This window comes from Kribbella sp. NPDC049227 (genome assembly GCF_043197265.1).
In the GTDB taxonomy this organism is placed as follows: Bacteria; Actinomycetota; Actinomycetes; order Propionibacteriales; family Kribbellaceae; genus Kribbella.
Map to the genome: position 1 here is coordinate 1002832 of NZ_JBICST010000001.1, position 56781 is coordinate 1059612.

Sequence of the window (56781 nt, forward strand, 5' to 3'; positions counted from 1 at the left end):
GTCCGGCGGCTACGAGGAGTCCGGCGACGGTTTGGTTCGCCTGTACCGCTATGAGGGCAGCGGTGGCCAGCACTACCAGAGCTGCCGCCTGCAAGGGCAGGCCCCAGGGCGGGCGGAGGGCGCCGCGGATCACGCCGTACACGGCCAGTACGGCGGCTAGGACCAGCATGACCCAGGTGGCGTTGACGCCCTCGACGAACCATCCCAGGCCGACTGCCACGAAGCTGACGGCGAACACTGGCCAGGCGGCCTTTCGGCGTTGCAAGGCCGCGGATCCCAGGTATACGAAACCCGACGCCGTCACGATCGGCGCCACGTCGGCACCGGTCTCCATCCACCACCCCGCGAACGCCGCCATCGCGGCGCCTGCCACCGCGGGCCACCGCCGCAGCACCCACGGCCGCTCCACCTGCTCGACTGTGTCCACCAGCACCTCCCGGGTCTCTGACCGACAGAGGACCACGCAGCGCTTTCAATTCGCTTTCGCCCTGGCTGCGGCATCATCGGCGGATGGGAAGCTTCGTGATCCACATCCCTCCCATCTCGATCGCCCGGGAACTGTGGCGGCTCGGCGAGCCCGAACTCGCCGACCGTGCCGCCAAGCTGGCGGTGATGCTGGCCGCGATCGAGCACCTCGAGGGCAAGGCTCGGCCCTGCGCCCGACGGCTACCGGAGACGCAGCTGCCGCCAGCGCTTCAGTCGACCGAGGACGAGCGCTGGGCAGCCCTCGCCGCCATGAGTCAGCAGCTGCACGCCCGACCCCGCGGACTGCGAGCGCTGTTCAGACGGAGCGGGTGACGACCAGGTCGCAGAGGGAATCGAGAGCCTCGCGGGCCGGCCCTTCGGGGAGGTCGGCGAGGAGCTTGCGGGCGTCGGCCGCGCGACGGCGTACGTCGTCCTCGGCCTGGCGGAACGCCGGGTGCGCCTGCAGCAGCTCGAGGGTCTCGGTCAGCCGGGCGTCGTCGGAAAGATCGGAGTCGAGCAGCTCGAGCAGGCGAGCGTCGTCGGGCTGCGCGGGGTCGGCCTGCGCGCGGAAGATCAGCACCGGCAGCGTCGGCACGCCTTCGCGGAGGTCGGTGCCTGGCGTCTTGCCCGACTGGTCGGACTCCGAGGCGATGTCGAGGATGTCGTCGGCCAACTGGAAGGCGACGCCGATCTCCTCGCCGAAGGCCCGCAGCGATTCCTGGACCTCCTCGGACGCACCGGCGTACCGGGCTCCGAACAGCGCCGAGGTCGCGATCAGCGAGCCAGTTTTGTCGGCGACCACCGAGAGGTAGTGCGCCAGCGGGTCCTGGCCCTCGCCGACCCCGAGAGTCTCGCGGATCTGGCCTTCCACCAGCCGGCCGAAGGTGCGGGCCTGGATCCGGACCGCCTCCGGGCCGAGATCGGCGACCAGGTCCGACGCCCGGGCGAACAGCCAGTCGCCGGACAGGATCGCGACCGAGTTGTCCCACCGTGCGTTCGCGGTGGACGAACCACGCCGGAGCGCGGCCTCGTCCATCACGTCGTCGTGGTGCAGGGTCGCGACGTGGGTCAGCTCGACCACGGCCGCCGACTTGATCACCTCAGGGGCGGCGGGCGACGGACCGAACTCGGCGGCCAGCAGCACCAGCAGCGGCCGGAACCGCTTGCCGCCGGCAACCATGACGTGCTGCGCGGCCGCCGTCACGAACGGCGCCTCGGACTGGGTCGCGTCGTGCAGTTCCCGCTCGACCGACTCCAGGCCGTCGCGAACCCGGGACTCGAGCGCCTCGTCGGCGAACGCGAATCCCAGGCTCTCGGCCGGCAGCGGGGACGGACTCACCGGATGAACTCACCCGCTCGCGCCGCCAGGTCGAGCAGCGGCCCGGGAACCAGGCCGAGGACCACCGTGGCGGCGAGACCGAGCGCGACCGCACTCGTGGTCTGCCAGCCGGGCAACGCCACGTCCGGCGCGTCGGCCGGAAGGTCGGAGAAGAACATCAGCACGATCACGCGGACGTAGAAGAACGCGGCGACCAGGCTGGACAGTACGGCGACGACCACCAGCGGCCACGCGCCACCGGTCCAGGCCGCGCTGAAGACCGCCCACTTGCCAGTGAAGCCCGCGGTCAGCGGGATGCCGGCGAAGGAGAGCAGGAAGAAGGCGAAGATGCCGGCCAGCAGCGGCGACTTCTTGCCCAGTCCGGCCCACCGGGACAGGTGAGTGGCCTCGCCGCCCGCGTCCCGCACCAGCGTGACCACGGCGAACGCGCCGACGGTCGGGAAGCCGTAGGAGACCAGGTAGAACAGCACCGCCTGGGTCGAGGTGATCCCGTTGTGTACGCCGTTCCCGACCTGGGACAGCCCGACGAACGCGGTCAGCAGGAAGCCTGCGTGCGCGATCGAGGAGTAGGCCAGCATCCGCTTCACGTCGGTCTGGGTGATGGCCACGACCGAACCGACCACCATGGTCAGGATCGCGACGATCCACATCATCGGAGCCCAGTCCCAGCGGGTGCCGCCGAGTGCCACGTAGAAGACCCGCATCAGTCCGATGAACGCGGCGATCTTGGTGCAGGCCGCCATGAACCCGGTGACCGGGGTCGGGGCGCCCTGGTACACATCCGGGGTCCAGGAGTGGAACGGTACGGCGCCGACCTTGAACAGCATGCCGACAGCCACCAGGCCGGTGCCGGCCAGCAGGATCGAGTCACCACCGGTCTGGGTGGACAGCGCGTCCGAGATCCCGCCCAGCGACATCGTGCCGGCGTACCCGTAGAGCAGCGCGATGCCGAACAGCAGGAACGCCGAGGAGAACGCACCGAGCAGGAAGTACTTCATCGCGGCTTCCTGCGAGATCAGCCGGCGACGACGCGCCAGGCCGCAGAGCAGGTACAGCGGCAGCGAGAACACCTCGAGCGCGACGAACAGCACCAGCAGGTCGTTGGCCGACGCGAACAGCATCATGCCGCCGACCGCGAACAGCGTCAGCGGGAAGATCTCGGTGTGCTCGACCTTGGCCGCGGTGCCCTCCCGCTCGGCCTCGGACCCCGGTACGGCGGCCGCCTGGCCGGCGAACGCGGACAGCCCACCGTCGACCGACCGCTCGGCGAACAGCAGCACGCTGATCAGCGTCAGCGCCAGCAGGATCAGCCAGGTGAACAGCGCCGGGCCGTCGACCGAGATCGCACCCTGCGCGGCGATCAGCTCCTTGTTGTCGTTCATCAGGAAGCCGGTCAGGACACCGGAGACGATGACGGCGACCACCGTGATCGTCAACTGCACCAGGTGCCGCAGCGGGCGAGGCAGGAACGCCTCCGCCAGGACGCCGACACACGCCGCACCGAAGACCACGAGCAGCGGCGACAGCTCGCCGTACTCGATCTTCGGCGCGGTGAAGTCCGCCAGCGGCAGGATGTGCGCGATCACTTCTGTCCCTCCGTCACGGGGATCTGCGGTGCCTTGTCGGTCACACCGACGTGCTGCATGGTCGACTCCACCGCCGGCTTGATGATGTCGACCACCGGCTTCGGGTAGATCCCGAGGCCGACGATCAGCACCATCAGCGGAGCGATCGCGAGCACCTCACGCACGTTCAGGTCCTTGAGCTTCTCGATCCCGTCGCGGACCGGCCCGGTCATCAGGCGTTGGTACATGAGCAGGATGTACAGCGCGGCCAGCACGATACCGACCACCGCGATCACCGCGATCACCTTGTGCCGGCTGAACGTCCCGGCCAGCACCATGAACTCGGAGATGAACGGCGACATACCGGGCAGCGCCAGGCTGGACAGGCCGGCGAACAGGAACGTCCCGGCCAGTACCGGTGCCACCTTCTCCACCCCGCCGTAGTCGGCGATCCTGGCCGATCCGCGCCGGGAGATCAGGTACCCGGCGACCAGGAACAGCGCGGCGGTGGAGAGACCGTGGTTGAACATGTACAGCGTCGACCCGGTCAGGCCCTGCGACGTCAGCGCGAAGATGCCCATCACGATGAAGCCGAAGTGCGAGATCGAGGTGTACGCGATCAGCCGCTTGATGTCGGTCTGCCCGATCGCCAGCAGAGCGCCGTACAGGACCGAGATCAGCGCCAGCACCAGGACGACCGGGGTGGCCCACTCGGACGCGTTCGGGAACACGCCCAGGCAGTACCGGAGCATCCCGAAGGTGCCGATCTTGTCCAGGATGCCGACCAGCAGGACCGACGTACCCGGCGTCGCCTCACCGGCGGCGTCCGGCAGCCAGGTGTGGAACGGGACCATCGGTGCCTTCACCGCGAACGCGAACATGAAGCCGAGGAACAGCCAGCGCTCGGTGTTCTGGCTCATGTCGAGCTTCATCATGTCGGACAGCAGGTACGACGGGGCGCCCTGCTTCGCCGAGACGACGTACAGACCGACCACCGACGCCAGCATCAGCAGACCGCCGAGCAGCGAGTACAGCAGGAACTTCACCGCGGCGTACGAGCGCTGGGGACCGCCGAAGCCACCGATCAGGAAGTACATCGGGATCAGCGTCGCCTCGAACAGCACGTAGAAGAGGAACACGTCGGTGGCGGCGAACACGCCGATCGACAGTGCCTCCAGGCCGAGGACCCAGGCGAAGAAGGACTTCTCCGACCAGCGGCCGTTCTGCGCGTCGTTCCAGGAAGCGATCAGCACGACCGGCGTCAGCAGCGCGGTCAGCACCAGCAGGACGACGCTCACCCCGTCGAGGCCGAGCGCATAGTGCGCGCCGAAGGCCTTGATCCAGGTGTACGTCTCGGCGTAGTCCTCGGGGCCGTTGCGGTTGTAGCCGATCGTGATGATCGCGGTCAGCACCAGCGTGACGAGGGAGAAGCCGAGCGCGACCTGCTTGGCCAGCAGCGCCTGGGCCCTGGGCACGAGCATCGTCACTATCGCCCCTACGAACGGCAGGAGCAGTAACAGGGTCAACCAACCGATGTTCACGACAACCTCACCGCGAGGAGGGCGACGACCACGAGTGCGGCGCCGAAGACCATGCTGAGTGCGTACGAACGGACGAAGCCCGTCTGGAACCGGCGGAGCCGGCCGGACAATCCACCGAACAGTGCGGCCAGCCCGTTCACCAGGCCGTCCACACCGCGGTTGTCGAACCAGACCAGCGTCCGGGTGAGGTACTGGCCCGGGCGCATCAGGACCGCCTCGTTCAGTGCGTCGCCGTACAGGTCACGGCGCGCGAGGGTGGTGACCGGCGAGACCCGGACCGGCGCCTCGCGCGGGATGTCCCGGCGGAACAGGACGACACCGATGGCGGCGCCGACGATCACGACCGCGAGGATGAGCGCCGTCATCGCCCACTGGCTCAGCGGGGGATGCGCCTCCTCGAACCCGGTCACCGGCTCCAGCCAGGTGACGATCCAATGCTGGACGAAGTAGAGCGCACCGCCGACCAGCGAGAGGATCGCCAGGATGATCAGCGGACCTGTCATCACGTTCGGCGACTCGTGCGGGTGGACATCCTTCTCCCAGCGCTTCTCACCGAAGAAGGTCATCATCATCAGCCGGGTCATGTAGAACGCGGTGATCCCGGCGCCGAGCAGCGCGCACAGACCGACCAGGGTGTTCTCCGCGAAGGCGACCTCGATGATGTGGTCCTTGCTGAAGAAGCCGGAGAACGGCGGGATGCCCAGGATCGCCAGGTAGCCGAAGGCGAACGTCACGTAGGTGACCCTCATGTACTTCCGCAGGGCGCCGTAACGACGCATGTTCACGTCGTCGTTCATGCCGTGCATCACCGAACCGGCACCGAGGAACATGTCGGCCTTGAAGAAGCCGTGCGTGAGCAGGTGGAAGATCGCGAAGACGTAACCCACCGGACCGAGGCCGGCGGCGAGCATCATGTAGCCGATCTGGCTCATCGTCGAACCGGCCAGCGCCTTCTTGATGTCGTCCTTGGCGCAGCCGATGATCGCACCGGTCAGCACGGTCACCGTGCCGACGACCACCACCGCGGTGGACGCGGCGTCGGTGACCTCGTAGATCGCGCTCGAGCGGACCACCAGGTAGACGCCCGCGGTGACCATGGTCGCAGCGTGAATGAGGGCCGACACCGGGGTCGGCCCCTCCATCGCGTCCAGCAGCCAGGACTGCAGCGGCACCTGTGCGGACTTGCCGCAGGCCGCCAGCAGCAGCATCAGGCCGAGCAGCGTGGCCCAGGTGCTCGACAGCTTGTCCGCACCGGCGTTCACCGTGGCGAAGGCCGAGGAGCCGAACAGCGCCCACATGCTCATCACCGCGAGCGACAGCCCGATGTCACCGACCCGGTTCACCACGAACGCCTTCTTCGCGGCGACCGCGGCCGAGTTCTTGTACTGCCAGAACCCGATCAGCAGGTACGACGCCAGGCCGACGCCCTCCCAGCCGACGAACACCACCAGGTAGTCGGCCGCGAGGACCAGCAGCAGCATCGACGCGATGAACAGGTTCAGGTAGCCGAAGAACCGGCGCCTGCGCGCGTCGTGCTCCATGTAGCCGATCGAGTAGATGTGGATCAGCGAACCCACACCGGTGATCAGCAGCACGAACAGGATCGACAGCGGGTCGATCAGCAGGCTGAACTCCACCTTGATGTTGCCGACAGAGAACCACTCGAACAGCCGGACCGTCTCGGACCGGTCGTCGCTGGGTTTGCCCTGCATCTGGACGAACAGCACGACGCCGAAGGCGAAGGAGATCAGCGGTGCCAGCGTGCCCAGCAGGTGACCCCATGCGTTGGTGGCCTTGCCACCCAGCAGCAGGATCGCCGCGGACACGGCCGGGACCGCGACCAGCAGCCACGTCAGCTCATGACTCATCGGTGCTTACCTCAGTACTTGAGCAGGTTGGCGTCGTCGACCGAGGCCGAGCGACGGGTGCGGAAGATGGCCATGATGATCGCCAGCCCGATGACGACCTCGGCCGCGGCCACCACCATCACGAAGAAGGCGGCGATCTGGCCGTCGAGGTTGCCGTGCTGGCGGGCGAAGCTGACGAACGCGAGGTTGGTCGCGTTCAGCATCAGCTCGACGCACATGAAGACGACGATGGCGTTGCGGCGCACCAGCACACCCAGCGCACCGATGCTGAACAGGATCGCCGCGAGCACGATGTACGGCTCGGTCGTCATGCGCGTCCTCGCTTCGCTCCGGGCGCACAGGCCGAGAGCGTGCTGCGCTGGATTGTTCGCTCGCTCCGCTCGCTCACAGTTTGTCCTCCTCGCCATATCCGGACAGGTCCGTGCCTTCGAGTTCGGGCCGGACCTCGTCGCCTGCGTCGCGGTCGAGGACCTCGTCGATGTCCGCCCGCTCGTCGGCTTCGGGGAACACGGTGCCACGTGCCTGGAGCACGCGCGAAACCGAGGTCGGTGCGATCGACCCGTCGGGCAGCAGCGCCGGCGTGTCGACAGCGTTGTGCCGCGCCAGTACGCCGGGAGTCGGCAGCGGACCCGGGTGGATCCCCTGCTCGGCGTACTTGCGGATCCGCTCCTCGGCGTGGTCGCGCTGGGTCCGCTTCTTGGTCAGCCGCTCGCGGTGCGCCAGCATCATCGCGCCCAGGGCCGCGGTGATCAGCAGCGCCGAGGTGACCTCGAAGGCGAACACGTACTTGCCGAACAGCAGTTGCGCGATGCCCTTCGGGTTGCCGTCCGGCTGCGCGTTGGCCAGCCCGACCGGGTTGCCGTACATCGCGTTGCCGACGGCCGCGATCAGCAGGACCGCGAAGCCGAGGAACGCCAGCCCGGCCAGCAGCCGCTGGCCGCGGATCGTCTCGACCAGGGAGTCGGACGCGTCCACACCGACCAGCATCAGCACGAACAGGAACAGCATCAGGATCGCGCCGGTGTAGACGATGATCTGCACCGCGAACAGGAACGGCGCGTCCTGGGCGGCGTACTGGACGGCCAGACAGATCATCACCGTCGCCAGCAGCAGCGCGGAGTGCACCGCCTTGCGCACCAGCACCATCGCGATCGCGGCCAGGACCATGACCGGAGCAAGCATCCAGAACGCGAACTGCCCGCCGGTGACCATGCCGATCATTTCGTGTCACCACCCTCGGCGGGTACGACGGAACCGGTCAGACCGAGGTAGTAGTCCTTCTCGGTCGCGCCGAGTTGCATGTCGTGCGGCGGCTCCTGCATGCCCGGCAGCATCGGCGCCAGCAGGTCCTTCTTCTCGTAGATGAGGGACTCGCGGGTGCGGTCGGCCAACTCGTACTCGTTGGTCATCGTGAGCGCCCGGGTCGGGCAGGCCTCGATGCACAGCCCGCACAGGATGCAGCGCAGGTAGTTGATCTGGTACACCCGCCCGTACCGCTCGCCCGGGGAGAACCGGCCACCGTCGGTGTTGTCCGCGCCCTCGACGTAGATCGCATCCGCCGGGCAGGCCCAGGCGCACAGCTCACAGCCGATGCACTTCTCCAGGCCGTCCGGCCACCGGTTCAGCTGGTGCCGGCCGTGGAAGCGTGGCGCGGTCGGCTTCTTCTCGAACGGGTACTGCTCGGTGAACACCTTGCGGAACATCGTCCGGAAGGTGACCCCGAACCCGGCTACCGGGTCCCAGAGGGACTCTTTGACACTAGCCACGGTGGGCTTCCTCGCTTCGGCTCGGAGTCTTGACGAGCGGTGGTGGCACCGGGAACCCGCCGGCGAAGGCGTCGAAGTCCTTGCCGTCGTCGTCCTCGGTCTTGTCGGTCTTGGGCTTCTGCGGGACTGCCAGCGAGATCAGCGCCAGCAGTACGGCGATACCGGCCGCGACCAGCAGCCAGGTGCGCGGCGTGGACGCCTCCCGTCCGACCGCGCGGACGGTGGCGACCAGCAGGATCCAGCCCAGCGACACCGGGATCAGGATCTTCCAGCCCAGCTTCATGAACTGGTCGTAGCGCAGCCGCGGCAGCGTTCCGCGCAGCCAGATGTAGAAGAAGATGAAGCACATCATCTTGCCGACGAACCACAGCACCGGCCAGAAGCCGGAGTTCGCGCCGTCCCAGATCGAGATCGGCCACGGTGCCCGCCAGCCGCCCAGGAACAGCGTGGTGGCCAGCGCCGACACGGTCGCCATGTTGATGTACTCGGCCAGGAAGAACATCGCGTACTTCATCGAGGAGTACTCGGTCAGGAAGCCGGCCACCAACTCACCCTCGGCCTCCGGCAGGTCGAACGGCGCGCGGTTCGTCTCGCCGATCATCGAGATCACGTAGATCACGAACGACGGGAACAGCAGGAACGCGTACCAGCCCGGGATCGGGATGTCCGCGCCGAACAGGCTGACCGACTGGTGCGAGCCCTGCGCCGCGACGATCTCCGAGGTGGACATCGACCCGGCGAACAGGAACACCGTCACCAGTGCGAGGCCCATGCCGACCTCGTAGGAGATCATCTGCGCGCTGGACCGCAGGCCACCGAGCAGCGAGTACGTCGAGTTGGACGACCAGCCGCCGAGCACGATGCCGTAGATGCCGATCGAGGCGACCGCCATCACGTACAGCACCGAGACCGGCAGGTCGGTGATCTGCAGCCGGGTGTAGATGTCGGTGAACGGGATCTTCACCGTCGGCCCGAACGGGATCACCGCGAAGGTCAGGAAGGCCGGGATCGACACGATCACCGGGGCCGCGACGTAGACGAACCTGTCCACGCCCTTCGGCATCAGGTCTTCCTTGAACATCAGCTTCATACCGTCGGCGAGCGACTGCAGCAGGCCCTGCGGGCCGTGCACGTTCGGCCCGATCCGGTGCTGCATCCGGGCCACCACCCGGCGCTCCCACCAGATGTTGAACAGCGTCAGCACGATCAGGAAGACAAAGACCAGCAGCACCTTGAGGCCGACGACCCACCAGGGATCGTGGCCGACGCCCGCATCCGGTGTCGCGAGCGGGATCATAGTCATGCGTTCCCTCCGGCGATCGTCACGATCGAGCCATGGTCTGCGTGCAGCGACCGGCGTACATGGGAGTCGGCCGAGTTGGTCGGCAGCCAGACCACGTTGTCGGGCATCGGAGTGATCACCACCGGCAGCCGGATCGACCCGGCGTCCGTGCTCACCACCAGTTCGTCACCGTCGGCGACACCGACCCGGTGCGCCGTGGTCAGCGAGATCCGGGCGACCGGAGTACGGGCGGTGGCCGTCAGATGCGGCTCACCGTCGTTCGCGCGGCTGTCGTCGATCAGCATCCGCCAGGTCGCGAGCCGGGTGGAGTCGAACGCGCCGAGCGACGGACCGGCCTGGTACGTCGGCTCCTGCGCGCGGTCACCGTCCCAGCGGCCGAGCTCGTCGTACTCCTTCTTCGCGCCGGCCGGAGTGCTGAACCCGAGCGACCGGTCCATCTCCTGCGCCAGCGCCGCCAGCGCCCGTACGTCGGGCATCGCGGCCGCGACCTTCAGCACCACCGGGAACGACCGCTCGCGGCCCTCCCAGTTGACGAAGGTGCCGTCCTTCTCCGCCGGCGGAACCACCGGGAAGACGACGTCGGCGTACTCGGTCACCTGCGACTTGCGGACCTCGAAGCTGACCACGAACGGCGCCGCCTCCAGCGCGGCCAGCGCCGCGGCCGGGTCCGGCAGGTCGTCGATCTCGACACCCGCGACCACCAGCGCGTCCAGCGATCCCGCTGCCGCGAGGATCTCGGTCAGGTCCTTGCCGACGGTCGACGGCAGGCTGTCCACACCCCACGCGGCCTGCAGGTCGACCCGCGCCTGCGGGTCGGTCACCAGCCGGCCACCGGGCAGCAGGCCCGGGAGGCAACCGGCCTCGAGGGCAGCCCGGTCACCCGCACGCCGCGGGATCCAGGCCAGCTGCGCACCGCTGTCGAGCGCCAGCCGCAGTGCGGTCGAGTAGCCACCCGGAACGCTCGCGAGCCGCTCGCCCACGATGATGATCGAGTCGGAACCCAGCGCGGCCCGCGCAGCGGCTCCGGCCTCGCCGGCACTGCCGAGGTCGGCCAGCAGAGCGGCCTCCGTGCCGGGCGATGCCTGGACGACCACGCCGTCGAGCTTCTCGACTCCGCGGGACGCGTACGCCGCCACGCTGAAGACCTTGGTGCCATGCGCCCGGACGCCCTTGCGCAGCCGCAGGAACACGGCCGGCGCTTCCTCCTCGGGCTCGAACCCGACGAGCAGCACCGATCCGGCCTTCTCCAGGTCGGAGAACGTCGTACCGAGGCCGGTGCCGGCGACCGCCGCGGCGAGGAAGTCCACTTCCTCCGCCGAGTGCGGCCGGGACCGGAAGTCGATGTCGTTCGTGCCGAGGACGACGCGCGCGAACTTCGAGTACGCGTAGGAGTCCTCGAGGGTCAGCCGGCCACCGGTCAGCACCGCCGCGTTGCCGCGGGCCGCCGTCAGCTTCTCGCCCGCGAAGGTCAGCGCCTCCGGCCAGGACGCCGGCCGCAGCTCGCCGTCCTCGCGGATCATCGGGTGGGTCAGCCGGTCACCGGTGGTGGCGTAGTTGAACGCGAACCGGTCCTTGTCGGAGATCCACTCCTCGTTGACCTGGGGGTCGTCGCCGGCCAGCCGGCGCATCACCTTGCCGCGCCGGAAGTCGACCCGGATCGCCGCACCGGACGAGTCGTGCTCGGCCACCGACGGCACCGACACGAGGTCGAACGGGCGGGACCGGAACCGGTACGCCGCGCTGGTCAGCGCACCCACCGGGCAGATCTGGATGGTGTTGCCGGAGAAGTAGCTCTCGAACGGCTCATTCTCGTAGATGCCGACCTGCTGCAGCGCGCCGCGCTCGACCAGCGCGATGAACGGGTCACCGGCGATCTGCTCGGAGAACCGGGTGCAGCGCGCACACAGCACGCAGCGCTCGCGGTCCAGCAGCACCTCGGCCGAGATGTTGATCGGCTTGGGGTAGGTCCGCTTGATCTCGTGGAACCGCGACTCGCCGTACCCGTTGCTCATCGCCTGGTTCTGCAGCGGGCACTCGCCGCCCTTGTCGCAGACCGGGCAGTCCAGCGGGTGGTTGATCAGCAGGAACTCCATGTTCCCGTGCTGCGCCTTGTTCGCCACCGGCGAGCTCACCTGGGTGCGGACCACCATGCCGTCGGCGACGGTGATCGTGCAGGAGGCCTGCGGCTTCGGCATCCCGCGGCCGTTGCCGGCGTCGGTGATCTCGACCAGGCACTGGCGGCAGGCGCCGACCGGGTCGAGCAGCGGGTGGTCGCAGAACCGCGGGATCTGGATCCCGATCTGCTCCGCCGCCCGGATCAGCAGGGTGTTCTTGGGAACCTTCACCTCGATGTCGTCGATGGTGACGGTGATCAGATCGGTCCGCTCCACCTCCGACCCGGCCGGTGGGTTCGCTTGGATCGTCATGCGCTTGCTCCAGCGGTAGCGAAGACTGTGCTTGCCATCGGGTCGAACGGGCAGCCGCCGTTCTCGAAGTGCGCCAGGTACTCGTCCTTGAAGTGCTGGATCGAGCTGGTGATCGGCGCGGTCGCACCATCGGCCAGCGCGCAGAACGCCCGGCCGGTGATGTTCTCGCACAGGTCGAGCAGCGTGGCCAGGTCGTCCTTGCTGCCCTTGCCGTGCTCCAGCCGCTCGAGGATCTGCACCAGCCACCAGGTGCCCTCGCGGCACGGCGTGCACTTGCCGCAGGACTCGTGCTTGTAGAACTCGGTCCAGCGCAGCACCGAGCGCACCACGCAGGTCGTCTCGTCGAAGATCTGCAGCGCCTTGGTGCCGAGCATCGAGCCGGCCGCGCCGACGCCCTCGTAGTCCAGCGGGATGTCGAGGTGCTCAGCGGTCAGCAGCGGCGTGGACGAACCACCCGGCGTCCAGAACTTCAGCTCGTGACCCTCCCGGACCCCGCCGGCCAGGTCGATCAGTTGCCGCAGCGTGATGCCCATCGGCGCCTCGTACTGACCCGGGCGGGTGACGTGCCCGGACAGCGAGTACAGCGTCATGCCCTTGGACTTCTCGGTGCCCATCGAGGAGAACCAGTCGGCGCCGTTCTTGATGATGGCGGGAACCGATGCGATCGACTCGACGTTGTTGATGACAGTGGGGCTTCCGTACAGACCGGCCACGGCCGGGAAGGGGGGACGCAGCCGAGGTTGACCACGACGACCTTCCAGCGAGTCGAGCAGCGCCGTCTCCTCGCCGCAGATGTAGGCGCCGGCGCCGGCGTGCACGATCACGTCCAGGTCGTAGCCGGTGCCGAGGATGTCGGTGCCGATGAAGCCGGCTTCCTTGGCCTCGGCGACCGCCTGCTGCAACCGGCGGACGACGTGCAGCACCTCACCGCGGACATAGATGAACGCGACCGACGCGCGGATCGCGTAGGACGCGATGACGACGCCCTCGACCAGCGTGTGCGGCGAGGCGAGCATCAGCGGGATGTCCTTGCAGGTGCCCGGCTCGGACTCGTCCGCGTTCACCACCAGGTACTTCGGCTTCGGGTTGTCCTGCGGGATGAACGACCACTTCATCCCGGTCGGGAAGCCCGCGCCACCACGGCCGCGCAGTCCGGAGTCCTTGACGGCGTTCACCACGTCGGCCGGCTGCATCCGCAGCGCCGTGCGCAGAGCGTCGTACCCGCCGGACCGCTGGTACGACGCCAGTTGCCAGGAACGGATCTGGTCCCAGTTGTCGGACAGTACCGGGGTCAGCATGGTCAGCCCTCCTTCTGGGTGTCGGCACCCTGCGTACCACCAGGGGCGGTCCAGTTGCGTTCGCGGGCCAGGCGGAGGCCGGCCAAGGTCGCCTTGCCGCCGGTCGGGCCCTCGTCGGCGCGGCCGTCGGGGAAGCCGGCCAGCACGCGCTCGGCTTCCTTCCAGGTGCAGATCGTCGCGCCGCGCGGGGACTTCACTTCGTTGCCCTCACGCAGGTTGTCGACCAGCTGGGTGGCCGACTCCGGCGTCATGTCGTCGAAGAACTCCCAGTTCACCATCATCACCGGCGCGTAGTCGCAGGCGGCGTTGCACTCCAGGTGCTCGAGGGTGATCTTGCCGTCCTCGGTGGTCTCGTCGTTGCCGACGTCGAGGTGCTGCTTGAGCCGGTCGAAGATCACGTCGCCGCCCATGACGGCGCACAGCGTGTTGGTGCAGACCCCGACGTGGTAGTCACCGACCGGGCGGCGCTTGTACATCGTGTAGAAGGTCGCCACCGCGGACACCTCGGCACCGGTCAGCCCGAGGATCTCGGCGCACGCCTCGATGCCCTCCGGGGTGACCCGGCCCTCGACCGACTGCACCAGGTGCAGCATCGGCAGCAGCGCGGACCGGCCGACCGGGTACCGGGCGGCCAGCTCGCGCATCTCCGCGATCGTGGTGTCGGTGATCTTCGAGTCACCGGTGCTGTACGGCACCGGGACGTCGGTCGCAGTCGCGTGGTTCTCGGCCATCTATCGGTCCACTCCACCCATCACCGGGTCAAGGCTGGCGACGGCGACGATCACGTCGGCGACCTGTGCGCCCTCGCACATGATCGGCATCGCCTGCAGGTTTGCGAAGGACGGGTCACGGAAGTGCGCCCGGTACGGCTTGGTACCGCCGTCGGAGACCAGGTGGCAGCCCAGTTCGCCGCGCGGCGACTCCAGCGCCACGTAGGCCTGGCCGGCCGGCACCCGGAAGCCCTCGGTGACCAGCTTGAAGTGATGGATCAGCGCTTCCATCGACTCGCCCATGATGTGCTTGATGTGGTCGAGCGAGTTGCCCATCCCGTCGGTGCCGACGGCCAGCTGGCTCGGCCAGCCGATCTTCTTGTCGGCCACCATCACCGGCTCGCCCTCCATCTTGGCCAGCCGGTCGGCGCACTGCTCGACGATCTTCAGCGACTCGTGCATCTCCTGCAGCCGGACGCGGAACCGCCCGTAGGAGTCCGAGGAGTCCCAGGTCGGTACGTCGAAGTCGTAGGTCTCGTAACCGCAGTACGGCTGGGTCTTGCGCAGGTCCAGCGCGTACCCGGTCGAGCGCACCGGCGGACCGGAGATGCCCAGCGCCATGCAGCCGGCCAGATCCAGGTAGCCGACGTTCTGCAGCCGGGCCTTGAAGATCGGGTTCGCGTTGCACAGCTCGGCGTACTCGGGCAGGTGCTTGTTCATCCAGGTGATGTACTCGCGGATCTTGTCCAGCGCACCCGGCGGCAGGTCCTGGGCGACACCGCCCGGCCGGATGAACGCGTGGTTCATCCGCAGGCCGGTGATCAGCTCGAACAGGTCCAGCGTCATCTCGCGCTCGCGGAAGCCGATCGTCATCACGGTCAGCGCGCCGATCTCCATGCCACCGGTGGCGATGCAGACCAGGTGGCTCGAGATCCGGTTGAGCTCCATCAGGAGCACCCGCATCACGTTGGCCTTCTCCGGGATCTGGTCCTCGATCCCGAGCAGCCGCTCGACCGCGAGGCTGTAGGCCGCCTCGTTGTAGAACGGCGACAGGTAGTCCATCCGGGTGCAGAACGTGACGCCCTGCACCCAGGAGCGGAACTCCATGTTCTTCTCGATGCCGGTGTGCAGGTAGCCGATGCCGCAGCGGGCCTCGGTCACCGTCTCGCCCTCGAGCTCGAGGATGAGCCGGAGCACGCCGTGGGTGGACGGGTGCTGCGGGCCCATGTTGACGACGACGCGCTCCTCGGGCTCGTCACCGAGGCCGGCGACGACCGAGTCCCAGTCCTGACCGGTGACGGTGAAGACCTTGCCCTCGGTGGTGTCGCGAGTGGTCGCGTACGGGTCCGACTGTGTCGATTGTGTCTGGGTCATCAGTTGTACGACCTCCGCGTGTCGGGCGGCGGGATGACCGCGCCCTTGTACTCGACGTCGATCCCGCCGAGCGGGTAGTCCTTGCGCTGCGGGTGACCGGGCCAGTCGTCCGGCATCTGGATCCTGGTCAGCGCCGGGTGCCCGTCGAAGATGATGCCGAAGAAGTCCCAGGTCTCCCGCTCGTGCCAGTCGTTGGCCGGGTAGACCGAGACGACCGACGGGATGTGCGGGTCGGCGTCCGGGCAGGAGACCTCGAGCCGGATCCGCCGGTTGTGCGTGATCGACAGCAGGTGGTAGACCGCGTGCAGCTCGCGGCCGGTCTCGTTCGGGTAGTGCACGCCGCTGACGCCGGAGCAGAACTCGAACCGGAGCGCCTCGTCGTCGCGCAGGTGCCGGCAGACCTCGACCAGGTCCTCGCGCTTGATGTGCAGGGTCAGTTCGTTGCGGTCGACCACGACCTTCTCGATCGCGCTGTCGCCGACCAGGCCCTGCAGGCGCTCGGTCGCGCCGTCGAACCAGGAGCCGTACGGCTTCGGCGTACCTCCGGGCAGTGCGACCTGGCGGCGCAGACCGCCGAAGCCGGAGGTGTCACCGGTGCCGCGGACACCGAACATGCCCTGCCGCTGGTCCACCACCTCGGCCGCCGGAGTCTGAGCGTCCCCGGCCGCCGAGGTGGCCGGAAGGTTCTCGGGTTGCGTATCGCTCATCTGCTCCCTCGCTCCGCTCGTCCACAGATGAGCGAGAGGCTGCTCTGCTGATTTGTGCCCTCGCTGCGCTCGGTCACCTGAGAAGCCCCTTCATCTCGATCGTCGGCGAGGCAGCCAGTGCGGCGACCTCCCGCTCCTGCAGCTCGGCCCGCTTGTTCGCGCCGAGCTTGCTGTGCTGGATGTGGTCGTGCAGCTTGAGGAACGCGTCCAGCAGCATCTCCGGCCGCGGCGGGCAGCCGGGCAGGTACATGTCGACCGGTACGACATGGTCCACGCCCTGCACGATCGCGTAGTTGTTGAACATGCCGCCGGACGACGCGCAGACACCCATCGCCAGCACCCACTTCGGGTTCGGCATCTGGTCGTAGATCTGGCGCAGGACCGGGGCCATCTTCTGGCTCACCCGGCCGGCCACGATCATCAGGTCGGCCTGCCGCGGCGACGCCCGGAAGACCTCCATCCCGAACCGGGCCGCGTCGTAGCGCGGCGCACCGGTGGTCATCATCTCGATCGCGCAGCAGGCCAGCCCGAAGGTTGCCGGCCACAACGAGGCCTTGCGCATGTAGCCGGACAGGCCCTCGATCGTGGTCAGCAGTACGCCGGCCGGAAGCTGTTCCTCAACACCCATAGTTCAGTCCCACTCCAGTCCGCCGCGCCGCCACACGTAGGCGTAGGCGACGAAGACGGTGACGATGAAGATGACCATCTCGACCAACCCGAACAGCGCCATCTGGTCGAAGGCGACCGCCCACGGGTAGAGGAAGATGATCTCGATGTCGAACACGATGAAGAGCATCGCGGTGATGTAGTACTTCACCGGGAAGCGCCCGCCACCGACCGGCTGCGGGGTCGGCTCGATCCCGCACTCGTAGGAGTCGAGCTTGGCCCGGTTGTAGCGCTTGGGTCCGACCAGCGCGCTCGTCACCAGCGTGCCCGCCACGAAGATCGCCGCGAGTACACCGAGAACGAGGATCGGTACGTAAGGGTGCATCGGTCTCGTGCTCCCTCTCCTTCAGCCGGTGGTCTGTCTTTTTCTGTCTGTTTCGGAACAGCACTGTGTTATCAGTACCGCTGTGGCTCAGCTCACCCGCCCCGCCGGTCAGGCCGCCGGTGCGAGCTTGGTGAGACCGTTGATGATCTTGTCCATCACGTCCCCGTCACGCGGGTCGGTGAGGTTCGCGAGCAACTTCAAGGTGAACTTCATCAGCGTGGTGCGCGGCAGACCGTACTTCGTGCACAGCCGCATCACCTCCGGATTTCCGATCAGCTTCACGAAGATCCGGCCGAGTGTGTAATAGCCGCCGTACTCCTGCTTCAGCGCCTTCGGGTACGCCGTCAGCGCACGCTCGCGCTGGTTCGGCTGCCGGCGCAGTGCCTGAGCGGCGACCTCGGCGGCGAAAGCCCCGGACTCCATCGCGTACGGGATGCCCTCGCCGTTGAACGGGTTGACCATGCCGCCGGCGTCGCCGAGCAGCATCAGGCCGCGGGTGTAGTGCGGCTGCCGGTTGAAGCCCATCGGCAGCGCGGCACCACGGATCGGGATGGTCTGGAACTCGTCGCGGAACTGCCACTCCTCCGGCGTGTTCTTCAGCCACTGCTTGAGCAGGTCGGCGTAGTCGACCTTGCCGAAGGCGTCGGAGGTGTTCAAGATGCCGAGACCGACGTTGACCGTGCCGTCGCCCATCCCGAAGATCCAGCCGTACCCGGGCAGCAGTACGCGGCCACCGGGCTGCTTCGGGTCGTCGGCCCACAGCTCGAGCCAGGACTCCAGGTAGTCGTCGTTGGTCCGCGGGCTGGTGAAGTACGTCCGGACCGCGACGCCCATCGGGCGGTCGTCGCGCTTGTGCAGGCCCATCGCGATGCTCAGCCGCGACGAGTTGCCGTCGGCGGCCATCACCAGCGGCGCCCGGAACTCCAGGTCGTCCCCGGCCCGCCGGCCGTTGTCGTCCACCGGCTTCGCGGTGACGCCGACAATGTGACCCCGGCCGTCCAGGATCGGGCCGCTCACGTTGGTCCGCTCACGCAGCCGCGCCCCGGCCTTCACGGCCTGCCGGGCGAGCATGTCGTCGAAGTCCATCCGGTTGCGGGTCAGCCCGTAGTTCGGGTGGCTGGACAGGTCCGGCCAGTCCAGTTGCAGGACATGCCCGGAGCCCTGGATGCGCAGACCGTAGTTGCGGATCCAGCCGGCCTCTTCGGAGATGTCGATGCCCATGTTGATGAGCTGCTTGGTGCCGCGCGGGGTGAGCCCGTCGCCGCAGACCTTCTCGCGCGGGAAGGCCGTCTTCTCCAGCAGCAGGACGTCGAGGCCGGCGTTGGCCAGGTGGTACGCGGCGGCCGAGCCTGCGGGTCCGGCGCCGACGACGATCACATCGGCGGTCTCGGCCTGCTGCCCGTGCGACACGCTCTGGCTCATCTCGATTCCCGGCCTGATTTTGGGGGCTGTGCGCTCGTGAAGGGATTCACTAAGCCTCGTCACCCGACAGTCTAGGACTGCCTGACGCGGACACGAAACCGGCCCTGACTCCCTTGCCTGCAAGCAAATTACGCGCAGATCTCCTTGCGTAATTACACGGGCTTGACCGCCCGGTGGATCGCGACCAGACCACCGGTCAGGTTGCGCCACTGGACCCGGGTCCAGCCCGAGGCCTCGATGGTCCTGGCCAGCGGCTCCTGCCCCGGCCAGGCGCGGACCGACTCGGCCAGGTACTCGTACGCGTCCGGGTTCGTCGACACCGCCTTCGCGACCACCGGAACCGCCCGCATCATGTACTCCAGGTAGGCGATCCGGAACGGCTTCCAGGTCGGGTGCGAGTTCTCCAGTACGACGAGCCGTCCGCCCGGCCGGGTCACCCGCAGCATCTCCTGCAGCGCGACCGTGACGTCGTTCACGTTCCGCAGCGCCCAGGAGATCGTCACCACGTCGAACGTCGAGTCCGCGAACGGCAGCCGCAGCGCGTCCCCGGCGATCAGGTCGAGGTCCGGGTAGCGGCGCTTGCCGACCCGCAGCATCCCGACCGAGAAGTCGCACGACACGACCTCGGCGCCGGCCTCCCGCAACCTGATGCTGGACGCCCCGGTCCCCGCGGCCAGGTCGAGGATCTTCATGCCCTTGCGCGGCGCGATCTCCGCCAGCGTCTGCGGCCGCCAGTAGTGCTTCTCCAGACCCATCGTCGCCACCGCGTTGGTCCGGTCGTACCCCTCGGCCACGTTGTCGAACATGGCCGCCACGGCTTGCGGTTCCTTGGTCAGATCTGCGCGGGTCACCTGTCTAGTTCATCACGGGCCAGACGGGCGCCGAAACTCGCTGGACATCGGGCAGGCATACGCTTGCATCTCGTGAGTGCATCTCCAGTACGCCGACCGGCCGCCGTGACCCGGGGCCGGAGCGCTAGCGAGGAGTGGTGCCGTGAGCTTGTCTGACCCGGTCCGATCCGGTCATCAGCCGGCGCCCCATCTGGTGATCCGCAGCCAGCCCGTCGACGCGGTGTCGGCGCAACTGATGGACCATCTGCCCACCGAGGGCGGCCTGGCCTGGGTACGACGTGGCGACGGCCACGTCGGCTGGGGCGTCGCGGCCCGCCTCGATGTTGCCGGTAGCAACCGCTTCCAGGACGCGGTGTCCTGGTGGAAGGAGCTGGTCGCGGCCGCCGTGATCCGCGACGAGGTCGGCGTACCAGGATCGGGACTGGTCTGCTTCGGGTCGTTCGGGTTCACCGACCAGGACCCGAGTGAGCTGGTCGTTCCCGAGGTGATCGTCGGCCGCCGCGGCGGCACCACCTGGGTGACCACGATCTCGCCGGCCAGCTCGCTGACCGCGCCGCCCGAGCTGGTCGCGAACGAGCCGCACCCGGTGTACGACGTGACGTTCTCCGACGGAGCCCGGTCCGGAACGGATTGGTCGAGCATCGTCGCGGACGCGGTGCAGCGGATCACGGCAGGTGAGCTGGACAAGGTGGTGCTCGCCCGCGACCTGATCGCGATCGCCGAGCAGCCGATCGACCTGCGCTGGCCGTTGCGCCGGCTGGCGGCGGCGTACCCGAACTGCTGGACGTTCTCCGTCGACGGCCTGATCGGTGCCACCCCGGAGCTGCTGGTCCGGCGGGAGAAGGGCCTGATCACGTCCCGCGTGCTGGCCGGCACGATCCGCCGTACCGGGGACGACGCGCACGACCTGGCGCTGGCCGCGTCGCTGGCCCGGTCGAGCAAGGACCTCGAGGAGCACGAGTACGCCGTACGGTCGGTGGCCGAGGCGCTCAAGCCGCACTGCAAGTCGATGCAGGTGCCCGAGACCCCGTTCGTCCTGCACCTGCCGAATGTGATGCATCTCGCCTCGGACGTGGCCGGTGTCGCGGCGAACGGAGCGTCCGCGCTCGGCCTCGCCGCTGCGCTGCACCCGTCCGCGGCGATCTGCGGTACGCCGACACCGGTCGCGCGCAACCTGATCGGTGAGATCGAGGGGATGCAGCGCGGGCGGTTCAGCGGACCGGTCGGATGGATGGACGCGGCCGGCGACGGCGAGTGGTGCATCGCACTGCGCTGCGGCCAGGCCGACCCGGACAACCCACGCCGGATGCGGCTCTTCGCCGGCGCGGGCATCGTGGCGGGCTCCGATCCCGTCGCCGAGCTGGCGGAAACGAACGCCAAGCTGGTTCCGATGAGAGACGCGTTGGGAGACTGATGAAGCTCACGAAGTTCACGCATGCCTGTGTGCGGATCGAGAAGGACGGGAAGGTGCTGCTGGTCGATCCGGGATCGTTCAGCGAGGACGCCGCGTTCGAGCGGGCCGACGCGATCCTGGTCACGCACGAGCACCAGGACCACATCGACATCGATCGGGTGAAGGCGCTGGACGCGCCGGTCTACACCAACTCCGGTGTCGCCGAGCAGTTGACCGAGCTGGGCGACCGGGTGAACGTGGTGGCCGGCGGGCAGTCGTTCGAGGCGGCCGGGTTCCAGGTCAGTGCCTATGGCAAGGACCACGCGGTGATCCTGCCGGAGCTGGGCGTTCCGTGCGAGAACATCGGCTTCCTGATCGAGGACGCGGTGTACCACCCGGGCGACTCCTTCACCCAGCCGGACCGCGCGGTCCACACCAACCTGGTGCCGATCTCCGGCCCGTGGTTCGCGCTTCCACCGGCCGTCGGCTACGCCCGCGAGATCAAGTCCGAGCAGCTCGTCGGCATCCACGACGCCCTGCTCAGCCAGCTCGGCCTCGGCATGATGGGCCGCTTCCTCAACTCCAACGAGCGCCCGTACCACGCCCTCGCCCCGGGCGACACGCTGGACATCGGCTGACCCTGAACTGCCGCTACTCGGCGGGGTTCGGGAAAGGCCAGCGGCGTCCGATCGCGACGTGGAGGATGGTCGCGGTGGCGAGGGCGTTGAGGGCGGCGTGGCCGACCCAGTCGTCGGCGGTCCTGGGCGGCAGGTGCATGGCCCTGTCGGCGATTGCCTGCAAGGAGATCGCCAACAGGGCCGCTACGGCGAATGTGGCCAGCAAGAGGACGACGCGTTCGACGGCAGGACCGAGATTGCCGAACCAGCCCTCGAACAGCATGCCCAGCAGCAGGCCGGCGGCGATGCAGCAGCCGCTGAGCGCGGTGATGCGCGCAGGAGTTAGCCCCAGCAGTTCATGCAGGACGACGTAGCTGAGGATCCCGCCGCCGATCACCGTCACATGGCCGATGGTGAGGCGAGTCGCTCGACTCGCGACAGTCGCGAACGGCCATCCGCGCCAGACGACGGAGAAGAGCACCTGCCAGGCGCCGATCAGGACCAGCGTCGCGCCGAGTACGGCGCCTGGCACCGGCCCGTCCCGCGCGATCACGTCCGACCCCGGGGGCGACTCGATCTCCACGACGGTCAGGTAGGCGACGATCGCGATGGCCCAGCCGATCGCGACTGCGATCGGACCGGCGACCAGCGGGTGGAGGCGCCGCAGCGGCCAGCCCTCACCGACGAGCGTGATCTGGAGCGTGAGGACGAACGCCAGGCCGGCGAGCGGCATGGTCGCCGGAAACGTCGGTACGTGCCCCGGACCGGGTGAGGGATCGAACAGGGCCGCGGGATCGAGCCGACCGGCCAGGGTCTGACCGATCGCGGTCAGGACGATCGCGCCCGCGATGATCAGCACGGTGTCGGCCCAGCCGGACCAGCTACTGCGCAGCCGGGTGCCCGGCCAGTCCTCCCACCAGAACGCGATCATCACGACGAGTGGCAGGGAGAACGTCACCAGCGGTGCGAGGACGCGGATCGATCCTTCGCCGCCGCCGGCACCGATCGCCAGCGCCACCGCTACCGGGATGACGAGCAGCAGGCCGAGCAGCCCGAGTGCGGGCTGCCGCGACGCTCGCGAGCCGGTACTGCGTGGTTGCGAGAGCGGCGGTCGTTCCGGGAGCCGGGAGCGGCCGGCGGGCACCGCGGAGCCCGCCGGCCCGGTATCGCTCATTGCCCTCCCGCGACCGGATCCGTCACCAGCTCCGGGTCCATCACAAGCTCAGGCGCCATCGGCAGGCTGCGGATCCGGCGACCGGTCGCATGGAAGACCGCGTTCGCGACGGCGGCCGCGACACCGACCTGTCCGATCTCGCCCACGCCCTTGGCACCGAGCGGGCCGACCAATTCGTCGTCCACGTCCACGAAGTCGACGTGGACGTCAGGGGCGTCGGCGTTGACCGGTACGAGGTACTCCGCGAGGTTCGTCTCCGCCCACCGGCCGTAGCGAGGATCCATGTGGTTGCCCTCGAGGAGCGCCTGGCTCATCCCCCACAGCATGCCGCCCATCAGCTGGCTGTGCGCAAGCAGCGGGTTGAGCACTCGCCCGGGCGCGAACGCGCCGTTCAGCCGGCGCACACGGACCAGACCGAGCTCGGGATCGACCGCGACCTCGGCGAACTGCGCGCCGAACGTGAGCAGCCCGTGCGGTGTGTCCAAGGATGGCGGCCGCCACGTGCCGAGCGCCTCGGCGTCGGACAGGTGATTGCGCGACAGCAGCTCACGGTACGTGTCGACCGCGCCCGGACGTTCGGCGGCCGTGAGGTGTCCGTCCGCCACCTTCACCGAGCCTGGTCCTGCTCCGTGCAGCGGCGACTGTTCATCGCCGACGGCCAACGTGATCAGCTGGTCGCGCAGCGCCGTACCGGCTGCGTGGACCGCGGAGCTGACCATGCCGGCACCGGCCGAGCCGACGGCCGCCGTACTGTTCGGCAGGTCGCTGTCGCCGGCCTGGAACTCCATGTCGCGCAGGGCGACGCCGAGGGCGTCGGCGCCGACCTGGGTGGCCATCGTGAGTACGCCGGTGCCGAACTCCTGCGTCGAGGTCTGCACGATCGCGCTGCCGTCGGCGAAGATCCGGGCCCGTGCGCGTTGCGGCGGCATAAAGAACGCGATCGGGTACGCCGCAGCCGCCACGCCGGTGCCGAGCAGCCACTGGCCGTCGCGGGTCGTCCGTGGAGCCGGGTTGCGTCCGGACCACCCGAACCGCTCGGCGGCGAGGCGAAGGCACTCCACCAGCCCGTCGCTGGACCACGGATTGCCGAACGGGTCGACCGGCGTGTGGTTGCGCAGCCGCAGCTCGACCGGGTCGATTCCGAGCTGGTAGGCGAGCTCGTCCATCGCCGTCTCCAGTGTGAACACGCCAAGCGACTCACCCGGGCCGCGGGTGAAGGTGGGCGTCATCGTGTTGCCCTTGATCAGCCGGTGAATGCCGAGGTAGTTCTGGCAGCCGTAGAGCTGCGACGAGACACCGGTCGCCGGCTCGGCCCAGTCGTCGAACGGCGAGGTGATCGACAACTTCTCGTGCCGGATCGCGGTCAGCCGCCCGTCCCGCGCGGCACCGAGCGTGATCCGCTGCTCCTGCTCCTCACGGTGCCCATTGGAGGTGAACATCTGCGGCCGGGTGAGCATCAGCTTCACCGGCCGGCCGACGTGCCGCGAGGCCATCGCGGTGAGCGTCACGTTCGGCCACACCATCGCCTTGGCGCCGAACCCGCCGCCCACGAACCGGGTGATCACCCGGACGCGGGCGGTCGGCAGACCGAGCAGGAGGGCCACGGTCTGCTGGGTGGCGCGGATGCCCTGGGTCGACTCGTAGAGCGTCAGGTTGCCGCCGTCCCAGGTCGCCACCGTCGAGGGGGCCTCGATCGGATTGTGGTGGTTGGCCGCCATCCTGTAGGCGACCTCGACCCGGACGTCCGCTCCGGCCAGGCCGGCCTCGACATCGCCGCGCTCGCTGCGCGCCGGCATCAGGCCGCCGAAGAGCCGCTGCGCTTCGTACGCCTGGTCGCGGCCCTCGTCGATCGTGGTGATCGACTTGGCCGGTTGGTACGAGACCCGCACCAACGACGCCGCGTGGTGCGCTTGTTCGTACTCCTCCGCGATCACCAGCGCGACGGGCTGTCCAGCGTACTGGACGACGTCGTCCTGCATCGGGAAGAAGCTCTCGCCCGGAGCCGGGCCGCCGACCAGGGACGGCAACAGATGGGGCTCGGCGGCGATCTTCGGCAGATCCTCCGGGCTGAGCACGGCCAGCACGCCCTCGGTGGCCCGCGCGGCGTCGGCGTCGATCGCTGTCACTCGCCCGCTGGCGACAGTAGCCCCCACCACGGCCAGATAGGTCATGCCGGGCAGGCTGATCTCGGCGGAGTAGCGCGCCGCGCCGGTGACTTTGGCCGGGCCGTCCACTCGGGTGACCGGCGTACCGACGGCAATCATGACCGCCTCCCGTTCAAACTGTGGACGAGGCCGCGCACCATCGCCCGCTGGGCGAGCTCGACCTTGAACCCGTTGTGCTCCCGTACGACGGCCTCCGCCAGCTCGACCGCGGCGGCCTGCCGGAACGACGTCTCGTTCGCCGGGCTTCCGATCAGGGCCGCCTCGGCCCGGCGCGCCCGCCAGGGCTTCGTTCCGACGCCGCCCATGGCGATCCGCACGCCCGCGACCACGTTGGCCTCGACCTCGATCGCGGCCGCGACCGACACCAGGGCGAACTCGTACGACTGCCGGTCACGGAACTTGAGGTAGACCGAGCCGCGGGCGATCGGCGCTCCGGGTACGTCGATCCCGACGATCAGCTCGCCCGGGGCGATCGGATGCTCGAGCTGCGGCGTGTCGCCGGGGAGTAGGAAGAAGTCGTCGAACGGGATCGCGCGCTCGCCGGCCGGCCCGACGGTCCGGATGACGGCGTCGAACGCCACCAGAGCGACCGCGACATCGGACGGATGAGTTGCGATGCAGTGCTCACTGGTACCGAGGATCGCGTGGCCGCGGTTGAACCCGTCGAGCGCCGCACACCCGGACCCCGGCTCGCGCTTGTTGCAGGGAGAGACGCCGTCGCGCAGGTAGACACACCGGGTGCGCTGGCGGAGATTGCCACCCATCGACGCCATGTTGCGCAGTTGCTCCGAGGCACCCAGCAGCAAGGCCCGGGAGATCGCCGGGTAACGCTCGATGACAGCCGGCGTACGCGCGACGTCGCTCATCCGCGCGAGAGCCCCGATGCGCAAGCCACCGTCGGGCTGGTCCTCGACTCCGCGCAGCGGCAGCTCGTTGATGTCCACGAGGTGCTTGGAGTGGGAGAGGCCGGCCCGGATCAGGTCCACCTCGGTGGTTCCGCCCGCGAGGAACGCGCTCGCCGGGTTCGCGGTGGCCAGCGCGATCGCGTGCTGCACATCCGCGGCCCGGCTGTAGGTCAGAGGCCTCATGACTTTCCTCCCGCCGCGTCGCGGACGTGCCGGATGGCCGCCCGGATGTTCGGATAGGCCGCACACCGGCAGATGTTGCCGCTCATGAACTCGCCGATGTCGTCGTCGGTGCCGGCATTGCCTTCTTCGATCACCTTGATCGCGGACATGATCTGGCCGGACGTGCAGTAGCCGCACTGGAAGGCGTCGTACTCGATGAACGCCCGCTGCATCGGATGCAACTCGTCGCCGTCGGCGAGCCCCTCGATCGTGACGATCTCGTGCCCCGAGGCGGCGACCGCCAGCGTCAGGCAGGCGAGCACCCGGCGGCCGTCGATCCACACCGTGCACGACCCGCACGTCCCTTGGTCGCAGCCCTTCTTGCTACCTGTCAGATCCAGGTGCTCACGCAACGCGTCCAGCAGGCTGACGCGCGGCTCGAGTTCGACGACGTGCTGCCGGCCGTTGATTCGGAGCGGCACCGGGACCTTCGTCACTGCTTCTTCCACACTCGTCATGGCGCGCCGTACCTCCGTGCTGGTGGTCAGCCGAAGTCTTCCCGCGTCGTACCGCGTTCGTATCCGTGAGTCCCGGGGCCGGATTACTGGGCCCGGGGCAATCAAGCAGCCTGGCCCCGGGGATCGAACCGGGCTAATTTCAGACCATGCTGGTTGATCGGCTGGTTGATCGGTACGCCGAGCGCCGCCAGCTCGACGACCTCCTCGGTCACGTCCGGAGCGGTCTGAGCCAGGCCCTGGTGATCCGTGGGGAGGCGGGGATCGGCAAGTCGGCCTTGCTGGACTACCTCGTGGCCGAGGCGTCCGGCTGCCGGGTCATCCGGGCGGCGGGCGTCCAGGCCGAATCCGAACTCGCCTTCGCCGGTCTGCACCAGTTGTGCGCACCACTGCTGCATCGGCTCGACCACATTCCGTCCCCGCAACGTGACGCGCTCGGCACCGCCTTCGGCCTCCGGACCGGTCCGCCACCGGATCGCTTCCTGATCGGCCTGGCCGTCCTCAGCCTGGTGGCCGACGCCGCCGCCGAGGAACCACTGCTCTGCACTGTCGACGACGCGCAATGGCTCGACGACACCTCCGCACGAACTCTCACCTTCGTGGCCCGCCGGCTGATGGCCGAGTCCGTCGCCATCGTCTTCGCCCTCCGCGACTCGGCCGACGACGAGCCGTTCTCCGGCATGCCCCGGCTCGAGGTCGGCGGCCTCCCGCCACAACACGCCCGCGAGCTGCTCAGCGCGGCGATCCCCGGACCCATCGACGAGCGGGTCCGCGACCGCATCCTCGCCGAGACACGCGGAAACCCACTCGCACTGCTGGAACTACCTCAGGACCTCAGCTACGCCGAGCTCGCCGGTGGCTTCGGCTTGCCCGACGCGCAGCAGCTCACCCATCGGATCGAGGACACGTTCCAGCGCCGGCTGGCACCGTTGCCGTCCGACAGCCGCCGGCTGCTCCTCGTCGCCGCGATCGAACCGGCCGGGGACGCCGCCCTGGTACGTCGTGCCGCGCAACGACTGGGCATCGCCGTCGACACGGTCGATCCATCGCAGTTCGACGGCCTGGTCGTGTTCCACGAGCGGATCACCTTCCGGCATCCGTTGGTGCGCTCGGCGATCCATCGGGAGGCGACGCAGGAGGAACGCTGGGAGGCGCACCGTGCGCTGGCCGACGTCACCGATCCGACGCGCGACGCCGACCGCCGTGTCTGGCACCTCGCCCACGCAGCGAATGGACCTGACGACACCGTCGCCGCGGAACTGGAACAGTCCGCCGGCCGCGCCCAGGCCCGCGGCGGCCTGGCCGCAGCCGCGGCGTTCCTCGAACGCTCCGCGAGGCTGACCGCCGATCCGGCGCAGCGGGCCGCCAGGGCTTTGGCTGCGGCGCAGACCAAGAGCCAGTCCGGGGCGTTCGATGCGGCGCTGGAGCTGTTGGTGATGGCCGAAGCCGGACCGCTCAGCGAACTGCAACAGGCTCGTGTCGACCTCTTGCGTGCCCAGGTCGCCTTCGCCACCAACCGGGGCCGGGATGCCGCGCCGCTGCTGCTCAAGGCCGCGAAGCGCCTCGAGCCGATCGACATCGCGCTGTCCCGGGAGACATACCTGGACGCACTGAAGGCCGCCATGTTCGCGGACCGGCTGGCCGGTCCGGACGGCAACCTGCTGGCCGTGGCGCGCGCCGCTAGTACGACGCCCCGGCCGCAAGAGCCCTCTCCGCCGGACCTCCTCCTGGCCGGTCTGGCCGCCAACATCACCGATGGCTACGCGGCCGGCGTCCCGCTGTTGCTGCGGACAGTGACCTCGTTCGGCGAGGGCATGTCCGCGGCGGAGGAGCTGCGCTGGTCGTGGCTGGCCTGCGTCGCTGCCTTGCATCTGTGGGCGGACAAGTGCTGGGACGATCTGTCCGCCCGGTACCTGGACCTCGCCCGCACAACCGGCGCCTTGAGTGAGCTCCCGCTGGCGTTGAGCATGCGTGCGTACCTGTTGTTGTTCGCGGGCGATCTCGGCGCCGCGGGAGCGCTCGTCGACGAGATCCAGACCGTGACCGAGGCGACCGGCAGCAACCCGGCGCCGTACGGCGCACTCGCCGTTGCCGCTCTGCGCGGTGAGCGCGCCGAGGCGTCCACCGGGATCGAAGCCACCATCGCGGACGTGACCCACCGGGGCGAGGGCATCGGGGTCGTCGTCGCCGAACGGGCGAACGCGGTGCTCAACAACGGCCTCGGCCGCTACCGCGAGGCGATGGCGGCTGCGCACCGCGCCCTTGGCCGGGTCAACGCTCCCGTAGTACGGACCCCGGGCGCGGTGAACTGGGCCGCGACCGAGTTCGTCGAGGCGGCCGTGCGCAGCGGGCAACTCGAGGCGGCGAAGGAAACCCTGGGCTGGATCATCGAGATGACAAGCGCGAGCGGTACCGACTGGGCACTCGGGATCGAGGCCCGCTCCCGCGCGCTGGTCAGCGACGACAGTACGGCCGAACCCCTGTACCGGGAGGCGATCGAGCGACTCGCCAGGACCCGCGTCCGCACGGACCTCGCCCGTGCCGTCCTCCTGTACGGCGAATGGCTCCGGCGCCGCCGCCGCCGCAACGACGCGCGTGAACAACTCCACACCGCCGACGACCTGTTCACCGAGATCGGAGCAAAAGCCTTCGCCGAACGCGCTCGCCGGGAACTCCTCGCCACCGGCGAAACCGCCCGCAAACGCACTCCCGCCACCACCAGCCAACTCACCGCCCGGGAGAGCCAGATCGCCCGCCTGGCCGGCGACGGATTCTCCAACCCCGAGATCGGCAGCCGGCTGTTCCTCAGCCCCCGCACCGTCGAGTATCACCTCGGCAACATCTACACCAAGCTCGGCATCACCTCACGCCATGGACTCCATCCGCACTGACCGGCGATCAGGCGGCGAACTCCACGTCGACGAAGTCGGCCACCGGACGGTATCCGGCCTGGTGGTAGATCTTGTTGGACGTCGGGTTCGACAGATCGGTGTAGAGGCACGCCTGGTTGCCCTGGGCAAGGATCAGCGCGGACACGTGACTGGTGAGCGCTCCGGCGTACCCATGCCGGCGGCGGTCTAGCGGGGTGTAGACCGGGCCGATCCGGCTCACCCCGAACGTCGGGTGGCGGTAGCCGACCATGCTCACCGGCACACCGTCGACGTCCCAGATCCACATGGTCTGCTGGTCCAGGTGTTGCTCGGCCCACTCCCGGTAGCCGGTGCGCAACTCGCGCGGGAACCCCTCGGCTCCCCAGGCGCCGACCAGATCGAGATCCTCCGCGCGCATCAAGCGCGCTTGGCCGGCATCGGCGGTCAGTGGCGTGAGAGTGCCCAGCTTGTGCAGCCGGGTCGCCATCGTCTCGGTCGCCTGACCGCCGCGCAGCTCACACCACCGCTGCCCGAACCGCGTGGCCGCGGGCCGATCGCCCGCGACTCCGTCCAGTTCCGGCAGTACGTCGGCGTACGCCTCGGCCACCGGCTCCGCGAGGTCGGCCCGCAGCGCGCCGAGGTAGACCGCCCGCCCCGGGGTCCGCATCGCCGCCCCGACCACCTCACCGTCGTGCACCGAGACGAAGTACGACGGCCCGGACTCGGTGCGGGCCGTGCCGGTCGCGCGCCGGCGGACGTTGGACAGGATGAGCGTGTGCAGCACCGGATCGCGTTGCAGGAAAGGGAAGACGGTCTGCTCGAACGCGGCCGGGTCGGTCGTCACACGCACATCCATGCCCGGAGAGTACGCCTCGACGCTGTTCGGGTCGCCCGGATTTACACTGCGAGCATGTCCACCACGCGGTTGCTGTTGCTCGGGGTCGTGCGGATCTTCCAGCCGGCCTACGGCTATCAGTTGCGTCGTGAGTTGCTCACCTGGGACGTGCAGGACTGGGCCAACATCAACCCGGGCTCGATCTACACCGGGCTGCGGACGCTGGCCAAGCACGGCTACCTGCAGGAGCTCGAGGAGAGTGGCCAGCGGCCGGGCCGCACCTCCTACAAGCTGACGAGCGACGGCGAGACGGAGTACTTCTCGCTGCTGCGCGGCATGCTCTGGACGGTCGACAGCTTCCACCCCGACAAGATGCAGGCGGCACTGGCCTTCCTCTGGTCGCTGCGCCGCGACGAGGTCCTGGCCGCCCTGGAGGCCCGCATCACCCAGGTGGAGTCGTGGCTCAAGGCCGAGCCCTTCTCCGAACGCCAGATCCTCGAGGACCCCGCCACCCCCAACCACGTGGTCGAGATGTTCCGCATCTCGACCGCCCGGGACAAGGGCGAGCTGGAGTGGACCCGGGAGTTCCACCAACGGGTCGCCGACGGCGCCTACGCGTTCGCCGGCGAACCCACCGACTGGGAACCGTACCCCGGCATGGTCACCCACTGGCGCGAGATCCCCGACCGCTCCGGCGACGGCCCGGACCGCTCCGGGGAGTGACCTGGTTCGAGTTTTAATCAACATTGACTAGTCAATGTTGATCACTCAGACTGTCCGCATGATGATCGAAGCTCGCGGACTTGTCCGCACCTTCAAGACCAAGCGCGGGCCGGTACAGGCCGTGCAGGGGGTTGATCTGGATGTCGCCGACGGGGAGATCGTCGGCTTTCTCGGCCCGAACGGGGCCGGCAAGACCACCACGCTGCGGATGCTGGCCACGCTGATCCAGCCGACCAGCGGGACCGCGACGGTGGCCGGCTGCGACCTGGCCAAGGACCCGGTCGGCGTACGGCGTGGGATCGGCTATGTGCCGCAGAGCGGGTCGACACTGCCCGAGGCGATTGCCGGGGACGAGGTCGTCGACCACGCCCGGCTGTACGGCGTACCGAAGGCCAAGGCCGCCGCGGACGGTCAGCGGCTGTTCGAGGAGATGGATCTGCCCGGGCTGTGGCGGCGGCAGTGCAAGACGCTGTCCGGCGGCCAGCGGCGCCGGCTCGACATCGTGATGGGGCTGATCCACGAGCCGAAGCTGATCTTCCTGGACGAGCCGACCACCGGCCTCGACCCGCAGGCGCGGGCCAACCTGTGGGAGCACATCCGCGGCCTGCGCGATCGCGGCGCGACGATCTTCCTCACCACCCACTACCTGGACGAGGCGGACGCGCTGTGCGACCGGATCCTGGTCATCGACCACGGCAAGATCGTTGCCGCCGGCACCCCTGAGGCGCTGAAGCAGCAGGTCTCCGGCGACGCGGTCCGGCTCAGTCTGGCCGATGCCGGCCGGGCGCCGACGGTGAGCAAGATCGTCAGCGAACTGGACGGTGCGGTCGAGGTGGAGACCGACGGCGACGTGGTCGGCTTCCGGATCCCGCGCGGCGGGTCGGTGCTGCCCGGTCTGCTCCGCTCGATCGATGCCCAGGGCATCGAACTGCAGGGGGTCGAGGTGCACCGCCCGACGCTGGACGACGTGTTCCTGAGCATGACCGGCCGGTCGTTGCGGGACGAGGACATCACCCCGGCTCAGACCGAGGAGAAGCAGGAGGCGGTGGCATGACCACGCTTCGCGAGACCTGGATCGTGTTCCACCGGGCCATGCGGTTGTCGCTGCGGAACCCGATGTGGTCGATCCTGATGCTCAGCCAGCCGCTGATGTACCTGTTCCTGTTCGGCCCGCTGCTGAAGCCGATCACCGCACAGATCAGCCAGGGCGCGACCACCAACGCCTATCAGGTGTTCATCCCGGGCCTGATCGTCCAGCTCGGCATGTTCGGTGCGATGTTCGTCGGCTTCGGCCTGATCGCGGAGTACCGGGCCGGTGTGATCGAGGCCGACCGGGTGACACCGGCGTCCCGCATCGCCCTGATGGCAGGCCGGGTACTGCGTGACGTCGTCGTACTCGTGGTCCAGTCCATCCTCCTGCTCGTCGCGGCGATCCCCCTCGGCCTGCGGGCACCGTGGAGCGGCGTACTGCTGTCGCTGGTGATCGTCGCCCTGCTCGGTGCGACCTTCGCCTCACTGTCGTACTCCGTCGCGCTCATCACGAAGAGCGAGGACGCACTGGCCCCGCTGCTCAACGGCATCGCGATGCCGTTGCTGCTGCTGTCCGGCATCCTGCTGCCGATGCAGATCGGCCCGACCTGGCTGCAGCGGCTGTCCGACATCAGCCCGCTGAAGCACGTGGTGAACGGCGTCCGTTCGCTGTTCCGCGGCGACATCAGCAGCTCGTCTTCGCTGTGGGGTCTGTTCTGGGTCGTGCTGTTGACGGTCGTCGGACTGGCCGTCGGGGCCCGCACCTTCCGCAAGGAATCCGCCTGACGCAAGTTGTTGTTCATCGGCGAGTCGCCCGGCCTGCCTAACCTCCGGCTGTGCGCTCGCCGATGATCCGTGGAGTGGTCGGCTCCGCCGTCGTCGCCGTCGCGAGTCTGGTGACCTCGGTGGTGCCGCCTTCGTCATGGGTGGCGGAGCTTCCGATCACCGGCGACCTGCGGACCACTCTGGCCGGCCGGATGGTCGGACTCACGTTCATGGTGGCCGGGCTCGGGCTGATGGCCTGGGCCTGGCTGTCGGCGGGGCGCCAGGTCATGACTGGGCAACGCACACCGTTGCTGCGGATGACGGCGTACTGGAGTGCACCGCTGCTGCTCATCCCGCCGCTGTTCAGCCGGGACGCCTGGAGCTACGCGGCGCAGGGCGCACTGGTGGCCGAGGGGTACAACCCGTACGAGGTCGGCCCCGGCGTACTGTCCGGCCACATCGTCGAAGCGGTCGATCCGATGTGGATGCAGACTCCAGCCCCGTACGGGCCGCTGCCACTCGCGTACGGCGGCCTGGTGGCACACCTCACGATGGATCCGTACGTGCTGATGCTGGCCCACCGGCTCCTCGCGGTGCTGGGCATCGTGCTGATCGCCTGGGCCGTGCCACGGCTGGCGACGGCCTGCCGCGTCGATCCGGCGATCGCGACCTGGCTGGTGGTTGCCAACCCGATGCTGATCACGCATGGCATCGGCGCCGCGCACAACGACATCCTGATGCTCGGACTGGCCTGCAGCGCCTTCGCTCTGGCCCTCACCGGCCGCTGGGGTACGGCGGCTGTGATCGCAGGTGCTGCGGCCGCGGTGAAGCTACCTGGTGGGCTAGTGGTCATCGCCATCGCCGCTGTGATGAGTCCGCTGGCCGGACGGGCGCTCCGCTTCGCCAGTCTGGTGATCGCGGGCGCGGTGTCGGTTCTCACGCTGGTGACGATCGGCGAACTGACCGGTGTGGGCTCCGGGTGGCTGGGTGCGCTCGACGTACCTGGGCTGGTCCGCTCGCCGTTCTCCATCGCGAATCTGATCGGCATGGCGGCGTCCGGCGTACTGGAGTGGCTGGGCGAGGACACCGCCGCGCAGCAGTCGCTCCAGATCGTCCGACTGGTCGGTATGGTCCTGGCTGTCACGCTGATCGCCGTACTGAGCCTGCGGTCGTCCATCCATCACGCGGCGCGGGCTGTCGGCATCGCCCTGCTGGCCGTCGTCCTGCTGGGGCCGACGGCGCACGACTGGTATTTCCTGTGGTGTCTGCCGTTCCTGGCCGTTGCCCGGCCCGGCCGGCGGTTGACCACCACCATCACCGCGGTCAGCCTGATCTTCACCATCGCCGCGCCACTCAACTCGTCACTGCGCGGTGCGACCATCCCGATCCTCACCACCACGGCACTGGCGATCGCAACGATCGCGCCACTGCTCAACCACTTGCGCACGCTGCAGCCCTCGAAGAAGGCCCGGGTCGCGGTTACTGCTGGCTGAGTGCTGCCACCAGCGCCTCGGTGACCGGCCGGTGAGTGGTGCGCGGGATCCGGGCTTCGACAACGTCCAGACCGGCGACTGTGCGGGTGAGTGCGGCACGGAGGGCTTCTGGCGTTTCCGCGAGCGTGTACGGCGTACTGGTCGCGGCGCACAACGCACTGAGGTCGGTGTTGTGGGGTGTACCGAAGACCCGCTCGAAGTGGGTGGCGTGGGTCGGATCGCCCTGCTCGAGGGTGGAGAAGATGCCGCCGCCGTTGTCGTTCACCACCACGATGCGCAGGTCCGGCCGCGCCTCGTCGGGCCCGATGATCAGGCCGTTGGAGTCGTGCAGGAAGGCCAGGTCGCCGATCAGCGCGTACGTCGGCCCGGCGTTCGCGAGGGCAGCGCCGACGGCGGTCGAGATGGTGCCGTCGATACCCGCCAGGCCACGGTTGGCGATGGTCCGGATCGGGACCACCGGGGCGAGGTCGAGATCGCGCACCGGGTTCGAGGAGGCGACCACGAGCATGCCGTCCGCGCCGACCGCCTCACCGACGATGGCGGCGACGCCCGGACCGGTCAGGCCGTCCGTCACGACCTTGTCGATCGCCGGGCGGGCGAGTTGGTCCGCCCGCTGCCAGCGCTCCAGCCAGTCGGTGGTGTCGGCCCTGGTGACCTTCAGCCCGGTGACGACAGACGCGGCGCGGCGGGCCGGGTCCGGCCACAGGCCGATCGGTGAGACGACGACCACCTCGACGTCCGGACGGGCCAGCAGCTTGGAGACCGGCCGGGACAGCGTCGGGTGTCCGAACACCAGCACCCGCTGGATCTCGCCTGCCAAAGCGTTTGCCTGCAGCAACAACCGGTACGCCGAGATGACCGCCGGACCGGTCCGTGCCCGGCTGGACGGCTCGGCGAACAACGGCCACTGACCCGCCTCTGCCACCAGCCGCGCCGCCTGCGACGCACCATCGCCCGCAACCACCACCGTCCTCGGGCCAGGCGAGACCGCCGTCGGCGGTCCGCTGGCCGCGTGCACGGCAGTCCAAGGCCCGGTACTACGACCAGCCAGCGACTCCGGCCAGTCGGGACCGTCGGTGGGCACCAGCGGTTCTGACAACGGGCAGTTCAGCTGCACCGGGCCCGGATCGGCAGACCGCGCTCCCACCGCGTTGGCCACGGCGCGGGCAACCTGTGAGCGCCAGTAGGCCACCTGCCCGACCTCACGTACCGGCGTACCCATCTCGTGGAACAGCCGTACGGCGGAGCCGAACACCTTCAACTGATCCGTCGTCTGGTTCGCGCCGCTCCCCCGCAGCGCCGGCGGGCGATCCGCACTCAGGACGATCAAGGGCAGACCGCTGTGCGACGCCTCGAGGACCGCCGGGTGCAGGTTGGCGACCGCGGTGCCGGAGGTTGTCACCACTGGTACCGGCAGACCGGTCCCGCGGATCAGGCCGATCGCGAGGAAGCCCGCCGTACGCTCGTCGATCCGGACGTGCAGCCGCAGCCGCCCCTCCCGGTCCGCAGCGGCGAACGCCAACGCCAGCGGGGCGCTGCGCGAGCCGGGGGCGACCACAGCCTCGCGCACACCGTTCCGGATCAGCTCGTCGACCACCACCGTCGCGAACGCTGTGGACGGGTTCATCCGGCACTCCTCTTCTGCACACGGGTCATGCGTTCTTCCCACACCGCGGTCCTGGTCGCGTCCGCACGGGCAGCGGCCAGCAGCGCCACGTCCGGCCGCACGCGTCTGACCGGCAGGAGGCCGTCCACCGGCAGCAGCGGCTCCGCGACGACCTCACTGGTGAACATCGACACCGTGGCGAGACCGCAGGCGTAGGGCAGGTCCGGAAGGGCGGCAGCCAGTGCGACGCCGGCGGCGATCCCCACCGACGTCTCCAGTGCGGACGACACCACCACAGGTAGTCCGATCTGCTCGGCGATCTCCAAGCAGGCACGGACTCCGCCGATCGGTTGCACCTTGAGTACGGCGATGTCCGCCGCCTCCAGCTTCTTCACCAGCAGCGGGTCTTCGGCCCGCCGGATCGATTCGTCCGCGGCCACGGGTACCTCGGCACGCCGTCGTACCGCGGCCAGGTCCTCGACGGCGGCACACGGCTGCTCGACGTACTCCAGGTCGAAGCGGGCCAGCTCCTTCAGGCTCTTCACGGCCTCGTCCACGGACCAGGCGCCGTTGGCGTCGATCCGCACGCGGCCCGCGCCGATGGCGTCCCGCACGGCCTCCACTCGCTCCAGGTCGTCCGCCAGCGTCTGCCCCGGCTCGGCCACCTTCACCTTGGCCGTGCCGCATCCGGACGCCCGGACGATCTCCGCCGCCTTCGACGGACCGATCGCCGGCACAGTGCAGTTCACCGGTACGACGTCCCGCACCGGCGCCGGCCAGCCGTCGACAGCCGCCTCGCGGGCGGCCCGCAGCCAGGAAACGCAGGTGGCGTCGTCGTAGTCCAGGAACGGGCTCCACTCGGCCCAGCCCGCCGGGCCCTCGAACAGCATGCCTTCGCGCACGGTGATGCCACGGAACTTGTTCTTCAGACCGATCGAGTACGTGATCACCGCACGGTCTCCAGCAGCCGCTGCCGATCGACCTTGCCCGAGGCAAGCATCGGCAAGGTGTCCAGGGCAACCACCTGGCGTGGCGCCCAGGTCCGCGGCAGTGTCTCCGCGACGAAGTCCCGCAGCTCGTCGCGGCCGGGCTCTCCGACGACGAAGGCGACCACTCTGGTCCCCCACTCCGCGTCCGGCGCTCCCAGCACTACGGCGTCCTTCACGCCGGGATGCTCCAGTAGCCGCGCGTGGACGGTGGTCAGGGTGACGTTCACCCCGCCGGAGATCACCACGTCGTCGATCCGGCCGATCACGCGCAGACGCCCGTCGAGGATCTCGCCACGGTCCTGGGTCCGGAACCAGCCGTCCCGCAGCACCTCCGCGGTCAGCTCGGGCCGCAGCCGGTACCCGGAGAACAGCGTGGTGCCCTTGATCAGGACCCGCCCGTCGTCCAGCGCGATCGACGTACCGTCCAGCGGCTCACCGGCGTACACACAGCCACTGCCTGTCTCGGTCATCCCGTACGCCGGGATCGCGGTCACCCCCGCCTCGGCGGCACGGGCCTTCAGCGGAGCCGGGGTGGCGGCGCCGCCGATGATGATGGCGTCGAACGACCGCAGCGCGTCCAGATCGGTCTCCAGGTAGCGCGCCAACTGCGTGGGCACCATCGCGGTGTAGCGGCGTGAGCCAGTCATCGATGCGGCCGCCTCGGTAAAGCTCTCGCTGAGCATCACCGGTGTTTGGCCGGCCACCACCGAGCGGGTGAGGATCTGCAGGCCGCCGACGAAGTACGGCTTCATCGGGAGCAGCCACTGCCCCGGTCCGCCGAGACGGGCGTGCGTTGCGATCGCGGACGCGAGCAGGGCGTCGCGGGAGAGCAGTACGCCCTTGGGTTCACCGGACGACCCTGATGTGGTCAGCACCACAGCGCAGCCGTCCTCCAGCGGCTCGTCCGGTGCGGCTGCCTGCTTGACGCGGGCCGCCGCGGCCGGATCGGACGGTACTGGAGCGAACGGCGTACCACTGCCGTCCAGTACGCCGCTCAACGCGGACAACACAGCATCCGGCGTACCGGGAACCAGGCGCAGGCTAGACATGTCACTCCGAGCGTACGGCCCGGCTTCGGACTTCCGACTCGCGGCTGACAGAATCGACGGTCATGGCCACCCCTGCCCAGTGGATCGAAGGCGCGCGCCCACGCACGCTGCCCGCCGCGATCTCCCCTGTCCTCGTCGGAACCGGTGCGGCCGCGTACCTGGACGGCTTCGTCTGGTGGAAGGCGCTGCTCGCGCTCGGCGTCGCTCTGACGCTGCAGATCGGGGTCAACTACGCCAACGACTACAGCGACGGCATCCGCGGCACCGACGAGAACCGGGTCGGCCCACTGCGCCTGGTCGGCTCCAAGGTCGCCACTCCGGGACAGGTGAAGACCGCAGCCTTCACCTGCTTCGGCGTGGGCGCCGTACTCGGGGTCATCCTGTCCGCCACGTCCAACTGGTGGCTGCTGGTCGCTGGGGCGGCGTCTCTGCTCGGTGCGTGGTTCTACACGGGTGGGAAGAGGCCATACGGGTACCGGGCGCTGGGTGAGGTCAGCGTCTTCCTCTTCTTCGGGCTGGTCGCCGTACTGGGTACGACGTACGTCCAGGCGGAGACGCTGAGCTGGACGGCCGTGGCCGGTGCGGTCTCGATCGGGTCGATCGCCTGCGCCCTCCTGGTCGCCAACAACCTCCGCGACATCCCCACCGACACCGTCACCGGCAAACGCACCCTCGCCGTGGTCCTGGGCGCAGCAAACTCCCGCCGCCTGTACGCCGCCCTCGTCGTACTGGCGTTCGTCCTGGCAGCCGTCTCCGCTATCGCAACCCCCTGGACCCTACTGGCCTTCATCGCCATCCCCCTGGCCGTCCAGTCCATCCGGGTAGTCCTCAGCGACGCAGTCGGCCCAGCCCTCATCCCCGTCCTGAAGGGCACCGGCCTCACCGAACTCCTGTACGCCGTCGGCCTGGCCATCGGCCTCGCCGTCGGCGGCTGATCTCTGCCCGTGCGGTGACGAACCGGGATCTGCGGACGCGCGGTCCTGGTCAGGCTTACGTGGCGTCGGACCTCGTCAGCCGCAGGCCGGTGAAGACGGCGGCGATCAGGGTGACGGCGCCGGCAACGGCGAAGGCGCTGTCGAGGCCGGATTCGAAGGAGCCGCCGCCGGATTCCCTGGCACGGACGATGGCTCCGAGCAGCGCGACGCCGAGCACCGCGCCGATCTGCCGGGTGGTGCTGCTGATCCCCGAGGCGAGACCTCCCTCCTGCGGGCTGACCGCCTGGATGGCAGCGCCGGTCAGCGGGGACATCGTCAACGCGAAGCCGATGCCGACGACTGCCAGCCGCCACCACACATTGCCGTAGCCGGTGTCCGCGTGCACCATGCCCAGGGTCAGCAGCCCCAGCCCGGCCAGCGCCAGCCCGATGGTGACCACGATCCGGAAGCCGTACCGCGCGGCGAGTCGGCCCGCGTACGGGCTGACGAAGACCATCGCGAGTGAGGTGGGCAGGGTCTGCAGGCCGGCTTGCAGAATCGAACTGCCCTGCACGTACACGAAGAACTGGGAGAAGAAGAACGTCGAGCCCATCAGTGCGAACCCGACCACGACCATCGCCGTGTTGGCCGCAGTGAACAGCCGCTGCCGGAACAGCCGCAGCGGCAGCATCGGCGCGCGCCGACGGCCTTCGACTGCGACGAAACAGGCGAGTAATACGGTCGCGGCGGCGAAGCTGCCCAAGATCACCGGCGACGTCCAGCCGCGGGACCCGCCCTCGATCAGCCCGTACGTCAGCGCCCCTACCCCGGCGACAGACAGGATCGTCCCAGGAATGTCGACCGCGGGGGCGCTCGGATTGCGGGACTCGCCCAGGACGCGCCAGCCGGCCAGCAGCAGGACGACGCCGATCGGCACGTTGACGAGGAAGATGGCCGGCCAGCCGAAGGCCTCTGCCAGCACTCCGCCGGCCACAGGCCCGGCGGCCAGACCGATGCCGCTGATGCCGGCCCACAGCCCGATCGCCTTGACTCGCTGCTGAGGCAGGGGATATGCGGAGGCCAGCAACGCCAGGGAGGCCGGGCTGAGCGCCGCGGCACCGATTCCCTGCAACACCCGCCCGGTGATCAGCCAACCGATCGACGGTGCGAGGGAGCACAGTACGGATGCTGCGGTGAACACCGCGACACCCGCCAGATACGCCCGCTTGCGGCCGAATCGGTCGGCGAGGACTCCGCCGGACAGCAGCAGCATGGCAACCAGCAGAACGTAGGCGTCGACGATCCACTGCAGGCCGGTCAACTGGGTGTGCAATCGCTGCCGCATGTCGGGCAGCGCCGCGCCGACGATCGTGTTGTCGAGCAGCACCATGAACTGGCCCAAGCAGGTCAGCGCAAGCAACGCGGCCCGGCTCGATCGACCCACCGGCGCAGCCGTCGCCGTGTCTTCGTACGCGGTCAAAGCCGCTCCTCTTCTGCCCGTTGGCATCCAAACGCAGTTGTCTACTGCGTTAAGGAACCGTACGGCGACTCACACACAAACGCAACCGCTTACTGCGTTAAGGTGGGTCATGGACGATCGACAGCGAGCCCGACGACCCGGTGGGCGCAGCGCTCGGGTCAGCGCGGCAGTCCACCAGGCCGTCACCGAGCTGGTCGGCGAACGCGGCTACGGCAACTTCACCGTCGGCGACGTCGCCGTCCACGCGGGCGTGGCCGACAGCAGCATCTACCGCCGGTGGGGCAGCCTGGAAACGCTGCTCACCGATGTGGCGCTCACGCGCCTCAACGCGCGATCGCCGATGCCTGACACCGGAAGCCTGGCCGGCGACCTGCGCGCGTATGCGGCCGCCGTGGCCCGCGAGATCACCGGACCCGACGGCCTGGCGGTGCTGCGCCTGACCATCGCCCTGACCAGTAGTGGCCAAGCCGGCCTGCGAGCGCGTGACGACTTCCTCGGCGAACGCGCTCGCCTGCTGGAGTCCATGCTCGATCGCGCTCGGGAACGCGGCGAGAACCCACCCGACGCGCTCGGCGTGCTCGACCACATCCTGGCCCCGATGTACATCCGGGTGCTGTTCGGCGCGACCCCCCTGAGGCCCGACTACGTCGACGGACTGGTCGACCGATTGCTGCGAGCACAACCTCCCCCATGCCGCCGGGACGATGGAGCGCCTGCCTAGCAGCTGGCGTGGCGCCGAGCGCCCCGCCGATCTCGCCCCGGTGGATCCGCGGCACTCACCAACGCGACCGCTGAGCGCGAATCGCCAACACCAGCGACGCCGAGTGCCGCTACGCGATCATCCTCGCCCGCGTCGAAACCCCGTGACCAGCGGGGCTGGGGAAGAACTATTCGCCAGGTTCGCGCCAGCGGCCTGTGGTGGCGAAGGTCTCGAGGGTGGCGGCGTACGGCGTGATGTCGATGCCGCTCGTGCGTAGCCAGGCGTCGTCGTAGTACGTGTTGCCGTAGCGCTCGCCGCTGTCGCAGAGCAGGGTGACGATGCTGCCGCGGACGCCCGTACGCCGCATCTCCGCGGCCAGCCTTAGTGAGCCCCACAGATTCGTCCCGGTCGAGCCGCCAACCAGCCGCCCGGTGACCCGCGAGCAGAAGCGCATCGCGGCGATCGAGGCGGCGTCGGGGACCGAGATCATCCGGTCGACCACGCCGAGGACGAACGACGGTTCGACCCGGGGCCGGCCGATGCCTTCGATTCGGGAGGGGCGGCCGGTGGAGTAGTCGTCGTCGCCGGCTTCGAACGCCGGGAAGAAGGCCGAGTTCTCCGGGTCGACGACCGCGACCGAGGTGTCGTGCCGCTGGTAGCGGACGTAGCGTCCGATGGTGGCCGACGTACCTCCGGTGCCGGCACCGACGACGATCCAGCTCGGCACCGGGTGCTGTTCCAACCGGAGCTGGTCGAAGATCGACTCCGCGATGTTGTTGTTCCCGCGCCAGTCGGTGGCCCGCTCGGCGTAGGTGAACTGGTCCATGTAGTGGCCGCCGGTCTCCTCGGCCAGCCGCTTCGCCTCGCCGTAGATCTGGCCGGACCGCTCGACGAAGTGGCAGCTGCCGCCGTAGAACTCGATCAGCTCGACCTTCTCCGGGCTGGTGGAGCGCGGCATCACCGCCACGAACGGCAGCCCGAGCAGGCGGGCGAAGTACGCCTCGCTGACCGCGGTCGAGCCGCTGGACGCCTCGATCACCGTGGTGCCCTCGCCGATCCAGCCGTTGCACAGTGCGTAGAGGAACAGCGACCGGGCCAGCCGGTGCTTGAGCGAGCCGGTCGGGTGCACGGACTCGTCCTTCAGGTACAGGTCCACGCCCAGCGCGTCCGGCATCGGGAACACGTGCAGGTGGGTGTCCGCGCTCCGGTTCGCGTCGGCGTCCACGATCCGGATCGCCTCCGACACCCAGGCGCGCGCCTTGTCGTCGCGCCGGTCCACCTCACGGCACACGTCAGCCTCACTCATGCGGGCCAGGCTAGGACCAACCGGGCGATTTGAGTATTCCTACGCTCAGCGACCGGGCTCCCGGAAGGAACGATGAGACGCATGGTGCCCCTGGGATTCGAGCCGCACTTCTCCACCGGCGAGATCGTGCTCATCGCAACTGTCGTCGTCGCGTTCGGAGTGTTCAGCGCCCTGCCGGCGACGGCCACACTGGCGGCCGTCGGCTACCGCAGAGGCATCCGCCACCCCGGATGGAACGCGTTCTGGTACTGGCTCTGGGGCACAGCCCTCGCGCTGGCCGGCGTGGTCGCCATCCTCTTCGTTCGCCCGTCCTGGTGGTCCGTCCCGCTGAGCTGGCCGCTCCCGCTCCTGCTCGCCTGGATCCTCAATCCGAAGGTACGGCGACCCGCGAGCGAGCTACGTTGGACGGACACGAGGCCCAGCCAGCAGGGGGAACGATGAGCGAGAACGAAGAGCGCCCTACCCGGCAGCGGGTCACGCTGACCGACCTCAGCTCGCGGGCGTGGGAGCACCCGGCCGACCGCGGCGCGCTGGTGGCGTTGCGGCAGCTGAAGGGGTTCGACTACATGCTCCGGAAGATGTCCGGGCTGATCAACGAGCGGGCCTTCCGGCTGCAGTTCCTCGGCTCGGCGATCCGGGTCGACGAGCGCCAGTTCCCCCGTGTGCACCGGCTCTACACCGAGGCCGGCAGCACCCTCGACGTCCGCCAGCTGCCCGAGCTGTACGTCATCAACAGCCCGCTCTGGAACGCCGTCACGATCGGCATGGACAAGCCGTTCATCGTCGTCAACAGCGCGCTGCTGAAGGGCATGGACGAGGAGGAACTGCGCTTCATCCTCGGTCACGAGCTCGGCCACGCCCAGAGCGGGCACGCTCTCTACCAGTCGCTGCTGTTCTGGCTGATGCGGCTGACCGGTGCGGTGAACTGGATGCCGATCGGCGCGCTCGGGGTCCGCGCGATCATCGCCGCCCTGCACGAGTGGTCCCGCAAGGCCGAGCTCTCCGGCGACCGGGCCGGCCTGCTCGCCGTCCAGGACCCGGCGGTCGCGCTCCGCGTGCAGATGAAGCTGGCCAGCGGCGGGGAGCTCGGTGAGCTCGACACCACGGCGTTCCTGGCGCAGGGGACGGAGTACGAGAGCGCCGGCGACCTGCGCGACAGCCTGCTGAAGCTGCTGCTGCTCGAGGCGCAGTCGCACCCGCTGGCCGTCATTCGCGCGCACGAGCTGCGGCGCTGGGTGGACGAGGGCGAGTACACCACCATCGTGTCCGGCACCTACCCGAAGCGCCAGGACGACGCCACCGCCTCCATCTCCCAGGAGGCCAAGAACGCCGCCAAGTCCTACTCCGAGACCTTCAGCCGCTCGCAGGATCCGCTCGCCAAGTTCCTCCGCGACCTCGGCGACGGCATGGGCGGTGTCCGTGACTGGGTGTCCACCAGGTTCCCGACCAAAAACTGACTGGCGCCGGGCACTCGCCTGCGGAGATCCTGTCCGTCGTGATCGAACTACAGGACATCGGGCCTGATGACTGGAAGCTCTGGCGCGAACTGCGACTGGCGGCGTTGGCGGACGCACCGTCCGCCTTCGGCTCGGTCCACGCTGACTGGGTCGAGGCGCCGGAGGAGCGGTGGCGCGAGCGGCTGACCCTGCCCGGCTGCTACCAGGTGATCGCGAGTCTCGACGGTACGGCGGTCGGCATGGCCGGCGGTCTGCCGGCCGACGAGCCCGGTGCCGCCGAGCTCGTCTCGATGTGGATCGCCCCGGACGGTCGCGGCCAGGGTGTCGGTGACGCGCTGATGGCGGCGATCGAGGACTGGGCTCGTGACACCGGCGCCCAGGAGCTGGTACTGGCGGTTGCGGAGGGCAACGAACCGGCCCGCGGACTCTATCTCCGCAACGGATTCGCCGACGCCGGCACGCCGGGCAACCTGATGCCGGACGGCGTCCGGATGGAGTTCTGGATGCGCAAGCAGCTCTGAGGTACGACGAAGGGCCCGCTTTCCCTCCTCCCGTGGAAAGCGGACCCTTCGAGACTCGCGGGCCGGATCAGCCCATGTGGACCGGACCGTTCTGGTTGTCGGTGGCCAGATCCTTGTACTTGACCGACAGGCCGACCAGCGTGACCACGGCCGCGCCGAGCATCAGGAACGTCGACCACAGGAACGCGCGGGTGAAGCCGTGCGTGGTGGCGACCGCCGTGAACTGACCCTCCAACTGCTTCAGCTGGGTCGGCGACTGACCGGACTCGGCCGCCTTCTGCAGGCCCGGGGCCAGCTCGGTGAACTTGTCCTTGATCGCGTTGGTGGAGATCGTGCCCAGCAGCGCCAGGCCGACCGCACCACCGATCTGCTGGACCGTGTTCAGTACGGCGGAGCCGACACCGGAGTCCTCGTTCGCGACGCCACTGACCGCGGTCAGCGTGAGCGGCACGAAGATCAGACCCATGCCGAACGACAGCAGCAGGATGAACGGCAGCAGATGGGTCAGGTACGACGAGTCGACCTCGAGCTGACTGAACCCGAACATCCCACCCGAGACCAGCACCGCACCGGCACCGGCGATCCAGCGCGGATCCATCCGGGCGATCAGCGCCGAAGCCACCTGCGCGGCGGCCACGATGCCGAGACTGAACGGCAGGAACGCGAACCCGGTCTTCAGCGCGCTGTAGCCCATGATGTTCTGCACGAAGATGCCGAGGAAGTAGAACATCGAGAACATCGCCGCGCCGACCACCAGCATCACGAAGAAGCTGACCCCGCGGGTCCGGTTCGCGAGGATCCGGAACGGCATCAGTGCGTGCCGCGAACGGGCCTCGATCAGCAGGAAGGTCGCGATCAGCGCCAGACCGCCGAGAATGAAGGTCAGCGTCACCGGGTCACCCCAGCCGTCCGAGGCCGCGTGGTTCAGGCCGTAGACCAGACCGGCCAGACCGACCGAGCCGGTGATCGCACCGGGCAGGTCGAACTTCCCGGTCTGCCGGGCCGACTCGCCCAGGTACCGCAACGCCAGCACCGCCACGATCAGGCCGATCGGCGTGTTGATGAAGAAGGTCCACCGCCAGGACGCCTCGGTCAGCGCACCGCCGAGGATCAGGCCGACGGCCGCACCTGCCCCGGACATCGCGGCGTACACGCCCATCGCGCGGTTGCGCTCCTTGCCGGCCGGGAAGGTGGTGGTGATGAGTGCCAGCGCGTTCGGCGAGGCCGCCGCGGCGGCGAGACCCTGCAGGATCCGGCTGGCCAGGAGCACGCTCTCGCTCTGTGCGATGCCGCCGACGAACGACGCCGCACCGAACAGCACGACGCCGAAGATGAACACCTTGCGGCGGCCGAGGATGTCCCCGATCCGGCCGCCGAGCAGCAGCAGACCGCCGAAGGCCAGCGCGTAGGCGTTGACCACCCACGGCAGCGAGGCGTTGCTGATGCCCAGATCGGTCTGGATGTGCGGAAGGGCGATGTTGACGATGGTGCCGTCCAGCACCACCATCAACTGCGCCATGCTGATCAGCGCGAGCGCGATACCGAGGTTCCGGTGGCCGTGGCCGGTCTCCGTCACCGCGTCAACCGGCCGGCCCTCGGGCGGATCAGCTTTGACGACGTCTTCGGACATAGAACTATTCCCCTCTTGGGCGTAACTGCGTTGTGGTCGCGGACCGGCCCCTCACCGGTCAGCTCGCCTGCGACCCCCGCGCCGCAGGCAGAATGACGTTGTCGATCACTCGGAGGATCAGGTCGTCGGTCGGCTCGACGCCGAGCAGGAAGGCATGGTGGATGATCACCGCCGGAAGCGTGTTGGCCAGCAGTTCGACGTCGATGTCCGGGCTGACCTCGCCGCGGTCGACCGCACGCTGGTAGATCGTTGCCACCAGCCCCAATCGCGGCGCCAGGAACCGCTCCCGGAACGCGTTCTGCAGTTCGGCGTCGTGCTGCAGGGCCGTCAGCAGCCCGGCCATCACGGACATCGGCATCTCGTCGGTGAACCCACCGGCGCCGCACGCCAGCGAGATCAGGTCACCGCGCAGGCTGCCGGTGTCGACGTTCTCCGGCATCGGGCACCCCTTGGCCCGGCTGATCGCGTCCACCACGAGCTCGGCCTTGCTGGTCCAGCGCCGGTACAGCGTCGCCTTGCTGGCCTTCGCTGCCGTCGCCACCGCGTCCATGGTCAGCCGGTCGTACCCCAGCTCGGCCACGAGCGCGACGGTCGCGGCGAGGATCTCTTCCTCACGACCACCTTCGACCCGCGGGCGGTGCCGCACTCCGGCTGTCTCGACCATGATCACCCTGTGTGAGTTCGTAGTGGCAGATAGAACGAAACGGTTTCGTTCTATCCACGACTCTACGACTCATGTGAAGGGATGCACAAACAATTTTGCCAAGAACCTGGCCGTGGCCTAGGTCACTCTCCGTACCAGTTGAACCAGTGGTACGCCGCCGGCGACCGGCCCGCCGCCTGGGTCAGTCGTCGTCTTCGGCCGAGCGGGCCTGTTCGATCCGCTGCGACATCCTCGAGGCCCGGCGTTCGATCTGGCCGGCCAGCCGCTCACGGGCGGCGCGCAGTACGAAGATGGACAGGATCGAGGACAGGATCAGTGCCAGCAGCAACAACGGGAAGACACTCAGCCGGGAGCTCAGCGGGAACCACAGAACGGCGAAGCAGACCGCGAACAACGCGGCCCGCAGGCCGGTGTAGATGGCGAACTCCTTCATCTCACACCCCGGCGTAGGAGTGCATACCGGAGACCAGCAGGTTCACTCCGACGAAGTTGAAGATGAACACGAACCACCCGACGATCGCGATCGTCGCGGCGTTCCGGCCCCGCCAGCCGGCGGTCGCCCGCGCGTGCAGGTAGGCGGCGTACACCACCCAGGTGACCAGCGACCAGACTTCCTTCGGGTCCCAGCCCCAGTAGCGGCCCCAGGCGTACTCCGCCCAGATCGGCCCGGCCACCAGGACGCCGAAGGTCCACAGCGGGAAGGCGAACGCGAGCACCTTGTACGCCGTACCGTCCATCGCCTCGGCACTCGGGAGCCGCCGCAGCGACGCCGACATCGTGCCGCCGGCCAGCACCCGGCGCTCCGCACGGGCCTTGACCAGGTACAGCACCGACACCAGGCCGCCGATGGTGAACGCGCCACCGGAGATGGCGGCCGCGGACACATGGATGACGAGCCAGTACGAGTGCAGCGCCGGCACGAGCGGACCGGCCGGGGTGTAGAGCGCGAGCGTTGCGAGCCCGAGTACGGCGGCGACCACGAGCGTCACGCCGAGACCCAGCCACTGCAGCTTGTAGCGCTGCACGAAGATCAGGTACACGGCCGCGACAGCCAGCGACGCCGTGATCGAGAACTCGTACATGTTGCCCCACGGCACCCGCCCCGCGGCCAGACCACGGGTCACCACACCCGCAAGGTGCAGCACGAACGCCAGGTAGGTCAGCGTCAGCCCGATCCGGCTCGCCGCCTCCATCCGCTCCGTCCCAGGACCGGCGGGCTCGGCCACCTCAGCCGAAGCAGGGCCGGTCGAAGCAGGGCCGGTCGAAGCAGGGCCGGTCGAGACAGTGCCGGTCGAAGCAGCGCCGGCGGTGACCGCTTCGGCACCGGTCGCGACCAGAACGTCCTGCTTCGCCTCGGCGTCCTTGACCACGACGGCGCGGCCGAGCGCCCATTCGAGCGCGTGCGACATCATCGCCAGCGCGTAGATCACCGTGGCGGTCGGGACGACCAGGTTGGAGACGTGCGCGAAGGTCTCCGCACTCATGGCTGCTCCTGGGTGCTCGATCGGTCTGGTTCTGGTTTGAGGCTGTCGGTGATGGCCCGGATCTCGTCGCCGAGCCCCCGCTCGGGTCCGCGGTCCAGACCCGCGACCTCGACAACGGTACGCCCGTCTTCGGTGCGGACGCGCACCCAGGTACGCCGCGGGTGCACGAACAGCGAGCCCATCAGGCCGAGGATGGCCAGCAGGATGCCCGCCAGCGCGAGATTCGTGCCCGGGGTGTGGCTGACCTGCAGCTTCACCCAGCGGCTGTAGCCGTCGAAGGTGATCGACCCGGCCTTGTCCGGCAGCGTCGTGGTCTGTCCGGGCGCGAGCTGGAAGCGCAGCTTGTCGCCGTCCTTCTCGAACTGGGTCAGCTTCGACTTGTCCAGCTGGTACACCGACTCCGGTTTCCCGGTCTCGGGCTGCGGGCGGCCGTAGTACCCGGTCATCACCAGCGCCGGGTTCAGGTCGTCGGGGAAGACCGAGACCGGGCCGCGCTGGTCGATCACCGCGGTCGGCAGGAAGAAGCCCTCGAAGCCGAGCTGCAGCGGACGCGCGTCCGGCGCCTTGATCACGCCGAACGACGAGAAGTTGCTGTCCTGCGGCAGGAACGGCGCCGGTCCGGAGAACGCGACCTGCCCGTTGCCGTCCCGCACCGTGACCCGCGGCGCGTAGCCGTGCCCGAGCAGGTAGATGCTGCTGCCGTCGAGCTTCAGCGGGTGGTTGACCTCGAGCTGGTACGACTTCTCCGGCGCGTCCGGCGTCTCCTGGTAGCTCAGCTGCGCCTTGAACTCGCGCGCCGCGCCCTTCTGCGGACCGTCCTGCTGGAACTTCACCTCGAAGTCCTTGACCGTCAGCGAGAACGGCGGCAGGTTGTCGCCGTCGAACACCCGGCCCGGCGCGAAGTCGTCGTACTGCGCCAGTGAGTTCGCGAAACCGTTGCCCACGACAACCAGAACGGTGCCGCGGTAGCCGAACAGCGAACCCCAGGCGACACCGATCAGCGCCAGGATCAGGGAGAAGTGGAAGAGCAGGTTGCCCGCCTCGCGCAGGTAGCCGCGCTCCGCGCCGACCGCGCCGTCGTACGCCTGGACGCGGAACCGGCGGCGGCGCAGCTCACGGGTGGCGGTCGCCAGGAAGTCGCCCTCGGAGTCGATGGTGAAGCGCTGGTAGCCGGGCAGCCGGTTCAGGTTGCGCGGCGGTTTCGGCGGGCGGGCCCGGACCGCTTTCAGGTACACGCCGAGCCGGGGCACCACACACCCGATCAGCGAGATGAACAGCAGCAGGTAGATCGCCGAGAACCAGGGCGACTTGTAGACGTCGAAGAGGCCGAGCTTGTCGTAGAACGGGCCGAGCTTCGGATGCGCGGTGAGGAAGTCCGACACCTTGATCGGGTCGATCGGCGTCTGCGGGATGAGTGATCCCGGCACCGCACCCAGGGCGAGCAGGAACAGCAGCACCAGAGCGGTCTTCATCGAGGTGAGCTGGCGCCACATCCAGCGCAGCCAGCCGACCAGGCCGAGCGCGGGCGGTTCGTTCCCGGAGCCGCCGGTCGGTGCGGTGATGTGGTCCTTGACGTCGGTCACGTCACACCGCCGACCCGAAGTTGGCGACCCACTGCCTCAGGTCCGCGGTCATCGAATCCCACACTCCCGTCAGCAGCAGCAGTCCCACCGCGATCATCAGTACGCCGCCGATCCGGATCACCAGCACCTGGTGCCGCCGGACCCACGCGACGGCGCCCAGCATCCGCCGGAACGCCAATGCCGCGACGATGAACGGAATGCCCAGCCCGAGGCTGAACACCAACGCCAGCGTCGCACCCCGCCCAGTGCTGCCCTCGGTCGCGGCCAGCGTCATCACGGTCCCGAGCGTCGGACCGATACACGGCGTCCAGCCGAATCCGAACAGTACGCCGAGCAGCGGCGCGGCCGCGATCCCGACCGCTGGGACCCGATGCACCCGCACGTCCTTCTGCAGGAACCCGAACCCACCCAGGAAGACCAGTCCCAGGACGACGGTCAGCCCGCCGAGCACCCGGGTGATCGCGGTCTGGTGCTCGATCAGCAGGTCGCCGGCGGTGCCGAACAGCACGCCGGTCAGGATGAAGACCGCCGAGAATCCCGCCACGAACAAGGCGGTCCCGGCCAGCATCCGGCCGCGCTGCTTCGAGCCGAGCTCGGCCGCGGACAGCCCGGTGACATAGGACAGGTAGCCGGGCAGCAGCGGCACGACGCAGGGTGAGAAGAACGAGATCGCGCCGGCCAGCACCGCGATCGGCAGTGCCACCAGCATCGAACCCGTCATCGACTGCGCGAACCACTCACCCATCAGGTCAACCGGCGTCCTTCACCATGCCCAGCAGCGTCTGCTTGGTCACGTCGCCGATCACTCGCGCCGCGACCTTGCCGGTCTTGTCGATCACCAGCGTGCTCGGGATCGACGCCGCCGAGATCTGGCCGCGGAAGCGCAGCAGCGACTTGCCGTTCGGGTCGTACACGCTCGGGTACTGCACGCCGAACTCCTGGACGAACTTCTTGGCCGGCGCCGGGTCGAGATCGCGCGTGTTCAGGCCGATGAACTGCACCGACGGACCGAGTTCCTTGTTCGCCGCGACCAGGTCCGGCGCCTCCTTGCGGCAGGGCGGGCACCACGAGCCCCAGACGTTCAGCACGACCACCTTGCCCAGGTGGTCCGACAGCGTCCAGGTCTTGCCGTCGAGCGTCGTACCGGTGAACACCGGCGCCGGCTTGCGGTCGGCCGGGGCGAAGACGGACACGTTGTGCGTCCCGCTCACGAATCCGGCCTGACCCTGCCGGTTCTCCGCGGCCTGCTGCCCGGACGAGCACGCGGTCAGCGCCAGCACCAACCCGGCCACCACGGCGGCCGCACGCTTCATCACGCGCCCCCGACGAACTTCTTCGGGATCTTCACCCCCACCCACTCCCCCGTGTTCTTCTTTCATCAGGCACCACCGACGAACTTCTTCGGGTTCTTCACCGGCAGCATGTCTTTGGCGGGCTCGGCGTATCCGACCGAGACGATCGACTCGCCGTGGAAGGTGAACGAGGTCAGGCTGGCCAGGCTGCACTGCCGCTTGCGCGGGTCGTGCGGCAGCCGGCGGCCCTCGATCGCGGACCGGACGATCCAGATCGGCAACTGGTGCGACACGATCAGCGCCTCGTGCCCCGCGGCCTTCTGCCGGGCGGTCTCGATCGCGTCGCGCATCCGCCGGACGATCTGCTGGTACGGCTCGCCCCAGGACGGCTTCAGCGGATTACGCAGCAGCCACCAGGCGCCCGGGTTCTTCAGGGCTCCGTCGCCGACACCGAACTTCTTGCCCTCGAACAGGTTCGCGGCCTCGATCACCCGCTCGTCGATGTCCGGGGTCAGCCCGAACACCTTGGCGATCGGCTCCATCGTCTCCTGGGCCCGCTCCAGCGGCGAGCTGACCAGGTGGACGATGTCGCGGCCCTTCACGGACTCGGCGACCCGCTCGGCCATCGCCCGGCCCAGCTCGGACAGGTGGAAGTCGGGGATCCGGCCGTAGAGCACACCGGTCGGGTTGTACACCTCGCCGTGACGCATCAGGTGCACGACCGTCGTTTCGGTCACCGCTGCCGTTCCCTTCAGTTCGGTACTGCGGCCGCCGCGGCTGCCGCAAGGGCCAGGGCGGACTCGAGTTCGGCCAGGGCGTCGTCGTCGATGGCGGCGCTGACGAACCAGGCCTCGAAGGCGCTCGGCGGCAGGTAGACGCCGGCGTCCAGCATGGCATGGAAGAACGCCGCGAACCGGGGCAGCACCTGGGCGCTCGCACCGGCGAAGTCCCGGATCTCGGCAGGTCCCTCCGAGGACTCCACGAAGAAGACGCTGAAGAGGTTCCCGGCCGCCGAGATGAGGTGCGGCACACCTTCCTTGTCCAGCGCGGTCGAGACCAGCCGCTGGATGGTGGCCGACGTCTCGTCGAGCCTGGCGTAGACCTCGTCGGTGGCCAGTCGCAGCGTGGTCAGGCCGGCGGTGGTGGCGATCGGGTTCCCGGACAGGGTGCCGGCCTGGTAGACCGAGCCCTCCGGCGCCAGATGGGCCATGACGTCGGCCCGTCCGCCGAACGCCGCGGCCGGGAAGCCGCCGCCCATCACCTTGCCGAACGTCATCAGATCGGGCCGTACGCCGTCGACGCCGTACCAGCCGGAGCGGGTGATCCGGAAGCCCGTCATCACCTCGTCGGAGATGAACAGTGCGCCGTTGTCCTTGCACGTCTTGGCCAGGAAGGCGTTGAAGTTGTCCCGGGGCGGTACGACGCCCATGTTGCCGGGTGACGCCTCGGTGATGACGGCCGCGATCTGGTCGCCGTACTCGGCGAAGGCGGCGGCGACAGCGGCCTGGTCGTTGTACGGCAGCACGATGGTGTCGGCCGTGGTGGCCTCGGTGACACCCGGCGTACCGGGGATGCCCAGCGTCAGGACGCCGGAGCCCGCCTGCGCGAGCAGGGCGTCGACGTGCCCGTGGTAGCAGCCGGCGAACTTCACGATCTTCGCCCGGCCGGTGTATCCGCGGGCCAGCCGGAGCGCGGACATGGTCGCCTCGGTGCCGGACGACACCAGCCGGACCTTGTCCACCGGGGTTCGCGCGACGATCTCCTCGCCGAGCAGTACCTCGGTCTCGGTCGGCGTCCCGTACGACGTACCGCGGGCGACGGCGGCCTGGACCGCGGCGGTCACCTCCGGATGGGCGTGGCCGAGCAGCATCGGCCCCCAGGAGCAGACCAGGTCGAGGTAGCGGTTGCCGTCGACATCGGTGATGTGACATCGATCACCCGATGCCATGAAGCGCGGTACGCCGCCAACGGCGCGGAACGCTCGTACGGGAGAGTTGACCCCGCCCGGCGTGACTGCGGACGCCCTGTCGAAGAGCGTGGCGGACTGTTCTGTGTGGTCGGGCACGGCCGCCATTCTCCCCGACCGGCCAGGCGGGCCGATGGGCGGGCAGCCCGGTTCGTTCCCGTCGGGGGGTTCACAGGCGCGTTGTTACGCGCCAGTATGGGTACCCGGTGACCGGCCGTAGATGGTCTGAGTTCGGTGCGTAACCCACGCACGGACCGGACGTTAGACCCAGTACGACGGCAACCGACAGCGACGACATGATTTGTCCGCAGCGTGGGGCTGGACAGGTCGATGAGTCACGGAGGGGATCATCGATGGCGAAGGGCAAGCGCCGCGCCACGGGTAGCGGGTGGCGTCAGGCGGCGCCGCTCATCCCGTTGGCGTTGTTCGCGAGCGCATTCACCGTCAGTGCCACGGATGATCCGGCGATCGCCACGGCGTCGCTGGAGCAGGGTCTGTCCGGCAGGAGTCCGGTCGTCGTACCGAAGCAGCCGATCGCCGAGCCGGCCAACGTGCCGGTGCCGGGTGTGGTCGGCCACGGTGTCGATCCCGGCGAGCAGCCGACCCAGGTCGTCTCCGGCCTGTCCCGCAACGGGATCCCGAACGCCGCGTTGAAGGCCTACTCCCGGGCCCAGCAGGTGATGGCCCAGGTCGATCCGGCCTGCAACCTGCCCTGGACGCTGGTGGCCGCGATCGGCCGGGTCGAGTCGAACCACGGCCGCTTCGGCGGCAACGCGCTGAACTCCCAGGGTGTCGCGGTGCCGGGCATCTTCGGCCCGCGGCTGGACGGCGTGAGCACGGCCAAGATCAGCGACACGGACGCCGGTGCGTTCGACGGTGACGGCGCGTTCGACCGCGCGGTCGGGCCGATGCAGTTCATCCCGGGCACCTGGCGGTCGATGGGTGTGGACGGCGACGGCGACGGCGTGCGGAACCCGCAGGACATCGACGACGCGGCCATGTCCACAGCGGTGTACCTGTGCTCCGGCAAGACCGACCTGTCCAAGGCGAGCGACCTGAACGCCGCGATCCTGCGCTACAACCACTCCCAGCAGTACGCCGACCTCGTGATCAGCATCGCCAAGGCGTACGCCGGTGGCAGTTGGATCGCGGTCGGCAACGGGACCGAGAGCGACGGTCAGGGCATCGACACTGCCGGCGACCAGGTCGGCGACCCGACCATCGACGCCCCGGCCGACAACAACCTGCCGCAGGCGAACGATCTGCCCACCTACCCGGGCGCCGCGAAGCCGACGACGGAGCCTGTCCAGGGTGGCGACGGCAAGCCGGGCACGCAGCCGACCAAGACCCCGCCGGGCAGCAAACCGACGACGCCGGGCGACAAGCCGCCGACGGACAAGCCGACCACGCCGACGCCGAAGCCACCGACGTCGAGCAAGCCGCCCGCGCCGGGCGTCGCAACCCTGCAGACGGCCGCCGGCCTGATCGTCGGCACGGTCGGCAGCACCGTGACCGAGCTGACCAAGGCCACGCAGTACTGCCAGGCGGAGATGAAGAAGGTGACCATCACCTCGCCGACGCAGGACCAGTTGCAGAAGTGCGTGACGGCGTACCAGACCGGTGGTACCGCGGCCGTCGACCAAGTGATCCGCAACCTGCTGTCCGTGCTCGGACTGCTGGGCGTTCTCGGTGGAGGCATCCTCGGGAGCTGATCCACACAGACCGGCGCGCCTGCCCCCACCCCTCCCTTGGCGCGCCTCTGGCGACGCCACGGAGCAACTCCCCCCGGCTTCGTGGCGTCGCCCTTTTTGATCGATCACATCACCTCACTGCACTGTCCACGCCTTCTCGATCGTCTGGCTGAGCTTGTTGCCGGCCAGATCAGTGGCGGTGACCCGGAGGTTCGCCGCCGACGCTCCCTCTGGCGCGGCCGGGATCCGCGCGGTGACGGTGCCGTCCAGCCCCTGCGGGAACAGCGTGAGCCGTTGCCACGTCGTCCCGTCGTACGAGATCTCGGCAGTGGTGCGGAAGACGCCCAGGCCGCGCGCACCCGGCTGGTACGCCGGCTTGAGCTGGAGCCAGTCGTCGGCCCGTTGGTAGTCGACCTGGACGAGCGGGAGCACCGATCGCCCGCTGGTCGGCTTGGACAGGAAGTGCCACTCGGTGTGGGTCGCGGTCGAGGTCTTGGCCCAGCTGCTCGGACCACGCTTCTGGTCCAGCGTCAGGTCGTACCACGCGGCCTTGGCCGGTACCGCGAACTGGCCGACGGACCAGTCCTCGCTGCCGAGTTCGACACCGTTGCTGCTGAGCTTCATGCTCGTCGTGTCACCGCGGTCGCCCCAGCCGTAGACGGTGCGATCACCACTGACGTACTGCGGGATCGCGAACCGCAGCGCGTTCTCGTACCGCGCCGGCGGCCAGCCCTGCACCTCGTTCCCGGCTCCTCCCCCGTCCGGAACGGCAGGTCGCGTCAGCGACTCCCACCAGCCACGGTTCGCCTTCTCGTTCGGGCGGTAGCCGCGCGCGATCGTGTACTCGAAGCCGGACTCGTTCCAGTCCCCTGCCGACGTCTGCTCGTCCCAGAGGACGCCCTTCACGTCGCTGGCGAGGTAGTCGGTCCGCGTGACCGGTCCGGTGACGCCACGGATCGCGCTCAGGCCGGCCGGCACACCAGGCAGGTGCGCGATCCGCTCGTCGTTGTGCAGCTTGAACGCGTCGTTGCGCTGGAAGTTGGTGGTCACCACAGCCGGCCGCAGCTTCGCGACGTCATAGGTGAGCGGGCCGCGTACGACCGACGGCCCGAGGACCACGTCGTACCGGTAGGTGCTGTCACGCAAGCCGTTCAGCCGCACGGACACCGGGCCCTTGGACAGTACGTCGAGCAACTGCCGGCCTTGCTCGGCGCGCAGCAGATAGAACGGGACGCCCTGGTTGGAACTGGTCGACCAGAAGCCAGGAATCTCGTTGTACATCAGGACGAACCGCGCCCCCGCCTCCTTGGCCGCGGTGATCTGCGCCGCCGTCTGACCGGAACCCCGGAAGCGCAGCAGAACCGCGGCATCCTTGGCCCCGGTCAGCTCGGCTGCCGTCCCGTCGCCTCCGTTCACCAGGGGCAGTGTCGTGCTGCCGACGTACGACGAGTCGAACGTCGTCTCGCTCGGGGTCGGCAAACGGAAGGTCCCGTCCACCCCGGTGACGTCGGCGGTCAGCTCGGGCTGGGCGAGATCCCACCGCTGCACGACCTGGAAGGTGCCGTTGGCAACCTTCCCGAAGTCCTGCACGTAGATGCCTGCGGTGGCCCGTTGCGGCACCGTCCAGCCGGACACCGCGTCGCGAGCGCCGACGTTGCGATGCCAGGCGAACCCGACCTTCTGCGCGTCGGCCGGGCGCGGGGTCTTGATGGTGACCTTGTTCGCCGTACGGGCGTCGAAGGTGAAGGTCCGGTCGCCGTCGATCCACTCGTCCGGGTCACCGAGCAACGAGTACGAGTTGGACCAGCCTGCCTGGTCGGCGCCGACCACGAACACCATGACGGCGTACCGTCCGGTCGGTACTTCGAGGGTCCGGCTGCCGGTGGCGCTGTCGAAGGCGACCACCTTCACCGCGCCGGTGTCCTGGTTCCACAGTTGCATGCCGCTGGACCCGCCCTTGAGACTGGCGGGCTTGCCGTCGCGACCGATCGCCTTCACGGTCACGGAGTTCAGCCGCCCACCGGCCGCGAACCCCAGTCCGGTCCGGTACGACGTGTGGCCGCTGCGGGCCGTGAGCACACCGGTGTACTTGGCCGTCTGCGTCTTCGCGAGGTCCAGGGTGACGGTGGCGGACGCCGTACCGCCGGCCGGGATGGTCAGCCGCTCAGGGCTCACCG

52 protein-coding genes (2 of these 52 cut by a window edge) are annotated in these 56781 nt (G+C 69.0%); 14 read left to right on the top strand and 38 right to left on the bottom strand.

Going from position 1 to position 56781, the window contains the following annotated elements:
* A protein-coding gene (locus ACGFH6_RS05110) for a hypothetical protein (protein WP_393380607.1) crosses the window boundary here: on the bottom strand, window positions 1–427 show its 5' portion. 131 nt of this gene lie to the left of the window's left edge; the window shows 427 of its 558 coding nt (coding positions 1–427); it begins with the start codon at window positions 425–427; the stop codon falls past the left edge of the window.
* An 83-nt stretch (window positions 428–510) separates the two neighbouring features.
* Between ACGFH6_RS05110 and ACGFH6_RS05115 the strand changes: the two genes are divergently transcribed.
* The gene (locus tag ACGFH6_RS05115; protein ID WP_393380609.1) at window positions 511–798 is read left to right on the top strand and encodes a hypothetical protein; all 288 of its coding nucleotides are present in this window, start codon (window positions 511–513) and stop codon (window positions 796–798) included.
* Here the strand turns inward: ACGFH6_RS05115 and ACGFH6_RS05120 are convergent.
* The 17 genes from ACGFH6_RS05120 to ACGFH6_RS05200 form a co-directional block, all read right to left on the bottom strand.
* Window positions 782–1804, bottom strand: coding sequence for a polyprenyl synthetase family protein (locus ACGFH6_RS05120; protein ID WP_393380610.1), 1023 nt, complete (start codon window positions 1802–1804; stop codon window positions 782–784). The two genes, ACGFH6_RS05115 and ACGFH6_RS05120, sit on opposite strands and share 17 nt — an antisense overlap.
* Window positions 1801–3387: an NADH-quinone oxidoreductase subunit NuoN gene (nuoN, locus tag ACGFH6_RS05125; RefSeq protein WP_393381155.1), complete on the bottom strand. Its 1587-nt coding sequence runs from the start codon at window positions 3385–3387 to the stop codon at window positions 1801–1803. The genes ACGFH6_RS05120 and nuoN overlap by 4 nt, the downstream gene beginning before the upstream one ends.
* The gene (locus ACGFH6_RS05130; RefSeq protein WP_393380612.1) at window positions 3387–4910 is read right to left on the bottom strand and encodes an NADH-quinone oxidoreductase subunit M; all 1524 of its coding nucleotides are present in this window, start codon (window positions 4908–4910) and stop codon (window positions 3387–3389) included. The genes nuoN and ACGFH6_RS05130 overlap by 1 nt, the downstream gene beginning before the upstream one ends.
* Window positions 4907–6778 (bottom strand): NADH-quinone oxidoreductase subunit L, encoded by a 1872-nt coding sequence (gene nuoL, locus ACGFH6_RS05135; RefSeq protein WP_393380614.1) that lies wholly within the window; start codon window positions 6776–6778, stop codon window positions 4907–4909. Before nuoL ends, ACGFH6_RS05130 begins: the two co-directional genes overlap by 4 nt.
* An 11-nt stretch (window positions 6779–6789) precedes the next feature.
* Complete coding sequence (nuoK, locus tag ACGFH6_RS05140) at window positions 6790–7089, bottom strand: NADH-quinone oxidoreductase subunit NuoK (protein WP_130384807.1); 300 nt, start codon at window positions 7087–7089, stop codon at window positions 6790–6792.
* A 73-nt stretch (window positions 7090–7162) separates the two neighbouring features.
* Window positions 7163–7999, bottom strand: coding sequence for an NADH-quinone oxidoreductase subunit J (locus ACGFH6_RS05145; protein WP_393380616.1), 837 nt, complete (start codon window positions 7997–7999; stop codon window positions 7163–7165).
* On the bottom strand, window positions 7996–8544 hold the full coding sequence (gene nuoI / locus ACGFH6_RS05150) for an NADH-quinone oxidoreductase subunit NuoI (RefSeq protein ID WP_393380617.1): 549 nt from the start codon (window positions 8542–8544) through the stop codon (window positions 7996–7998). Before nuoI ends, ACGFH6_RS05145 begins: the two co-directional genes overlap by 4 nt.
* Window positions 8537–9841 (bottom strand): NADH-quinone oxidoreductase subunit NuoH, encoded by a 1305-nt coding sequence (nuoH, locus tag ACGFH6_RS05155; RefSeq protein WP_393381157.1) that lies wholly within the window; start codon window positions 9839–9841, stop codon window positions 8537–8539. Before nuoH ends, nuoI begins: the two co-directional genes overlap by 8 nt.
* A 2-nt stretch (window positions 9842–9843) precedes the next feature.
* Window positions 9844–12273, bottom strand: coding sequence for an NADH-quinone oxidoreductase subunit G (locus tag ACGFH6_RS05160; protein WP_393380619.1), 2430 nt, complete (start codon window positions 12271–12273; stop codon window positions 9844–9846).
* The gene (gene nuoF, locus ACGFH6_RS05165) at window positions 12270–13571 is read right to left on the bottom strand and encodes an NADH-quinone oxidoreductase subunit NuoF (protein ID WP_393380621.1); all 1302 of its coding nucleotides are present in this window, start codon (window positions 13569–13571) and stop codon (window positions 12270–12272) included. Before nuoF ends, ACGFH6_RS05160 begins: the two co-directional genes overlap by 4 nt.
* A 2-nt stretch (window positions 13572–13573) precedes the next feature.
* Window positions 13574–14302, bottom strand: a complete 729-nt coding sequence (gene nuoE, locus ACGFH6_RS05170) for an NADH-quinone oxidoreductase subunit NuoE (protein WP_393380622.1) — start codon at window positions 14300–14302, stop codon at window positions 13574–13576.
* Window positions 14303–15655 (bottom strand): NADH-quinone oxidoreductase subunit D, encoded by a 1353-nt coding sequence (locus tag ACGFH6_RS05175; protein WP_393380624.1) that lies wholly within the window; start codon window positions 15653–15655, stop codon window positions 14303–14305.
* Window positions 15655–16362, bottom strand: coding sequence for an NADH-quinone oxidoreductase subunit C (locus ACGFH6_RS05180; RefSeq protein ID WP_393380625.1), 708 nt, complete (start codon window positions 16360–16362; stop codon window positions 15655–15657). The genes ACGFH6_RS05175 and ACGFH6_RS05180 overlap by 1 nt, the downstream gene beginning before the upstream one ends.
* A 73-nt stretch (window positions 16363–16435) precedes the next feature.
* Window positions 16436–16990, bottom strand: a complete 555-nt coding sequence (locus ACGFH6_RS05185; protein WP_360450347.1) for an NADH-quinone oxidoreductase subunit B family protein — start codon at window positions 16988–16990, stop codon at window positions 16436–16438.
* Window positions 16991–16993: 3 nt separating this feature from the next.
* A complete protein-coding gene (locus ACGFH6_RS05190; RefSeq protein ID WP_131360291.1) occupies window positions 16994–17353 on the bottom strand; it encodes an NADH-quinone oxidoreductase subunit A in 360 nt (119 codons plus the stop codon).
* A gap of 108 nt (window positions 17354–17461) precedes the next feature.
* Complete coding sequence (locus ACGFH6_RS05195) at window positions 17462–18775, bottom strand: geranylgeranyl reductase family protein (protein ID WP_393380627.1); 1314 nt, start codon at window positions 18773–18775, stop codon at window positions 17462–17464.
* Between the two features lie 152 nt (window positions 18776–18927).
* The gene (locus ACGFH6_RS05200) at window positions 18928–19626 is read right to left on the bottom strand and encodes a demethylmenaquinone methyltransferase (protein ID WP_393380628.1); all 699 of its coding nucleotides are present in this window, start codon (window positions 19624–19626) and stop codon (window positions 18928–18930) included.
* 142 nt (window positions 19627–19768) lie between these two features.
* Between ACGFH6_RS05200 and ACGFH6_RS05205 the strand changes: the two genes are divergently transcribed.
* Window positions 19769–21040: an isochorismate synthase MenF gene (locus ACGFH6_RS05205; RefSeq protein WP_393380629.1), complete on the top strand. Its 1272-nt coding sequence runs from the start codon at window positions 19769–19771 to the stop codon at window positions 21038–21040.
* The gene (locus ACGFH6_RS05210; protein WP_393380631.1) at window positions 21040–21657 is read left to right on the top strand and encodes an MBL fold metallo-hydrolase; all 618 of its coding nucleotides are present in this window, start codon (window positions 21040–21042) and stop codon (window positions 21655–21657) included. The genes ACGFH6_RS05205 and ACGFH6_RS05210 overlap by 1 nt, the downstream gene beginning before the upstream one ends.
* Before the next feature lie 13 nt (window positions 21658–21670).
* Here ACGFH6_RS05210 and ACGFH6_RS05215 read toward each other — a convergent pair whose 3' ends face one another.
* Genes ACGFH6_RS05215 through ACGFH6_RS05230 form a run of 4 tightly spaced genes read right to left on the bottom strand, consistent with a single transcriptional unit; the run spans window position 21671 to window position 26560 of the window.
* Entirely contained in the window at window positions 21671–22810 is a 1140-nt protein-coding gene (locus ACGFH6_RS05215; RefSeq protein WP_393380632.1) for a hypothetical protein, read from the bottom strand.
* Window positions 22807–25074 (bottom strand): xanthine dehydrogenase family protein molybdopterin-binding subunit, encoded by a 2268-nt coding sequence (locus ACGFH6_RS05220; RefSeq protein ID WP_393380633.1) that lies wholly within the window; start codon window positions 25072–25074, stop codon window positions 22807–22809. The genes ACGFH6_RS05215 and ACGFH6_RS05220 overlap by 4 nt, the downstream gene beginning before the upstream one ends.
* A complete protein-coding gene (locus ACGFH6_RS05225; RefSeq protein ID WP_393380634.1) occupies window positions 25071–26063 on the bottom strand; it encodes an FAD binding domain-containing protein in 993 nt (330 codons plus the stop codon). Before ACGFH6_RS05225 ends, ACGFH6_RS05220 begins: the two co-directional genes overlap by 4 nt.
* Window positions 26060–26560, bottom strand: coding sequence for a (2Fe-2S)-binding protein (locus ACGFH6_RS05230; RefSeq protein WP_393380635.1), 501 nt, complete (start codon window positions 26558–26560; stop codon window positions 26060–26062). The genes ACGFH6_RS05225 and ACGFH6_RS05230 overlap by 4 nt, the downstream gene beginning before the upstream one ends.
* A gap of 146 nt (window positions 26561–26706) precedes the next feature.
* Between ACGFH6_RS05230 and ACGFH6_RS05235 the strand changes: the two genes are divergently transcribed.
* Window positions 26707–29448, top strand: coding sequence for an AAA family ATPase (locus ACGFH6_RS05235; protein WP_393380636.1), 2742 nt, complete (start codon window positions 26707–26709; stop codon window positions 29446–29448).
* Window positions 29449–29455: 7 nt separating this feature from the next.
* Here ACGFH6_RS05235 and ACGFH6_RS05240 read toward each other — a convergent pair whose 3' ends face one another.
* Window positions 29456–30283 (bottom strand): GNAT family N-acetyltransferase, encoded by an 828-nt coding sequence (locus ACGFH6_RS05240; RefSeq protein ID WP_393380637.1) that lies wholly within the window; start codon window positions 30281–30283, stop codon window positions 29456–29458.
* A 54-nt stretch (window positions 30284–30337) separates the two neighbouring features.
* On the opposite strand from ACGFH6_RS05240, the gene ACGFH6_RS05245 reads away from it, so the two are divergent.
* The 4 genes from ACGFH6_RS05245 to mptB are packed head-to-tail and all read left to right on the top strand — an operon-like array spanning window position 30338 to window position 34272.
* Window positions 30338–30985, top strand: a complete 648-nt coding sequence (locus tag ACGFH6_RS05245; RefSeq protein ID WP_393380639.1) for a PadR family transcriptional regulator — start codon at window positions 30338–30340, stop codon at window positions 30983–30985.
* Between the two features lie 58 nt (window positions 30986–31043).
* Window positions 31044–32039: an ATP-binding cassette domain-containing protein gene (locus ACGFH6_RS05250; RefSeq protein WP_393380640.1), complete on the top strand. Its 996-nt coding sequence runs from the start codon at window positions 31044–31046 to the stop codon at window positions 32037–32039.
* Complete coding sequence (locus ACGFH6_RS05255) at window positions 32036–32800, top strand: ABC transporter permease (protein ID WP_393380642.1); 765 nt, start codon at window positions 32036–32038, stop codon at window positions 32798–32800. The genes ACGFH6_RS05250 and ACGFH6_RS05255 overlap by 4 nt, the downstream gene beginning before the upstream one ends.
* A gap of 50 nt (window positions 32801–32850) precedes the next feature.
* Complete coding sequence (gene mptB, locus ACGFH6_RS05260) at window positions 32851–34272, top strand: polyprenol phosphomannose-dependent alpha 1,6 mannosyltransferase MptB (RefSeq protein ID WP_393380643.1); 1422 nt, start codon at window positions 32851–32853, stop codon at window positions 34270–34272.
* Here mptB and menD read toward each other — a convergent pair.
* From menD to menE, 3 genes are read right to left on the bottom strand one after another with little or no spacing between them, the layout of a single operon-like run.
* Window positions 34259–35899 carry a 2-succinyl-5-enolpyruvyl-6-hydroxy-3-cyclohexene-1-carboxylic-acid synthase gene (gene menD / locus ACGFH6_RS05265; RefSeq protein WP_393380645.1) on the bottom strand — a complete coding sequence of 547 codons (1641 nt, stop codon included), beginning with the start codon at window positions 35897–35899 and terminating at the stop codon, window positions 34259–34261. The genes mptB and menD overlap by 14 nt on opposite strands.
* Window positions 35896–36828, bottom strand: coding sequence for an o-succinylbenzoate synthase (locus ACGFH6_RS05270; RefSeq protein WP_393380646.1), 933 nt, complete (start codon window positions 36826–36828; stop codon window positions 35896–35898). The genes menD and ACGFH6_RS05270 overlap by 4 nt, the downstream gene beginning before the upstream one ends.
* The gene (gene menE / locus ACGFH6_RS05275) at window positions 36825–37916 is read right to left on the bottom strand and encodes an o-succinylbenzoate--CoA ligase (RefSeq protein ID WP_393380648.1); all 1092 of its coding nucleotides are present in this window, start codon (window positions 37914–37916) and stop codon (window positions 36825–36827) included. Before menE ends, ACGFH6_RS05270 begins: the two co-directional genes overlap by 4 nt.
* Window positions 37917–37978: 62 nt before the next feature.
* On the opposite strand from menE, the gene ACGFH6_RS05280 reads away from it, so the two are divergent.
* The gene (locus tag ACGFH6_RS05280) at window positions 37979–38851 is read left to right on the top strand and encodes a 1,4-dihydroxy-2-naphthoate polyprenyltransferase (RefSeq protein WP_393380650.1); all 873 of its coding nucleotides are present in this window, start codon (window positions 37979–37981) and stop codon (window positions 38849–38851) included.
* 55 nt (window positions 38852–38906) lie between these two features.
* Here ACGFH6_RS05280 and ACGFH6_RS05285 read toward each other — a convergent pair whose 3' ends face one another.
* Window positions 38907–40310 (bottom strand): MFS transporter, encoded by a 1404-nt coding sequence (locus ACGFH6_RS05285; protein WP_393380652.1) that lies wholly within the window; start codon window positions 40308–40310, stop codon window positions 38907–38909.
* A 109-nt stretch (window positions 40311–40419) separates the two neighbouring features.
* Between ACGFH6_RS05285 and ACGFH6_RS05290 the strand changes: the two genes are divergently transcribed.
* Complete coding sequence (locus ACGFH6_RS05290; RefSeq protein ID WP_393380654.1) at window positions 40420–41031, top strand: TetR/AcrR family transcriptional regulator; 612 nt, start codon at window positions 40420–40422, stop codon at window positions 41029–41031.
* Window positions 41032–41197: 166 nt separating this feature from the next.
* Here ACGFH6_RS05290 and ACGFH6_RS05295 read toward each other — a convergent pair whose 3' ends face one another.
* Entirely contained in the window at window positions 41198–42316 is a 1119-nt protein-coding gene (locus ACGFH6_RS05295; RefSeq protein WP_393380656.1) for a PLP-dependent cysteine synthase family protein, read from the bottom strand.
* A gap of 81 nt (window positions 42317–42397) precedes the next feature.
* On the opposite strand from ACGFH6_RS05295, the gene ACGFH6_RS05300 reads away from it, so the two are divergent.
* Genes ACGFH6_RS05300 through ACGFH6_RS05310 form a run of 3 tightly spaced genes read left to right on the top strand, consistent with a single transcriptional unit; the run spans window position 42398 to window position 44294 of the window.
* Window positions 42398–42757 (top strand): hypothetical protein, encoded by a 360-nt coding sequence (locus ACGFH6_RS05300; protein WP_393380658.1) that lies wholly within the window; start codon window positions 42398–42400, stop codon window positions 42755–42757.
* Complete coding sequence (locus tag ACGFH6_RS05305) at window positions 42754–43773, top strand: M48 family metallopeptidase (protein ID WP_393380660.1); 1020 nt, start codon at window positions 42754–42756, stop codon at window positions 43771–43773. Before ACGFH6_RS05300 ends, ACGFH6_RS05305 begins: the two co-directional genes overlap by 4 nt.
* A gap of 38 nt (window positions 43774–43811) precedes the next feature.
* On the top strand, window positions 43812–44294 hold the full coding sequence (locus ACGFH6_RS05310; RefSeq protein WP_393380662.1) for a GNAT family N-acetyltransferase: 483 nt from the start codon (window positions 43812–43814) through the stop codon (window positions 44292–44294).
* 67 nt (window positions 44295–44361) lie between these two features.
* Here the strand turns inward: ACGFH6_RS05310 and ACGFH6_RS05315 are convergent, their stop codons facing one another.
* From ACGFH6_RS05315 to hemL, 9 genes are all read right to left on the bottom strand, one after another.
* Window positions 44362–45924 carry an MFS transporter gene (locus ACGFH6_RS05315; protein WP_393380664.1) on the bottom strand — a complete coding sequence of 521 codons (1563 nt, stop codon included), beginning with the start codon at window positions 45922–45924 and terminating at the stop codon, window positions 44362–44364.
* Window positions 45925–45982: 58 nt separating this feature from the next.
* Window positions 45983–46588 carry a TetR/AcrR family transcriptional regulator C-terminal ligand-binding domain-containing protein gene (locus ACGFH6_RS05320; RefSeq protein WP_393380666.1) on the bottom strand — a complete coding sequence of 202 codons (606 nt, stop codon included), beginning with the start codon at window positions 46586–46588 and terminating at the stop codon, window positions 45983–45985.
* A 181-nt stretch (window positions 46589–46769) separates the two neighbouring features.
* Window positions 46770–47021 carry a DUF4229 domain-containing protein gene (locus ACGFH6_RS05325; RefSeq protein WP_393380668.1) on the bottom strand — a complete coding sequence of 84 codons (252 nt, stop codon included), beginning with the start codon at window positions 47019–47021 and terminating at the stop codon, window positions 46770–46772.
* 1 nt (window position 47022) lies between these two features.
* Complete coding sequence (gene ccsB / locus ACGFH6_RS05330; protein WP_393380670.1) at window positions 47023–48072, bottom strand: c-type cytochrome biogenesis protein CcsB; 1050 nt, start codon at window positions 48070–48072, stop codon at window positions 47023–47025.
* Entirely contained in the window at window positions 48069–49655 is a 1587-nt protein-coding gene (locus ACGFH6_RS05335) for a cytochrome c biogenesis protein ResB (protein ID WP_393380672.1), read from the bottom strand. Before ACGFH6_RS05335 ends, ccsB begins: the two co-directional genes overlap by 4 nt.
* Before the next feature lies 1 nt (window position 49656).
* Window positions 49657–50400 (bottom strand): cytochrome c biogenesis protein CcdA, encoded by a 744-nt coding sequence (locus ACGFH6_RS05340; RefSeq protein WP_360450276.1) that lies wholly within the window; start codon window positions 50398–50400, stop codon window positions 49657–49659.
* 4 nt (window positions 50401–50404) lie between these two features.
* Complete coding sequence (locus ACGFH6_RS05345; RefSeq protein WP_393380674.1) at window positions 50405–50968, bottom strand: TlpA family protein disulfide reductase; 564 nt, start codon at window positions 50966–50968, stop codon at window positions 50405–50407.
* A 65-nt stretch (window positions 50969–51033) separates the two neighbouring features.
* Window positions 51034–51684, bottom strand: coding sequence for a histidine phosphatase family protein (locus ACGFH6_RS05350; protein ID WP_393380676.1), 651 nt, complete (start codon window positions 51682–51684; stop codon window positions 51034–51036).
* Between the two features lie 14 nt (window positions 51685–51698).
* Complete coding sequence (hemL, locus tag ACGFH6_RS05355) at window positions 51699–53021, bottom strand: glutamate-1-semialdehyde 2,1-aminomutase (RefSeq protein ID WP_393380677.1); 1323 nt, start codon at window positions 53019–53021, stop codon at window positions 51699–51701.
* A 245-nt stretch (window positions 53022–53266) separates the two neighbouring features.
* Between hemL and ACGFH6_RS05360 the strand changes: the two genes are divergently transcribed.
* Window positions 53267–54625, top strand: a complete 1359-nt coding sequence (locus ACGFH6_RS05360) for a lytic transglycosylase domain-containing protein (RefSeq protein WP_393380678.1) — start codon at window positions 53267–53269, stop codon at window positions 54623–54625.
* A 114-nt stretch (window positions 54626–54739) separates the two neighbouring features.
* Here ACGFH6_RS05360 and ACGFH6_RS05365 read toward each other — a convergent pair whose 3' ends face one another.
* Window positions 54740–56781, bottom strand: the 3' portion of a protein-coding gene (locus tag ACGFH6_RS05365; protein ID WP_393380680.1) for a S8 family serine peptidase. Its footprint extends 1678 nt past the window's final position; 2042 of the gene's 3720 nt are visible here — the last part of the coding sequence; its start codon lies beyond the right edge, outside the window; the stop codon is at window positions 54740–54742.

Excerpts from the sequence above, each read along its gene's own strand:
- ACGFH6_RS05340 (WP_360450276.1), bottom strand. The coding sequence starts at position 50,400 with ATGGGTGAGTGGTTCGCGCAGTCGATGACGGGTTCGATGCTGGTGGCA.
- ACGFH6_RS05245 (WP_393380639.1), top strand. The coding sequence starts at position 30,338 with ATGTCCACCACGCGGTTGCTGTTGCTCGGGGTCGTGCGGATCTTCCAG.
- ACGFH6_RS05305 (WP_393380660.1), top strand. The coding sequence starts at position 42,754 with ATGAGCGAGAACGAAGAGCGCCCTACCCGGCAGCGGGTCACGCTGACC.
- ACGFH6_RS05240 (WP_393380637.1), bottom strand. The coding sequence starts at position 30,283 with ATGGATGTGCGTGTGACGACCGACCCGGCCGCGTTCGAGCAGACCGTC.
- ACGFH6_RS05345 (WP_393380674.1), bottom strand. The coding sequence starts at position 50,968 with ATGAAGCGTGCGGCCGCCGTGGTGGCCGGGTTGGTGCTGGCGCTGACC.
- ACGFH6_RS05225 (WP_393380634.1), bottom strand. The coding sequence starts at position 26,063 with ATGAGGCCTCTGACCTACAGCCGGGCCGCGGATGTGCAGCACGCGATC.
- ACGFH6_RS05360 (WP_393380678.1), top strand. The coding sequence starts at position 53,267 with ATGGCGAAGGGCAAGCGCCGCGCCACGGGTAGCGGGTGGCGTCAGGCG.
- ACGFH6_RS05145 (WP_393380616.1), bottom strand. The coding sequence starts at position 7,999 with ATGATCGGCATGGTCACCGGCGGGCAGTTCGCGTTCTGGATGCTTGCT.
- ACGFH6_RS05235 (WP_393380636.1), top strand. The coding sequence starts at position 26,707 with ATGCTGGTTGATCGGCTGGTTGATCGGTACGCCGAGCGCCGCCAGCTC.
- ACGFH6_RS05210 (WP_393380631.1), top strand. The coding sequence starts at position 21,040 with ATGAAGCTCACGAAGTTCACGCATGCCTGTGTGCGGATCGAGAAGGAC.
- ACGFH6_RS05175 (WP_393380624.1), bottom strand. The coding sequence starts at position 15,655 with ATGACCCAGACACAATCGACACAGTCGGACCCGTACGCGACCACTCGC.
- ACGFH6_RS05315 (WP_393380664.1), bottom strand. The coding sequence starts at position 45,924 with ATGTCCGAAGACGTCGTCAAAGCTGATCCGCCCGAGGGCCGGCCGGTT.
- ACGFH6_RS05250 (WP_393380640.1), top strand. The coding sequence starts at position 31,044 with ATGATGATCGAAGCTCGCGGACTTGTCCGCACCTTCAAGACCAAGCGC.
- ACGFH6_RS05195 (WP_393380627.1), bottom strand. The coding sequence starts at position 18,775 with ATGAGCCAGAGCGTGTCGCACGGGCAGCAGGCCGAGACCGCCGATGTG.
- ACGFH6_RS05180 (WP_393380625.1), bottom strand. The coding sequence starts at position 16,362 with ATGAGCGATACGCAACCCGAGAACCTTCCGGCCACCTCGGCGGCCGGG.
- ACGFH6_RS05190 (WP_131360291.1), bottom strand. The coding sequence starts at position 17,353 with ATGCACCCTTACGTACCGATCCTCGTTCTCGGTGTACTCGCGGCGATC.
- nuoH (WP_393381157.1), bottom strand. The coding sequence starts at position 9,841 with ATGATCCCGCTCGCGACACCGGATGCGGGCGTCGGCCACGATCCCTGG.
- ACGFH6_RS05290 (WP_393380654.1), top strand. The coding sequence starts at position 40,420 with ATGGACGATCGACAGCGAGCCCGACGACCCGGTGGGCGCAGCGCTCGG.
- nuoL (WP_393380614.1), bottom strand. The coding sequence starts at position 6,778 with ATGAGTCATGAGCTGACGTGGCTGCTGGTCGCGGTCCCGGCCGTGTCC.
- ACGFH6_RS05280 (WP_393380650.1), top strand. The coding sequence starts at position 37,979 with ATGGCCACCCCTGCCCAGTGGATCGAAGGCGCGCGCCCACGCACGCTG.
- ACGFH6_RS05115 (WP_393380609.1), top strand. The coding sequence starts at position 511 with ATGGGAAGCTTCGTGATCCACATCCCTCCCATCTCGATCGCCCGGGAA.
- ACGFH6_RS05300 (WP_393380658.1), top strand. The coding sequence starts at position 42,398 with ATGGTGCCCCTGGGATTCGAGCCGCACTTCTCCACCGGCGAGATCGTG.
- ACGFH6_RS05185 (WP_360450347.1), bottom strand. The coding sequence starts at position 16,990 with ATGGGTGTTGAGGAACAGCTTCCGGCCGGCGTACTGCTGACCACGATC.
- ccsB (WP_393380670.1), bottom strand. The coding sequence starts at position 48,072 with ATGAGTGCGGAGACCTTCGCGCACGTCTCCAACCTGGTCGTCCCGACC.
- menD (WP_393380645.1), bottom strand. The coding sequence starts at position 35,899 with ATGAACCCGTCCACAGCGTTCGCGACGGTGGTGGTCGACGAGCTGATC.
- ACGFH6_RS05255 (WP_393380642.1), top strand. The coding sequence starts at position 32,036 with ATGACCACGCTTCGCGAGACCTGGATCGTGTTCCACCGGGCCATGCGG.
- ACGFH6_RS05295 (WP_393380656.1), bottom strand. The coding sequence starts at position 42,316 with ATGAGTGAGGCTGACGTGTGCCGTGAGGTGGACCGGCGCGACGACAAG.
- ACGFH6_RS05320 (WP_393380666.1), bottom strand. The coding sequence starts at position 46,588 with ATGGTCGAGACAGCCGGAGTGCGGCACCGCCCGCGGGTCGAAGGTGGT.
- menE (WP_393380648.1), bottom strand. The coding sequence starts at position 37,916 with ATGTCTAGCCTGCGCCTGGTTCCCGGTACGCCGGATGCTGTGTTGTCC.
- ACGFH6_RS05215 (WP_393380632.1), bottom strand. The coding sequence starts at position 22,810 with ATGAGCGATACCGGGCCGGCGGGCTCCGCGGTGCCCGCCGGCCGCTCC.
- ACGFH6_RS05160 (WP_393380619.1), bottom strand. The coding sequence starts at position 12,273 with ATGACGATCCAAGCGAACCCACCGGCCGGGTCGGAGGTGGAGCGGACC.
- ACGFH6_RS05230 (WP_393380635.1), bottom strand. The coding sequence starts at position 26,560 with ATGACGAGTGTGGAAGAAGCAGTGACGAAGGTCCCGGTGCCGCTCCGA.
- hemL (WP_393380677.1), bottom strand. The coding sequence starts at position 53,021 with ATGGCGGCCGTGCCCGACCACACAGAACAGTCCGCCACGCTCTTCGAC.
- ACGFH6_RS05325 (WP_393380668.1), bottom strand. The coding sequence starts at position 47,021 with ATGAAGGAGTTCGCCATCTACACCGGCCTGCGGGCCGCGTTGTTCGCG.
- nuoE (WP_393380622.1), bottom strand. The coding sequence starts at position 14,302 with ATGGCCGAGAACCACGCGACTGCGACCGACGTCCCGGTGCCGTACAGC.
- ACGFH6_RS05220 (WP_393380633.1), bottom strand. The coding sequence starts at position 25,074 with ATGATTGCCGTCGGTACGCCGGTCACCCGAGTGGACGGCCCGGCCAAA.
- nuoF (WP_393380621.1), bottom strand. The coding sequence starts at position 13,571 with ATGCTGACCCCGGTACTGTCCGACAACTGGGACCAGATCCGTTCCTGG.
- nuoK (WP_130384807.1), bottom strand. The coding sequence starts at position 7,089 with ATGACGACCGAGCCGTACATCGTGCTCGCGGCGATCCTGTTCAGCATC.